Annotated in this window: 54 protein-coding genes (1 of these 54 only partly in view); 23 read left to right on the top strand and 31 right to left on the bottom strand. The window is 67.1% G+C overall.

Annotated features, from left to right (window positions below):
- Window positions 1-45: 45 nt before the first annotated feature.
- Entirely contained in the window at window positions 46-630 is a 585-nt protein-coding gene (locus ASC78_RS04990) for a hemerythrin domain-containing protein (RefSeq protein WP_055797243.1), read from the bottom strand.
- A 191-nt stretch (window positions 631-821) separates the two neighbouring features.
- Between ASC78_RS04990 and ASC78_RS04985 the strand changes: the two genes are divergently transcribed.
- The gene (locus ASC78_RS04985) at window positions 822-1331 is read left to right on the top strand and encodes a universal stress protein (protein ID WP_055797240.1); all 510 of its coding nucleotides are present in this window, start codon (window positions 822-824) and stop codon (window positions 1329-1331) included.
- A gap of 19 nt (window positions 1332-1350) precedes the next feature.
- On the opposite strand, the gene ASC78_RS04980 is transcribed toward ASC78_RS04985, so the two are convergent.
- Together ASC78_RS04980 and ASC78_RS04975 are read right to left on the bottom strand one after the other, a co-directional pair.
- A complete protein-coding gene (locus ASC78_RS04980) occupies window positions 1351-1566 on the bottom strand; it encodes a hypothetical protein (protein ID WP_055797238.1) in 216 nt (71 codons plus the stop codon).
- A gap of 107 nt (window positions 1567-1673) precedes the next feature.
- A complete protein-coding gene (locus ASC78_RS04975) occupies window positions 1674-2858 on the bottom strand; it encodes a DesA family fatty acid desaturase (RefSeq protein WP_055797326.1) in 1185 nt (394 codons plus the stop codon).
- Window positions 2859-3126: 268 nt separating this feature from the next.
- Between ASC78_RS04975 and ASC78_RS04970 the strand changes: the two genes are divergently transcribed.
- From ASC78_RS04970 to ASC78_RS04955, 4 genes are all read left to right on the top strand, one after another.
- Window positions 3127-3390 (top strand): BON domain-containing protein, encoded by a 264-nt coding sequence (locus tag ASC78_RS04970; RefSeq protein WP_055797235.1) that lies wholly within the window; start codon window positions 3127-3129, stop codon window positions 3388-3390.
- Window positions 3387-5747, top strand: coding sequence for a phosphoketolase family protein (locus tag ASC78_RS04965; RefSeq protein ID WP_055797231.1), 2361 nt, complete (start codon window positions 3387-3389; stop codon window positions 5745-5747). Before ASC78_RS04970 ends, ASC78_RS04965 begins: the two co-directional genes overlap by 4 nt.
- Window positions 5748-5850: 103 nt before the next feature.
- On the top strand, window positions 5851-6597 hold the full coding sequence (locus tag ASC78_RS04960; RefSeq protein WP_055797228.1) for a winged helix-turn-helix domain-containing protein: 747 nt from the start codon (window positions 5851-5853) through the stop codon (window positions 6595-6597).
- A 4-nt stretch (window positions 6598-6601) separates the two neighbouring features.
- Window positions 6602-8695: a PAS domain S-box protein gene (locus ASC78_RS04955; protein WP_055797226.1), complete on the top strand. Its 2094-nt coding sequence runs from the start codon at window positions 6602-6604 to the stop codon at window positions 8693-8695.
- A gap of 10 nt (window positions 8696-8705) precedes the next feature.
- Here ASC78_RS04955 and ASC78_RS04950 read toward each other — a convergent pair whose 3' ends face one another.
- The 11 genes from ASC78_RS04950 to ASC78_RS04900 form a co-directional block, all read right to left on the bottom strand.
- Window positions 8706-9419, bottom strand: coding sequence for a sulfite exporter TauE/SafE family protein (locus ASC78_RS04950; RefSeq protein ID WP_055797223.1), 714 nt, complete (start codon window positions 9417-9419; stop codon window positions 8706-8708).
- Window positions 9420-9423: 4 nt separating this feature from the next.
- Window positions 9424-10845, bottom strand: a complete 1422-nt coding sequence (gene hemN, locus ASC78_RS04945) for an oxygen-independent coproporphyrinogen III oxidase (RefSeq protein ID WP_055797220.1) — start codon at window positions 10843-10845, stop codon at window positions 9424-9426.
- Window positions 10842-11093: a hypothetical protein gene (locus tag ASC78_RS04940; RefSeq protein ID WP_055797218.1), complete on the bottom strand. Its 252-nt coding sequence runs from the start codon at window positions 11091-11093 to the stop codon at window positions 10842-10844. Before ASC78_RS04940 ends, hemN begins: the two co-directional genes overlap by 4 nt.
- A complete protein-coding gene (locus ASC78_RS04935; RefSeq protein ID WP_055797215.1) occupies window positions 11090-11386 on the bottom strand; it encodes a FixH family protein in 297 nt (98 codons plus the stop codon). Before ASC78_RS04935 ends, ASC78_RS04940 begins: the two co-directional genes overlap by 4 nt.
- Window positions 11387-11402: 16 nt before the next feature.
- Window positions 11403-12863: a cytochrome c oxidase accessory protein CcoG gene (gene ccoG, locus ASC78_RS04930; protein WP_055797212.1), complete on the bottom strand. Its 1461-nt coding sequence runs from the start codon at window positions 12861-12863 to the stop codon at window positions 11403-11405.
- 19 nt (window positions 12864-12882) lie between these two features.
- On the bottom strand, window positions 12883-13794 hold the full coding sequence (gene ccoP, locus ASC78_RS04925) for a cytochrome-c oxidase, cbb3-type subunit III (RefSeq protein WP_055797209.1): 912 nt from the start codon (window positions 13792-13794) through the stop codon (window positions 12883-12885).
- A 16-nt stretch (window positions 13795-13810) separates the two neighbouring features.
- Complete coding sequence (locus tag ASC78_RS04920) at window positions 13811-13951, bottom strand: CcoQ/FixQ family Cbb3-type cytochrome c oxidase assembly chaperone (RefSeq protein ID WP_055797206.1); 141 nt, start codon at window positions 13949-13951, stop codon at window positions 13811-13813.
- Window positions 13952-13964: 13 nt separating this feature from the next.
- Window positions 13965-14597, bottom strand: a complete 633-nt coding sequence (gene ccoO, locus ASC78_RS04915; protein ID WP_055797203.1) for a cytochrome-c oxidase, cbb3-type subunit II — start codon at window positions 14595-14597, stop codon at window positions 13965-13967.
- Window positions 14598-14606: 9 nt separating this feature from the next.
- A complete protein-coding gene (gene ccoN, locus ASC78_RS04910; protein WP_055797201.1) occupies window positions 14607-16046 on the bottom strand; it encodes a cytochrome-c oxidase, cbb3-type subunit I in 1440 nt (479 codons plus the stop codon).
- 65 nt (window positions 16047-16111) lie between these two features.
- Window positions 16112-16249 carry a cbb3-type cytochrome oxidase assembly protein CcoS gene (gene ccoS / locus ASC78_RS04905; protein WP_055797198.1) on the bottom strand — a complete coding sequence of 46 codons (138 nt, stop codon included), beginning with the start codon at window positions 16247-16249 and terminating at the stop codon, window positions 16112-16114.
- Window positions 16249-18570, bottom strand: a complete 2322-nt coding sequence (locus tag ASC78_RS04900) for a heavy metal translocating P-type ATPase (RefSeq protein ID WP_055797195.1) — start codon at window positions 18568-18570, stop codon at window positions 16249-16251. The genes ccoS and ASC78_RS04900 overlap by 1 nt, the downstream gene beginning before the upstream one ends.
- A 105-nt stretch (window positions 18571-18675) precedes the next feature.
- On the opposite strand from ASC78_RS04900, the gene ASC78_RS04895 reads away from it, so the two are divergent.
- The gene (locus ASC78_RS04895; RefSeq protein ID WP_055797192.1) at window positions 18676-19119 is read left to right on the top strand and encodes a universal stress protein; all 444 of its coding nucleotides are present in this window, start codon (window positions 18676-18678) and stop codon (window positions 19117-19119) included.
- Window positions 19120-19139: 20 nt separating this feature from the next.
- Here ASC78_RS04895 and ASC78_RS04890 read toward each other — a convergent pair whose 3' ends face one another.
- Window positions 19140-20132 carry an AraC family transcriptional regulator gene (locus tag ASC78_RS04890; protein ID WP_055797189.1) on the bottom strand — a complete coding sequence of 331 codons (993 nt, stop codon included), beginning with the start codon at window positions 20130-20132 and terminating at the stop codon, window positions 19140-19142.
- A 222-nt stretch (window positions 20133-20354) separates the two neighbouring features.
- On the opposite strand from ASC78_RS04890, the gene ASC78_RS04885 reads away from it, so the two are divergent.
- Entirely contained in the window at window positions 20355-21404 is a 1050-nt protein-coding gene (locus ASC78_RS04885) for an aldo/keto reductase (protein ID WP_055797187.1), read from the top strand.
- On the opposite strand, the gene bioD is transcribed toward ASC78_RS04885, so the two are convergent.
- The 3 genes from bioD to bioA are packed head-to-tail and all read right to left on the bottom strand — an operon-like array spanning window position 21387 to window position 24746.
- A complete protein-coding gene (bioD, locus tag ASC78_RS04880; RefSeq protein ID WP_055797184.1) occupies window positions 21387-22130 on the bottom strand; it encodes a dethiobiotin synthase in 744 nt (247 codons plus the stop codon). The genes ASC78_RS04885 and bioD overlap by 18 nt on opposite strands.
- Entirely contained in the window at window positions 22127-23359 is a 1233-nt protein-coding gene (gene bioF / locus ASC78_RS04875) for an 8-amino-7-oxononanoate synthase (RefSeq protein ID WP_055797180.1), read from the bottom strand. Before bioF ends, bioD begins: the two co-directional genes overlap by 4 nt.
- Window positions 23343-24746 (bottom strand): adenosylmethionine--8-amino-7-oxononanoate transaminase, encoded by a 1404-nt coding sequence (bioA, locus tag ASC78_RS04870; RefSeq protein ID WP_055797178.1) that lies wholly within the window; start codon window positions 24744-24746, stop codon window positions 23343-23345. The genes bioF and bioA overlap by 17 nt, the downstream gene beginning before the upstream one ends.
- Window positions 24747-25174: 428 nt before the next feature.
- Between bioA and ASC78_RS04865 the strand changes: the two genes are divergently transcribed.
- Both ASC78_RS04865 and ASC78_RS04860 read left to right on the top strand, forming a co-directional pair.
- A complete protein-coding gene (locus ASC78_RS04865) occupies window positions 25175-25375 on the top strand; it encodes a hypothetical protein (RefSeq protein ID WP_055797175.1) in 201 nt (66 codons plus the stop codon).
- A gap of 43 nt (window positions 25376-25418) precedes the next feature.
- Complete coding sequence (locus tag ASC78_RS04860; protein WP_055797172.1) at window positions 25419-26117, top strand: UdgX family uracil-DNA binding protein; 699 nt, start codon at window positions 25419-25421, stop codon at window positions 26115-26117.
- Here the strand turns inward: ASC78_RS04860 and ASC78_RS04855 are convergent.
- Together ASC78_RS04855 and ASC78_RS04850 are read right to left on the bottom strand one after the other, a co-directional pair.
- Window positions 26081-26689, bottom strand: coding sequence for an alpha-ketoglutarate-dependent dioxygenase AlkB (locus tag ASC78_RS04855; RefSeq protein ID WP_055797170.1), 609 nt, complete (start codon window positions 26687-26689; stop codon window positions 26081-26083). The genes ASC78_RS04860 and ASC78_RS04855 overlap by 37 nt on opposite strands.
- Window positions 26676-29021 (bottom strand): ATP-dependent DNA helicase, encoded by a 2346-nt coding sequence (locus ASC78_RS04850; RefSeq protein WP_055797168.1) that lies wholly within the window; start codon window positions 29019-29021, stop codon window positions 26676-26678. The genes ASC78_RS04855 and ASC78_RS04850 overlap by 14 nt, the downstream gene beginning before the upstream one ends.
- A 143-nt stretch (window positions 29022-29164) precedes the next feature.
- Here ASC78_RS04850 and ASC78_RS04845 point away from each other — a divergent pair, with 143 nt between their 5' ends.
- From ASC78_RS04845 to ASC78_RS04825, 5 genes are all read left to right on the top strand, one after another.
- Entirely contained in the window at window positions 29165-32644 is a 3480-nt protein-coding gene (locus ASC78_RS04845) for a response regulator (RefSeq protein WP_055797166.1), read from the top strand.
- Window positions 32641-33495 carry a CheR family methyltransferase gene (locus tag ASC78_RS04840; RefSeq protein WP_082517422.1) on the top strand — a complete coding sequence of 285 codons (855 nt, stop codon included), beginning with the start codon at window positions 32641-32643 and terminating at the stop codon, window positions 33493-33495. Before ASC78_RS04845 ends, ASC78_RS04840 begins: the two co-directional genes overlap by 4 nt.
- Window positions 33492-34097: a chemotaxis protein CheB gene (locus ASC78_RS04835; RefSeq protein ID WP_055797164.1), complete on the top strand. Its 606-nt coding sequence runs from the start codon at window positions 33492-33494 to the stop codon at window positions 34095-34097. Before ASC78_RS04840 ends, ASC78_RS04835 begins: the two co-directional genes overlap by 4 nt.
- Window positions 34087-35307 carry a hybrid sensor histidine kinase/response regulator gene (locus ASC78_RS04830; RefSeq protein ID WP_055797161.1) on the top strand — a complete coding sequence of 407 codons (1221 nt, stop codon included), beginning with the start codon at window positions 34087-34089 and terminating at the stop codon, window positions 35305-35307. The genes ASC78_RS04835 and ASC78_RS04830 overlap by 11 nt, the downstream gene beginning before the upstream one ends.
- A gap of 76 nt (window positions 35308-35383) precedes the next feature.
- Window positions 35384-35743, top strand: coding sequence for a response regulator (locus ASC78_RS04825; protein ID WP_055797158.1), 360 nt, complete (start codon window positions 35384-35386; stop codon window positions 35741-35743).
- A gap of 13 nt (window positions 35744-35756) precedes the next feature.
- Here ASC78_RS04825 and ASC78_RS04820 read toward each other — a convergent pair whose 3' ends face one another.
- Complete coding sequence (locus tag ASC78_RS04820) at window positions 35757-36704, bottom strand: FHA domain-containing protein (protein WP_055797155.1); 948 nt, start codon at window positions 36702-36704, stop codon at window positions 35757-35759.
- A 282-nt stretch (window positions 36705-36986) separates the two neighbouring features.
- On the opposite strand from ASC78_RS04820, the gene ASC78_RS04815 reads away from it, so the two are divergent.
- Window positions 36987-37319 carry a hypothetical protein gene (locus tag ASC78_RS04815; RefSeq protein WP_055797152.1) on the top strand — a complete coding sequence of 111 codons (333 nt, stop codon included), beginning with the start codon at window positions 36987-36989 and terminating at the stop codon, window positions 37317-37319.
- Between the two features lie 84 nt (window positions 37320-37403).
- Here the strand turns inward: ASC78_RS04815 and ASC78_RS04810 are convergent, their stop codons facing one another.
- The 7 genes from ASC78_RS04810 to ASC78_RS04780 all read right to left on the bottom strand — a co-directional run bounded on the left by ASC78_RS04810 (window position 37404) and on the right by ASC78_RS04780 (window position 43272).
- On the bottom strand, window positions 37404-38372 hold the full coding sequence (locus ASC78_RS04810) for an LD-carboxypeptidase (protein ID WP_055797149.1): 969 nt from the start codon (window positions 38370-38372) through the stop codon (window positions 37404-37406).
- Window positions 38369-39487 carry a tRNA adenosine(34) deaminase TadA gene (gene tadA / locus ASC78_RS04805; RefSeq protein ID WP_055797146.1) on the bottom strand — a complete coding sequence of 373 codons (1119 nt, stop codon included), beginning with the start codon at window positions 39485-39487 and terminating at the stop codon, window positions 38369-38371. The genes ASC78_RS04810 and tadA overlap by 4 nt, the downstream gene beginning before the upstream one ends.
- Window positions 39477-39713 (bottom strand): hypothetical protein, encoded by a 237-nt coding sequence (locus ASC78_RS04800; RefSeq protein WP_055797144.1) that lies wholly within the window; start codon window positions 39711-39713, stop codon window positions 39477-39479. Before ASC78_RS04800 ends, tadA begins: the two co-directional genes overlap by 11 nt.
- A gap of 88 nt (window positions 39714-39801) precedes the next feature.
- On the bottom strand, window positions 39802-40497 hold the full coding sequence (locus ASC78_RS04795; protein ID WP_055797141.1) for an ankyrin repeat domain-containing protein: 696 nt from the start codon (window positions 40495-40497) through the stop codon (window positions 39802-39804).
- 5 nt (window positions 40498-40502) lie between these two features.
- Window positions 40503-41006 carry a GlcG/HbpS family heme-binding protein gene (locus ASC78_RS04790; RefSeq protein WP_055797139.1) on the bottom strand — a complete coding sequence of 168 codons (504 nt, stop codon included), beginning with the start codon at window positions 41004-41006 and terminating at the stop codon, window positions 40503-40505.
- A gap of 137 nt (window positions 41007-41143) precedes the next feature.
- Window positions 41144-41782 carry a response regulator transcription factor gene (locus tag ASC78_RS04785; protein WP_055797136.1) on the bottom strand — a complete coding sequence of 213 codons (639 nt, stop codon included), beginning with the start codon at window positions 41780-41782 and terminating at the stop codon, window positions 41144-41146.
- Window positions 41779-43272, bottom strand: a complete 1494-nt coding sequence (locus ASC78_RS04780; protein WP_055797133.1) for a sensor histidine kinase — start codon at window positions 43270-43272, stop codon at window positions 41779-41781. Before ASC78_RS04780 ends, ASC78_RS04785 begins: the two co-directional genes overlap by 4 nt.
- A gap of 62 nt (window positions 43273-43334) precedes the next feature.
- Between ASC78_RS04780 and ASC78_RS04775 the strand changes: the two genes are divergently transcribed.
- Entirely contained in the window at window positions 43335-44423 is a 1089-nt protein-coding gene (locus ASC78_RS04775) for a DUF72 domain-containing protein (RefSeq protein ID WP_055797320.1), read from the top strand.
- Here ASC78_RS04775 and ASC78_RS04770 read toward each other — a convergent pair.
- Together ASC78_RS04770 and ASC78_RS04765 are read right to left on the bottom strand one after the other, a co-directional pair.
- A complete protein-coding gene (locus tag ASC78_RS04770) occupies window positions 44420-44902 on the bottom strand; it encodes a RidA family protein (RefSeq protein ID WP_055797130.1) in 483 nt (160 codons plus the stop codon). The genes ASC78_RS04775 and ASC78_RS04770 overlap by 4 nt on opposite strands.
- A gap of 112 nt (window positions 44903-45014) precedes the next feature.
- Window positions 45015-45620, bottom strand: a complete 606-nt coding sequence (locus tag ASC78_RS04765; RefSeq protein WP_055797127.1) for a 2'-5' RNA ligase family protein — start codon at window positions 45618-45620, stop codon at window positions 45015-45017.
- 75 nt (window positions 45621-45695) lie between these two features.
- Between ASC78_RS04765 and ASC78_RS04760 the strand changes: the two genes are divergently transcribed.
- The 7 genes from ASC78_RS04760 (at window position 45696) to ASC78_RS04730 (ending at window position 53346) form a co-directional block, all read left to right on the top strand.
- Window positions 45696-46316, top strand: coding sequence for a DNA-3-methyladenine glycosylase I (locus ASC78_RS04760; RefSeq protein WP_055797124.1), 621 nt, complete (start codon window positions 45696-45698; stop codon window positions 46314-46316).
- Between the two features lie 47 nt (window positions 46317-46363).
- A complete protein-coding gene (locus ASC78_RS04755; protein ID WP_235504986.1) occupies window positions 46364-46720 on the top strand; it encodes a DUF2946 family protein in 357 nt (118 codons plus the stop codon).
- Between the two features lie 147 nt (window positions 46721-46867).
- Window positions 46868-49045, top strand: coding sequence for a TonB-dependent siderophore receptor (locus ASC78_RS04750; RefSeq protein WP_055797319.1), 2178 nt, complete (start codon window positions 46868-46870; stop codon window positions 49043-49045).
- An 18-nt stretch (window positions 49046-49063) separates the two neighbouring features.
- Entirely contained in the window at window positions 49064-49822 is a 759-nt protein-coding gene (locus ASC78_RS04745) for an ABC transporter ATP-binding protein (RefSeq protein WP_157634379.1), read from the top strand.
- Window positions 49819-51246, top strand: a complete 1428-nt coding sequence (locus ASC78_RS04740) for an ABC transporter permease (RefSeq protein ID WP_055797117.1) — start codon at window positions 49819-49821, stop codon at window positions 51244-51246. Before ASC78_RS04745 ends, ASC78_RS04740 begins: the two co-directional genes overlap by 4 nt.
- A complete protein-coding gene (locus ASC78_RS04735; protein WP_055797114.1) occupies window positions 51243-52607 on the top strand; it encodes a DUF3526 domain-containing protein in 1365 nt (454 codons plus the stop codon). The genes ASC78_RS04740 and ASC78_RS04735 overlap by 4 nt, the downstream gene beginning before the upstream one ends.
- A 157-nt stretch (window positions 52608-52764) precedes the next feature.
- Window positions 52765-53346: a dioxygenase family protein gene (locus tag ASC78_RS04730; RefSeq protein ID WP_055797111.1), complete on the top strand. Its 582-nt coding sequence runs from the start codon at window positions 52765-52767 to the stop codon at window positions 53344-53346.
- A 38-nt stretch (window positions 53347-53384) separates the two neighbouring features.
- On the opposite strand, the gene guaA is transcribed toward ASC78_RS04730, so the two are convergent.
- Window positions 53385-54917, bottom strand: the 3' portion of a protein-coding gene (gene guaA / locus ASC78_RS04725; RefSeq protein ID WP_055797108.1) for a glutamine-hydrolyzing GMP synthase. The gene runs 84 nt beyond the window's last position; 1533 of the gene's 1617 nt are visible here — the last part of the coding sequence; the start codon falls outside the window, past its right edge; it ends in the stop codon at window positions 53385-53387.

Here is a 54917-nt window from a genome sequence, read left to right as displayed (position 1 = left end):
GGCCGGATGTTCGCCCCTGGCAGGAGGGGCGCGCCTTGCGCCAGATCAAGCCTCTGCGCCCAGCCCGATCGGCGCGGGCACGATGTTCACGATGCGGCTGAAAAGCGCTTCATATTCCCGCTCCGGCGGATAGCCGGTCAGCGGATCCCGGTTGCGGCCGAAGGCCTCGTCGAGCTCGCGCCAGTCTTCCGCGGTCAGCACGCGTTCGGCAAGCGGCAGGATTTCGCGCTCTTCCAGCGCCATGTGGTTCAGGTAGAAATCCACGTATTGCTCCACGGCGCTCTCGAAGGCTACGCGCCGCGAGTCGCCCAGCATTTCGAAAGCCAGCAGCGCGTGCTCGACATTGCGGATCTTCCGTTCGCCCCATGCGTGGTCGTTGTCGAGCCGGTCCATCAACTCGCGGGATATCGGCGTCCTGGCCCGCAGCTTCGGAAACAGCAGCTCGCTTTCCTTGCGGTGGTGGCGCTTCTCGGGAAATTCGTCCACGTAGAACAGCATGGCCCGAAGGGACGTGAAATCGGGCCGCGTGCCCTTGCGGCGGTGCTGCTCGAGCAGCATGACGATGGAGCGCAGCATGGCGGCCAGCGCCGCGTGCTCCTGGCGAATGATGCGAATGGTGGCGTGGGTCATGAACGGCTCCTGTGCGTCCCCGAAGGGTCTCAGGTCCAGCGCCGTCCGGGGTTGCGGCAGATCAAATGGGGGGCATTCCGCTGATTGCTTTCGCCCTTGCGGCGACGCATTCTCTTGATCGGCATCAAGCAGCGTCCCGCGCCCGTCCGGATACTGGCTGTATCAACATCTCAAGCAAAGCGAGGACAACCATGTACCAGCGAATTCTTGTTCCTGTCGATGGAAGCTCGACATCCGCCCACGGCCTGGGCGAGGCGATTCGCCTTGCCAAGGTCACCGGAGGCCGCCTGCGCTTGATGCATGTCATCGACGAGCTTTCCTTCGCCCTGGCGATGGATGCCTATTCCGGCCATTCAGGCGACTGGCTCCGCGAACTGCGCGACGCGGGCACCCAGTTGCTCGAAGATGGAAAGGCAAAAGCTGCCGCGGCAGGCGTCGAGGCCGACGCGGTGCTGTGCGACAACTTCAGAGGCGCCGTTCCCGACCGGGTCACGGCCGAAGCGGCTTCGTGGTCCGCGGACTTGATCGTCCTGGGAACGCACGGACGCCGCGGCCTCGGCCGCATGGTGATGGGAAGCAGCGCCGAGCACATCCTGCGAAGCGCCAACATTCCAGTGCTGCTGGTGCGGGCGCCCGAGGTGCACGCCAAGGCCGAGGCGGCGCGCTTCACCCTGCCTAGCGGCGCCGTCGCCAGCGAGTAAGCCGGCGGGCGCGGCCGCCCTACCCGTCCAGCGGCACGCCGCCGCCAAAGCGGCTGGTCCACTGGTCCCACAGCTCCTGCTGAACCGCCTTGGCCGTCTGCTGCCAGGCGGCAAGCATTCCGAGCTGGATCTGCTGCGCCTGCAGCGCGCTCGTACCGCAGGCCGCCTGCCAGTCGAGCAGCGATCGAAGGTAGGCATCGGTCCATGCCGATGCCAGCGGAACATTGCTGTCCATGTGTTCTCTCCTTTGTTCCTGAAGGTAAATCGTGCAAGCAGGACGCTTGCACGTTGCCCTTCAGCCCATCATGTGTCCCCGGGGCCGGCAAGCTTGTCTGCAGCCCGTCAAGCGTACGAACGCAGGCGCCTGGAGAACTCGGCCAATGGCGCGATACCGCTGGCCTCGGCACGCTGGCACCAGTCCTGCAATTGCCTGACGAGCTGTTCGCCCGTGGCGGTGGAACGGCTCCAAAGCGCAGTCAGTTCACGGCGCATCGAATACATCGTATCCAGCGCCTGCGATCCGCGCAAAGCCATGGTGAGCCGCATGCGTCGCGATTCGTCGAGCATGCGCTCGTCCTTGGCCAGCCAGCGCTTGACGGACTGCAGCGAACGGGCTTCGTCCGGCGACAGGCGGCGCAGCCGGCCGAGCTCTTCCACGTAAGCCTGCTTCAAGGAGCGCGCGTAGCTCGAAAGCACGTCGTAGTGGCACCGGATGACCGCCTGCACCGTTTCCAGGTCGACGGCGGGCTTGGGCGCCGCAAGCCGCGGCGTCGGCGCCACGTGCTTCACCATGGCAAGACCGAACGCCTGCAGCACACGGATGTAGAGCCAGCCGATGTCGAACTCATACCACTTGCTCGACAGCTTGGCCGAGGTGGGAAAGGCATGGTGGTTGTTGTGCAGCTCTTCCCCGCCAATCAGGATGCCGATGGGCGAGATGTTCGTGCTGGCGTCTGGCGCGGGCCAGTTGCGATAGCCCCAATAGTGGCCGATGCCGTTGACCACGCCGGCAGCCCAGAACGGAATCCACGCGATCTGCGCAAGAAGAATGAGCCCGCCCGGCACCACGCCGAAGAGCGCCATGTCGAGCAGGCCCATCAGCACGATGCCGAGGATCTTGTGCTGCGAGTAGAGCTTTCGTTCGATCCAGTCGTCGGGCGTGCCGTGGCCGTAGCGCGCAATGGTCTCGGCCTTGTTCGACTCGCGGATGTAGAGGAACACGCCGCCCCACAGCACTCGGTTGATGCCCAGCACCTGCGGGCTGTGCGGGTCTTCGGGCGTGTCGCATTTTGCGTGGTGCTTGCGATGCACCGCGGCCCACTCCTTCGTCACCATGCCCGTCGTCAGCCAGAGCCAGAAGCGGAAGAAATGGCTCGCCACCGGATGCAGATCGAGCGCGCGATGCGCCTGGTGACGGTGCAAAAAGATGGTGACCGAAGCAATGGTGACATGCGTCAGCGCCAGCGCCACGAGCACCACGGCCCACCATGGGAGATCGAAAAAGCCCGAGAAGAACAATGTTTGCATGAGTGCCTTTTGGCCTTTTGAACAGTCGCGGCATTCTGCAAAGCGGCCGGTGCGGGGACTTTGATGCAGGTCAAGGTCGCGGCCGCAGGTCCGCCGCAAGATCGATCCAGGCGCCATCGGGCGGTTTGCAGGCATCGCGCTTGCCGCCAGCACGCACAGGCCATGGGGTTTCATGCGAGGTGCGTTGACAACCGCGATGGCCGGCTCAAACTCGCGAGAAGCCCGTTGCCGCGCGCCCCACACGTGCTAATTTTTTGAAAGGTTTGAAATGAACCCCGATATTCAACTCAGGCACGAGGTATTCGCCCAGCTGAACTGGGACCCGGCGGTGTTCGGGTGCGACGTCGACGTGCACGTGAAAGATGGCGTGGTCACGCTGCAAGGCAAGGTCGCCAGCGAAAGCCTGAAGCTCGCGGTCGAGCGCGCCGTGCGACGGGCGGAAGGCGTCTCCACCATCGTGAACAAGCTCACCGTGGCAGCGGATGCGGCCGACTGCGCGAACGGCGCCGAACTGCCGGGCGTCGAAAGATGAAAGCGGCGGCGGAACAAGCCGACTTCGCACTGCTCGACGCCTGGTGGCGGGCCGCCAACTATCTGTCGGTGGGCCAGATCTACCTGATGGACAACCCCTTGCTGCGGGAGAAGCTGAGCCTTTCGCACATCAAGCCGCGCCTCCTGGGCCACTGGGGCACCACGCCGGGCCTCAACTTCGTCTATGCGCACATGAACCGGGCCATCAAGGCCCGCGAACTCGAGGCCCTGTTCATTGCCGGGCCTGGCCACGGCGGGCCGGGCGTGGTCGCCAACACCTACCTGGAAGGTACCTACAGCGAGGTCTACCCGGACATCGGTCGCAACGCAGAGGGCCTGAAGCGGCTCTTCACACAGTTTTCGTTTCCGGGCGGCATTCCGAGCCACGTGGCACCCGAAACGCCGGGCTCCATCCATGAAGGCGGAGAGCTGGGCTACTCGCTGCTTCATGCCTTTGGCGCTGTGTTCGACAACCCCGGCCTGCTTGCTTGCTGCGTGGTCGGCGACGGCGAGGCGGAGACCGGCGCGCTGGCGGCCAGCTGGCACTCCAACAAGTTCTTGAACCCGGCGACCGATGGCGCTGTGCTGCCGGTGCTACATCTCAACGGCTACAAGATTGCCGGCCCCACGGTGCTCGCGCGCATCGGCGACGAAGAGCTGGCGCAGCTGATGCGGGGCTACGGCTACGAGCCCGCATTCGTCTCCGGGCACGAACCCGCGCAGATGCACCGCCTGATGGCGGCCGCGCTCGACAAGGCGCTGGACGACATCCACGCCATCCAGCAGCGCGCCCGCAACGACGGGTTCCGCGAACGCCCGCGCTGGCCGATGATCGTGCTGCGCTCGCCCAAGGGCTGGACCGGGCCGCGGCAGGTGGACGGGATTCCGGTAGAAGGCACCTTCCGCGCCCACCAGGTGCCGCTGACCGGCTTTGCCGGCAAGCCGGAGCATGTCGGCCTGCTCGAAGACTGGATGCGCAGCTACCGGCCCGAGGAACTGTTCGATGCCCATGGCGCGCTGCGGCCCGAAATTGCCGCACTCGCGCCCGAGGGGCCGAGGCGCATGAGCGCCAATCCGCATGCCAACGGCGGCCTGCTGCTCAAGGACCTGGCCATGCCGCTCTTTCGCGAGCACGCGGTGGCGGTGGCCAAGCCAGGCGCAACTGACGCCGAAGCCACGCGCGTTGCCGGCGAATTTCTGCGCAATGTGATGCGGCTCAATGAGGACGCGCGCAACTTCCGCGTGATGGGCCCCGACGAGACCGCGTCGAACCGGCTCGGCGCCCTGTTCCAGGTGACCGATCGCACGTCGACCGCCGAGATACTCGAAGGCGACGACCACGTGTCGCCCGACGGCCGCGTGATGGAAGTGCTCAGCGAGCATCTTTGCCAGGGCTGGCTCGAAGGCTACCTGCTCACCGGGCGGCACGGCTTCTTCTCGTGCTACGAGGCCTTCATCCACATCATCGATTCGATGTTCAACCAGCATGCCAAGTGGCTCAAGGTGACTCGTGGCATCGGCTGGCGGCGGCCGATTGCATCGCTCAACTACCTGCTCACCAGCCATGTCTGGCGGCAGGACCACAACGGCTTCAGCCACCAGGACCCCGGCTTCCTCGACCACGTGGTCAACAAGAAGGCCGAGGTGGTGCGCGTGTACCTGCCGCCCGATGCCAACACCCTGCTCTCGGTGGTCGACCACTGCCTGCGCAGCCGCAACTACGTGAACGTGATCGTGGCCGGCAAGCAGCCCGCCCCGCAGTGGCTGGACATCGAATCGGCGGTGCGCCATTGCACGGTCGGCCTCGGCATCTGGACCTGGGCCAGCAATGACACAGGCGCGGCGCCCGACGTGGTGATGGCCTGTGCGGGAGACGTGCCCACGCTCGAAACCATGGCCGCGGTCGACCTGCTGCGCGAGATGCTTCCGGACCTGAAGGTGCGCGTGGTGAACGTGGTCGACCTGATGGCGCTTCAGGCGCCGAATGCCCATCCGCACGGCCTTTCGGATGCGGACTTCGACGCCATCTTCACCACCGATCGCCCGGTCATCTTCGCGTTCCACGGTTATCCCTCGCTGATCCACCGGCTGACCTACAAGCGAACCAACCACGACAACTTCCACGTGCACGGCTATCAGGAGGAAGGCACCACCACGACGCCCTTCGACATGACTGTGCTCAATCGGCTCGACCGCTTCCATTTGGCCGCCGATGCCATCGGCCGCGTCGAGCGCTTTCGCAACAGCGCGGGCCATGTGCAGCAGCACCTGCGCGACAAGCTGCTGGAGCACCGCGCCTACATCACCGTTCACGGCAAGGACATGCCGGAGATCTCGGACTGGCGCTGGAAACGTTGACCCTTGGGCATGCACCAAAGGCATGCGCCGCCGGGGCGTGCGTGCTACGCTTCCACGGCTCCAACAATGCCGTGGCGTTCGCGCCCCACTCCATGCTTTCCGAATGACATCCGCCTTTCACATCGCGGTCCTCGACGACGAGGTCGACATCACGCAACTGCTGGCCGGTTACCTTCAAAGCCACGGGTTCCGGGTGACCCAGCTGCACAACGGCGCCTCGCTGATGGCTTTGATGGGCACCGATCCGGCTGACCTCGTGCTGCTCGACCTGGGCCTGCCTGGAGAGGACGGTTTTTCCATTGCACGCCGCATGCGCGAAAACTGGCGCTGCGGGCTCGTCATCGTCACCGGCCGCGGCGATGCTGTCGACAAGGTCGTGGGCCTGGAGGTAGGCGCGGACGACTACGTCACCAAGCCCTTCGACCTGCGTGAACTGGTGGCACGCGTCAAGGCGGTGCTCCGGCGCCTGGCGCCCAGCGATACCGCGGACGCATCCCTGCCCGCATCCGCACCGGCTGCCCCTGCCGCTACCGACAAGCTCCGTTTCGCTGGATGGCAGCTCGATGTCGCCGCACGGAGCCTGGCCAATCCGCAAGGGCAGAACGTGGCGCTCACCGGCGGTGAGTTCGACTTGCTCTGTGTTTTTGCGCGGCACCCCGGCCGCGTGCTGTCGCGCGACTTCCTGCTCGAGCAGACACGCGGGCGCGAAGCCGCCCCTTTCGACCGCACGATCGACGTGCAGGTCGGGCGGCTGCGCAAGAAGATCGAAGCCGACGCGGACGATCCGCAGATCATCAAGTCGGTGCGCGGCGCCGGCTATATCCTGGTTCCGCCCGTGGCTCGCGGGTGACCCGATGAACCCTCCCTCTTCTCCCTCCGTCGGCGCGTTGCCGAGGCTGCCCTCGGGCGTCGAAGAGAGCAGCGTCTTCCGCTCGCTGTTCGTTTCCTACCCGGACTCGCTGCTGCTGGTCGACCAGGCGGGCGGCATCGTGTTGGCCAACCCTTCGGCGGCCAAGCTGCTGGGCTATGACGTCGATGAACTGGTGGGCGTGAACGTGGACGTCTTGGTGCCCGACAGCATCCGGCCGCGCCACGCCGCCTATCGCGAAGCCTATGGCCAGGCGCCACGGCCGAGGCCCATGGGCACGCAGATGGAACTCGTCGCCAAGCGCAAGGACGGCAGCGAGGTGATGGTCGAGATCGCGCTCAGCCCGCTGCAAAGCCAGGGCTTGCCGTTCGTGGTGGCCGCCATCCGCGACATTGGCGCCTACCCGCGCGTGAAGCAGGCGCTGCAGCGCGCGCGCTACAGCGACTACCTCGCGCAGCTGGGCCGCCTGGCCGTCGACACGCGCGACCTGCAGGTGGTACTCGACCACGCGCCCGCCATGGCCGCGGAAGCACTGGAAGTCGAAGTGGCCATGGTGCTGCTGCTGGACGACAGCCGACTTGAATTTCGCGTCGCTAGCGGCGTGGGCCTTTCGCCCAGCGAAGAGATCGGCGCGCGCATTCCGAGCCACGCGAACACACCGCCCGGCTTCGTGTTTGCAGAGGGCGCGCCGGTGGTGGTGGCCGACTTTGCAAAGGAGCGCCGCTTCGCGGTGCCGCAGGCTTACCTCGATGCCGGGCTGGTCAGTGCGCTGGCCGTGCCTTTCTATGACAGGGGCCGGTTCATCGGCGTGCTGACCGTGCGCTCGCGCGAGGCCAAGCGCTTCGGCGACGAGGAGCTCCGATTCCTGGAGTCGCTCTCGAACCTGCTGGCCACCAGCTTGCAGCGCGTGCAGACCGAAGAGGCGCTCAGCCACGCGCAGCGGCTCGAAAGCGTCGGCCAACTCACCGGCGGCATTGCGCATGATTTCAACAACCTGCTCACCGTGATCCAAGGCAATCTGCAGGTGCTCGAAGAACTGCCCGCCATCGCGAACGATGGCTACGCCCAGCAGCTGGTGGGCGCGGCGGCGCGGGCCTCGCGGCGCGGCGCAGAGCTCACCGGCAAGCTGCTGGCCTTCTCGCGCCGGCAGATGCTGCAGCCCCATGCAGTGGACACGCATGCCATGCTGCACTCCCTGGCCGACATGCTGCGGCGCACGCTCGACCAGCGCATCGGCATTTCGATCGACAGCGCACCGAGCTGCCCGCCAGTGCTTGCCGACCCGGGGCAGCTCGAATCGGCGTTGCTGAACATTGCAATCAATGCGCGCGACGCCATGCCCGACGGCGGCACGCTGCACTTTCGTACCGAGGCCTGCAGCGCGCTGCCGCCGGAAGTGCACAACGAGCTGAGCGACCGCGATGCGCACGGCAGCTTCGTGGCCATTTCGATCACCGACAGCGGCACCGGCATGACCGAGGAAGTGAAGGAGCGCGCGTTCGAGCCCTTCTTCACCACCAAGGAAGCCGGCCGCGGCACGGGCTTGGGCCTGAGCACGGTCTACGGGTTCGTGAAGCAGTCCAAGGGCGCCATTGCCATCGCCACCCGGCCGGGCGCCGGCACCACAGTGACGCTCTTCCTGCCGCAGCCGAATGAAGCCGCCGCCCCTGCCATGGAAGAGGAAGACGCCGAACAGGCGATTCCGCCCGGCCTGCGCGTGATGCTGGTCGAGGACGACCCTGAAGTGCGCAAGGTCGTGCAGACCTTTTTGACAACCCTGGGCTGCAGCGTGGTCGCGGCCAGCAATGCCGAGCAGGCCCTGATGAGCCTGGAAGCCGATGCGGGCTCCTTCGATCTGCTGCTGAGCGACATCGCACTCGGGCCCGGCATGCGCGGAACGCGGCTAGCAGCCGAGGCGCAGCAGCGCTTTCCGGAGCTCGCGATTCTCCTCATGTCCGGCTTCTCGTCGGAGCTGCTGGAGGCCGACCGGGAAGTGCCGCAAAGCTGGGAGCTGCTGCGCAAGCCGTACACGCGGGCCGAGCTTGCGCGTGCCATGGCAAGGGTGCTTGCGCACCCGTAGTGCGGCGCGTTCAGCGGCACCAGGCCTCGATCTGGTGGCCGATATCCAGCCAGAGCGCCTGCAGCGCCACGGCCGCAAGCAGTGCGCCAGCCAGGCGCGCGCCCCAGACCTGCGGCCCACCGCCGCCGCTCCACCTGAGCTTCTGCCAGAGCCACGGCGCAAGCACCAGCGAAAGGCCGCTGCCGATGGCGAACAGCATCATCGCAAGTCCGCCCTGCAGCGGTCCGTTGCCGAGGCTGGCCAGCAGCAGCGCCGAGTAGAGCAACCCGCACGGCATCGCAACCCACAGCGCACCGGTCGCGAGCACGCCGAGCAGCGAGCCTCCGGCCAGCGGACGAAGCCGCGCCTCGAGCGTGCGGCCGATGCGCCGCGCCCATTGCGGCTGGCGACCCGAAACGGCGAGGACCACGCCCCACGCGAACACGAATACATGCAGCAGCATCCAGAGCGGCCTGAGCGCAGCCAAGTGCGTGCTGGCCTGGGCAAGGCTGTCGACGCTTGCGGCTGCGATGGCGCCTGCCGTGGCGTAGCTCACGATACGCCCCAGGTGAAAGGCCGCCTGCGAAGTGAACGCGGTGCCGACTCCGGCAACCGCCGATGCAGAGGCCGCCGACAAGGGCACGATGCGGATCACGGCGGCCGACGCCGCACCGCACATGGCCACGCAATGCGGCCCGCCCGCCAGGCCCATCAGCACCGCAGCAGTGGCCAGCCCGGTCTGCATGTTTTCAGACCACGCGCGAAAAGCGGGTGCGGTTCTCGCGGCAGTACCGGTCGAACACCATGGCAATGGCGCGCACCACGAACCATCCCTGCGGCGTTACTTCGATGTCGTGGTCGGTCATCCGTACCAATCCCTGCGCCACCAGGGGCCCGAGCGCCGCGAACTCGGTGGCGAAGTAGTGGCGAAAGTCGATCCGGTGCGTTTCGCTCATGGCGTCGAAATTGACGTGCCCCCTGCACATCAGGGCCATGATCACGGCACGCCGCAACAGGTCGTCGCGCGAGAGCGCAAGCCCGCGAACCACGGGCAGCCGGCCCTGGTCGAGCAGGTCGTAATACGCGTCGATGGTCTTCACGTTCTGGCTGTAGGTGGCACCGATGCGGCCGATGGCCGAGACACCGAGCGCCACCAGGTCGCCGTCGGGCTGGGTGCTGTAGCCCTGGAAGTCGCGATGCAGCCGCCCTTCCCGCTTGGCCACCGCAAGGGGGTCGTCCGGCAGCGCGAAATGGTCCATGCCGATGTAGACGTACCCGGCGTCGGTGAGTGTGGCCACGGCGCGCCCGAGCATCTGCACCCGCGCCGCCGCATCGGGCAGCTCGTCCGCGGCAATGCGCCGCTGCGGTTTGAAGCGCTCGGGCAGGTGCGCGTAGGCATACAGCGCAATGCGGTCGGGCCGGAGCTCGCAGACCTGCGCCATCGTGCGGTCGAACGATGCTTCGTTCTGGCGCGGCAAGCCGTAGATCAGGTCGACGTTGATCGACTGGAAGCCCAGCGCGCGCGCCTCGGCCATCAGGTCGAACACCTGGTGCGCTGGCTGGATGCGATGCACTGCCTTCTGCACGTCGGGATCGAAGTCCTGCACGCCAAAGCTCAGCCGGTTGAAGCCCAGCGACGCCAGGTGCGCGAGCCGCGCCGCATCGACGGTGCGCGGGTCGATCTCGATGGACCGCTCGCCACCGGGAAGAAAGACGAATGCTTCGCGCAGCGTGGCAAGGAGCTGGCCCAACTCGGCATCATTCAGGAACGTGGGCGTGCCGCCGCCCAGGTGCAGCTGGCTCACGGTGGTGCCGCGCCCGAGCTGCGCAACCTGGAGCCGGACTTCGCGTGCCAGGTAGGCCAGGTATTGGGTGGCCTTCTCGTGGTGCTTCGTCACGATCTTGTTGCAGGCGCAGTAGTAGCACAGCGATTCGCAGAACGGGATGTGCACGTACAGTGACAGCGGCGCCGCCGACGCGCCCCCATCGCGCCGGCCCTGCAGCGCCAGCGCGTAATCGTCGGCATCGAAGGCGTCCACGAAACGGTCGGCCGTCGGGTACGAGGTGTAGCGCGGCCCCGCGACGTCGAACTGGCGCAGCAAGGCGGTCGACAGGGGCGCCGCGTCTGGAACGACGAGGCGGTCGAGAAAGGCGATGGAAGTCGAGGTCATTGCGGATGCTCGGGAAGGTCGCGGGACGGCGGCATGGCCAGGAGCGCGGTGAATGCGCTCGACGCCGCCGCCATGGCCCAGAAGATGAAGAAGGCGACGGTGTAGACGCCCTGGCGCGACATGCGCAGCGCCTCCCCGCCCCAGTGCAAGTCGGACGGATCGACCATCGCGAAAATCAGGATCTCGATGGCGCAGGCCAGCAGGAAGGCCGGCCACAAGACGCCGATGAGCTGGCGTGACCAAGTCATGGCCTGGCCTCGCGGCGCGGCAGCGGCACGGCTTCTTCGGGCGTGGCCGCATGGTTCCTGCCGCTGACGGCGGGCATCAGTTTCTTGTCCGCCAAGGTCTTGTTGATCTCGACGCCGCGTCGGTAATAGTCTTGCGACACCAGCGGGTCGGAGCTTCCCCACGCAACCCAGAAGGTCACGAAGCTCGCGACCACCACCAGCGCGGGCCCGGCAATCACCATCCAGAGCAGCGGATAGCGCCACCATGGTTTGTCGCCGGCCGTCTCCGTCCAATTGTTTTTTGTCGCCTTCATTTTTTGATTCCTTGCTTCAGCGCGGCACCAGGAAGACCGCTTTCTCGGACACTGCGGCCCCGCCCTCTTCGTCCCGGATGTCGAAGTGCACCGTGTGCGAGCCGGACGGCACCACGCCGTAAGGCACCTGCAGGCGCACGGCAACCCAGCGCGACTGGGCCGCATCGATCGTGACGCGTTCGTCGGGCGAGACGCTCAGTCCTTCGATGCCGTGCGCCGCGATGCGGTAGTGGCGCGCCTCCTCGGTGGCGTTCATGATCTGGAGCCGGTAGACGTTCTCCAGCCGACCACCCTCGACGATGCGGGCCAGCGACGCGCGGTCGCGCACCACGTCGACCTTCAACGGCGTGCGCGCGACCAGGCTGGCCAGGAGCCCCGCCACCAGCAGCGCCAGGATGGCGGTGTAGACCAGCACGCGCAGACGCAGCACGCGGCGCAGCAGCTGGCGGCGCGTCCATCCGGCTTCCATGCCGTTCTGCGTGTCGTAGCGGATGAGCCGCGGCGCATAGGCCATCTTCTGCATCACGGTGTCGCAGGCGTCCACGCACAGGCCGCAGCCGATGCATTCGTATTGCAACCCCTCGCGGATGTCGATGCCCGTGGGGCACACCTGCACGCAAAGCCCGCAGTCGATGCAGTCGCCCAGCGCCACGCTGCGCGGATCGAGGCCCTTGCGCCTCGGTGCGCGCGGCTCGCCGCGCTTCGGGTCGTAGGTGACGATGAGCGTGTCGCGGTCGAACATGGCGCTCTGAAAGCGCGCATACGGGCACATGTACTTGCAGACCTGCTCGCGCATGAAGCCCGCATTGCCATAGGTCGCAAAGCCGTAGAAGAAAACCCAGAACACTTCCCACGAACCCATGCGGGTCTGCAGGAACGCCAAGCCCAGGTCGCGGATGGGCGTGAAGTAGCCCACGAAAGTAAAGCCGGTCCACAGCGCGATGCCGATCCACACCAAATGCTTGAACCACTTCTTCACCAGCTTCTCGAGCGACATCGGTTCGGCGTCCAGCCGCATGCGCGCCGTGCGGTTGCCTTCGATCTTGTGCTCCACCCACATGAAGATCTCGGTGTAAACCGTCTGCGGGCAGGCGAAGCCGCACCACAGCCGCCCGGCCACGGCGGTGAAGAGAAAGAGCGCCAGAGCACTGACCACCAGCAGGCCCGACAGGTAGATCAGGTCCTGCGGATACAGCACCAGCCCGAATATGTAGAAGCGGCGCGCCGCCAGGTCGAACAACACCAGCTGCCGCTCGCCCCACTCCGCCCACGGCAGGCCATAGAACACCAGCTGGGTCAGGAACACCAGGGCCCAGCGCCAGCGCGCGAACATGCCGCGCACGGTGCGCGGATAGATCTTCTTCGTGGCTTCGTACAGGCCGACCGCGTCGCTCTCCACCGGAACGATGGGAATGATCTTGCGCGCGCCGGAGCTGGCAGCCGGTGCCGATGCAGGAACGGGGACAGGTGAATTCATGATGGAACGGCCGCGGAAGTCAGGGCCCCGCCACGGGGTTCGAAAGGCCCCAAACATAGGAAGCAAGCAGCTTGATCTGCGCCTCGGTCAGGCGGCCTTCCTGGGCCGGCATGTCGCTGTGCTTGCCGACATTGACGATCTGCACGATGGCGCTTTCGCCATAGCCGTGCAGCCAGACCTTGTCGGCGAGGTTGGGCGCGCCCACGGCCTGGTTGCCGACACCGCCGATGCCGTGGCAGGCGGCGCACACCGTGAACTTGGACTTGCCGAGGCCCGCGCGCACCGAGTCGTGCGGCGCACCCGAAAGGCTCAGCACGTAGTTGGCCAGGTTCTTCACCTCTTCCTGGGTGCCGACGGCCGCTGCCAGGGGCGGCATCACGCCGGTGCGGCCCTTGGTGATGGTCTCGGCGATCTTCTCGGGCGCGCCGCCGTGCAGCCAGTCCTTGTCGGTCAGGTTGGGAAAGCCCTTGCTGCCGCGCGCGTCGGAGCCGTGGCACTGGGAGCAGTTGTTCATGAACAGGCGTTCGCCGATGGCCATGGCCTTGGGCTCGCGTGCGACGTCTTCCATCGACATGGCGGCAAAGCTCGCGTAGACCGGCGCCAGCGCCTGGTTGGCCTTGTCGACTTCGGTGTCGTACTCGCTCCTGGTGCTCCAGTTCGCCTGCCCGCTGAAACTGCCCAGGCCCGGAAAGACCACGAGGTAGCCGACCGAGAAAAAGATGGTTATCACGAACAGGCCGACCCACCACAGGGGCAGCGGGTTATTGGATTCGCGCAGGTCCTCGTCCCAGACGTGGCCGGTGGTGTTGTCCGCATCGGAGGCCACGCGCTTGCGGGCCGTGAGCCACAGCAGCAGCATGCACCCGACGATGCTCAGCACCGTGCCGGCCGCAACGTAGTTCGACCAGAAGTTGTTGACGAAATCGCTCATCGTGGGCCCCTCTTCTTCAGTCTTGCTCGAATGGCAGGTGGGCGGCTTCGTCGAAGCGCGCGGCGTTGCGGCGGGCGTAGGCCCAGGCCACGATGCCGAGGAAAAGCGCAAAGCAAAGCAAGGTGGCGGCAACGCGCAGGGTGGTGAGGTCGGTCATGGTCGGGTGCTCCTTACTTGAGCGCGAGGCCCAGAGATTGCAGATACGCCACCGTCGCGTCCAGCTCGGTCTTGCCGCGGACGTCTGCGGCCGCGCGGGCGATTTCCTCGTCCGAGTACGGCACGCCGACCTGGCGTAGTGCGCGCATGCGGCGCGGAATGGCTTCGGCGTCGACGATGTTCTTGTCCAGCCATGGATAGGCCGGCATGTTCGACTCGGGCACCAAGTCGCGCGGGTTGTTCAGGTGGATGCGCTGCCACTCGTCGCTGTACTTGCCACCCACGCGGTGCAGGTCGGGGCCGGTGCGCTTGCTGCCCCACTGAAACGGGTGGTCGTAGACGAACTCGCCCGCCACCGAATAGTGGCCGTAGCGCAGCGTCTCCGAGCGGAAGGGCCGGATCATCTGCGAGTGGCAGTTGTAGCAACCCTCGCGCAGGTAGACATCGCGGCCAGCGAGCTGCAGCGCGGTGTTCGGCTTCAGGCCCTGGATCGGCTCGGTGGTCGACTTCTGGAAGAACAGCGGCACGATCTCGACCATGCCGCCGATGGCGATCACCACGAGGATCAGCACGATCATCAGCAGGTTGTTGGTCTCCACCTTCTCGTGGGTGAAGCCGCTGCTCTTTTGTTCAGGGTTCGGGTTCATGCGTATTCCTCAGGCGTGGGCAATGGCAACGGATGGAATCGACGCCGGAACCGAACGCCCGGAGATCACGGTCATCCACACGTTCCAGGCCATCACCAGCATGCCGCCCAGGTACAGCAGGCCGCCGGCCAGCCGCACCACGTAGAACGGGAAGGTGGCCTTCACGCTCTCCACGAAGGTGTAGGTGAGCGTGCCGTCGGGGTTGATGGCGCGCCACATCAGGCCCTGCATGACGCCCGCGATCCACATGGCGGCGATGTAGAACACGATGCCGATGGTGGCGATCCAGAAGTGCGCATCGATGGCCTTCACGCTGTACATCTCCGTGCGGCCGTACATGCGCGGGATCAGGTAGTAGAGCGATCCCATGGTGATGAAGCCCACCCAGCCGAGCGCGCCGGCATGCACGTGGCCGACGGTCCAGTCGGTGTAGTGGCTCAGGGCGTTGACGGTCTTGATGGACATCAAGGGTCCCTCGAAGGTCGCCATGCCGTAGAACGACAGCGCCACGATCAGGAAGCGCAGGATCGGGTCGGTGCGCAGCTTGTGCCAGGCGCCCGAGAGCGTCATCACGCCGTTGATCATTCCGCCCCAGCTCGGCGCCAGCAGGATCAGCGAGAACACCATACCCAGCGACTGCGTCCAGTCCGGCAGCGCCGTGTAGTGCAGGTGGTGCGGGCCGGCCCACATGTAGGTGAAGATCAGCGCCCAGAAGTGGACGATGGAGAGCCGGTACGAATACACCGGCCGTCCGGCCTGCTTGGGGATGTAGTAGTACATCATTCCGAGGAAGCCCGCGGTGAGGAAGAAGCCCACCGCGTTGTGGCCGTACCACCACTGCACCATGGCGTCCTGCACGCCCGCATAGGCTGAGTAGCTCTTCATCCAGCCGGCAGGAATCTCGGCGCTGTTGACGATGTGCAGCAAGGCCACGGCGATGATGAATGCGCCGAAGAACCAGTTCGCAACGTAGATGTGACGCACCTTGCGAACGCCGATGGTGCCGAAGAACACGACCGCGTAGGACACCCACACCGCCGCGATAAGGATGTCGATCGGCCATTCGAGTTCGGCGTATTCCTTGCCCGTGGTGTAGCCCAGCGGCAGGCTGATGGCGGCGGCCACGATCACGGCCTGCCAGCCCCAGAACACGAACGACGCGAGCGCCGGTGCGAACAACCGGACCTGGCAGGTGCGCTGCACCACGTGGAAGCTGGTGGCCATGAGCGCGCAGCCGCCGAACGCGAAGATCACCGCGTTGGTGTGCAGCGGCCGCAGGCGGCCGTAGCTGAGCCATGGAATGCCAAGGTTGAGCTCGGGCCATGCCAGCTGCGAGGCGATGATCACGCCGACGAGCATGCCGACCACGCCCCAGACGACGGACATGAGGGCGAACTGCCTAACGACGGTATCGTCGTAAGCCGCTGCGGGAGGATTGGGTTCTTGCATCGTGCTGCCTCTTGATGGACCGCAGCCAGTGTCCCCGCGCACCCCTCGGGCGGGTTTGATGCAGATCAATCGCCTTGCAGGATCCGATCGCCTTCGATCTCGATGTCGTCGAATTGACCACGCTCGATGGCCCACCACAGGCCGCCCAGGATGGCGAGCACCAGCACGACCGACAGCGGGATCAGGAGAAACAGGATGTCCATCAGCGAACCGCCTTGTTCCCGGTGTCCCCGGTCGCGAGCCGCGCCGCGTTGAGCACCACCACCAGCGAGCTCGCCGCCATCCCCAGGCCCGCGAGCCATGCGGGCAGCCAGCCGGCAATGGCCAGCGGCACGCACAGCGCGTTGTAGCCTGCCGCCCATGCAAGGTTCTGCCGCACCACGTGCAGCGTTCGCCGTGCCTGCGCGATGGTGCGCGGAATGGAAGAAAGCGCATCGCCGAGCACGACGAAGTCGGCCCGCGCACGCGAGAGCGGCACCGCGCGGCCGAAGGCGAAAGAAGCATTCGCGCGTGCCAGCGAAGGACCGTCGTTGAGGCCGTCGCCCACCATCGCCACCTGCCGGCCTTCGGCCTGCAGCCGCCACAGCACCTCCAGCTTGTCCTCGGGCGTGCAGCCGCCCTGTGCAAAGGCAATGCCGGCGCTCGCGGCGATCTCGCGGGCCGCGCTGTCGCGGTCGCCGGAGAGCAGGCGCACCGTGATGCCTTCGGCCTGCAGCGCCGCCACCGCGGCGGCAGCATCCGGGCGCAGTTCCTCGGCGAGCACGAAGCTCGCGAGCCAGCCCTCTTCGTCGCTCAAGTGGACCTGCGGCGACTCGACCTGCAGCGCCGGTACCTTGCAGTGGCTTGCCGAGCCCAGCCGCACGCGTCGGGCCAGCGCATCGGCACTCGTGCCTCGGCGCAGCAGGCCTTCGAGGCCGAGGCCTGCCAGCTCGGCGGGCTGCGTCACCTCCCATGCGGGCGGCAAGCGGAACTGGGCATTCCATGCGTGCACCAGCGCGCGGGCACCGGGATGCAGCGAGTGCGCGCCCAGTGCGGCGCCGATCTCCAGCGCATCGCCGGGGCGAAGGCCCTGCCGGCAATACACGCGCTCAAGGCGCGGCGTGTCGCCAGTCAGCGTGCCGGTCTTGTCGAAGACCACCGTATCGACCGAGGCCAGCGCCTCCAGCGCCTGCAGGTTCGAGGTCAGCACGCCGCCCCGCGCCAGCGCCCCTGCGCTCGCGAGCATGGCGGCCGGCGTGGCAAGGGACAGCGCGCATGGGCAGGTCACGATCAGTACCGCCACCGCCACCATCAGGGCCTTGCCCGAATCGACGTGCCACCAGAAGGCCGCGGCCCCGGCGGCCGACGCCAGCACGAGGATGAGAAACGGCCGCGCGATCCGGTCCGCCAGCTGGGCCAGGCGCGGCTTGCTCAGCGCGGCGCTTTCCATCAGCCGCACGATCTGCGCGAAGCGCGTGCCCTCGCCCACCGATTCGATGCGCACCTGCACCGTGGCCGAGAGGTTGTGGCTGCCCGCCAGCACGCGCTCGCCGCGCGAACGCGGCACAGGACGCGATTCGCCGGTGAGCAGCGCCTCGTCAGTGCTGGTGCCGCCGTCGATCAGCACGCCGTCGGCTGGAAACGCCTCGCCGGGGCGCACCCGCACCACGTCGCCCGCGGTCAGGCGGCGCACTGCCACGCGCTGCCAGCCGCCATCGGCTTCCAGGCGTTCGATGCTGTCGGGCAAGCGGTTCATCACGGCCTCGAGCGAGCCTGCCGTGCGGTCGCGCAGCCGCGCCTCGAGCCAGCGGCCGGTGAGGAGGAAGAACACGAACATGGTCAGCGAGTCGAAATACACCTCGCGGCCGAGCACTCCCGCGCCGTCGAAGGTGGCTGCGCTGCTGACCGCGAAGGCAATGGCGATGCCGAAGGCCACCGGCAGATCCATGCCGATCCTCCCGTTGCGCAGGTCACGCCATGCGCTGCGGAAGAACGGGCCGCACGAAAAGAAGAGCACCGGCAGCGTGAGCACCCACGAGGCCCAGCGAAGCAATTGCGCCGCGTCCGCCGTCATCTCGCCGGGCTGCGCGATGTAGGCCGGGTAGGCATACATCATCACCTGCATCATGCAGAAGCCCGACACCAGCCAGCGCCACAAGGCAAGCCGTAGTTCGCGCGAACGGCGCTCGCGCGCGGAGCTGTCCGCGGCCGGCACCAGCCGATAGCCCGCAGCCTCGGAGGCCTCGAACCAGCGGGAGGGCCGCGTCTGTGCGGCGGACCACACCACGCGCGCACGCTGGCTCGCGGCGTTGACCTGCACTTCGAGCACGCCGGGCACGTGCAGCAGCGCCGTTTCCACGGTGAGGCCGCAGGCCGCGCAATGCATGCCTTCCACGGCCACCTGCGACTCCCATCGCCCGGCGGCTTCGTCGAGCGCGCGGCCAAACGCAGTCCATTCGGAGGGATCATCGAGCACCTGCCACTCCTCACGGGGTGCCCGTGGGAACGCGGCGGCCGGGGAGAAAGGGGCGAGCGCAGCTTGCATCGGGCAAGGCTAAGGGCCGGGGCCGGGCTCTCGTTTGATCTGCATCAAGGGGCGCGCGGGGCAACGTGCCTAAGCTGGCTGCACATTTCCTCCGAAGAGAACACCATGTTCAAGCGCATCCTCGTGGCCACCGACGGCTCCACGCTTTCCAAGAAAGCCGTCACCAGCGCCATCGCCATCGCGGCCCGGAACGAGGCGGATCTGGTGGCGCTCACCGTGGTGCCGCGCTACCCGAAGAGCTACTTCGACGGCGCCATGTCCTTTTCGCCCGAGGACATCGCGCGGGTGGAAAAGCGATGGGCCGACAAGGCGCAAGACATGCTCGACGCGGTAGAGACGCGCGCGGCCGCGAGTGGCGTGCCGCTGAAGACGGCCATTGCCAACTCGGACCTGGTGGCCGAATCGATCGTCGCCACGGCAAAGAAGCACAAGTGCGACCTGATCGTGATGGCCTCGCACGGCCGCAAGGGCATCAAGCGGCTGCTGCTGGGCAGCGAGACGCAGCACGTGCTGACGCACTCCACGCTGCCGGTGCTCGTGCTGCGGTAGGCCGCAGCAAAGGCTTTTCCTCAGGCGGCCTGTACCGAGGCGTCGCCGAGCGCGTCGTTCTGCGCTTCGCTCAGCCAGCGCCGCTTGTCGCGCAGCGGCGGTGCGCCGAACATGCGGCTGTATTCGCGGGCGAACTGCGACGGGCTTTCGTAGCCCACGCTGTGTGCGGCGCTCGCCACGTCCACACCCGCCATCAGCATCTGGCGGCGCGCCTCCTGCAGCCGAAGCTGCTTCTGGTATTGCAGCGGGCTCATGGCGGTCACGGCCTTGAAGTGATGGTGGAACGACGACACGCTCATGTGCACCGCGCGCGCCATGTCCTCGATACGAAGCGACTGCGCATAGTTGACGCGCAGCGCGCTGATGGCCTTGGCCACGCGCTGGGTGTGGCTGTCCTGCAGCGCGATCTGCCGCAGCCGCGCGCCCTCCCCGTTCACCAGCAGGCGGTACATGATCTCGCGCTTGATGAGCGGCGCCATGATCGGTACGTCTTCCGGCGTTTCGGCCAGCCGCAGCAGCCGCAGCACCGGCTCCAGCACCGGCATGGCGATGCGGTTGACGTACATGCCGCGCGACGCGGGCGCGTTGGCCTTCGCGGGCAGCTTCTCGTCGCCGATGAGTTCACCGATGTCGTCGATCGCAAGCTCCAGCCGCACACCCAGATAGGGTTCGTTGTCGCTCGTCAGGCGCACCTGGCCGCACACGGGCAGGTCGACCGAGGTCACCAGGTAGTGCATCGGGTCGTACACATAGATGTCGTCGCCCACGATGATCCGCTTGGAACCCTGCGCGATCAGCCCGAGCGCCGGGGTTGCGAAGGCATGCTTGGGACCGTCTGGCTTGCTGATGCAGAACACCTGCAGCCCGGCCACCGGCGTTTCCACTGTGCCGTCCTGGCCGCGCGTGATGCGGTTGATCAGCGCGACCAGTTCCTTCCTGGCTTCGTCGAGTTGCGGGTCCAGCGGCATCGGCTGGGCAATGGCGGCAGCGATTTCGGGTGTTTCGTCGGACATGTTCAGGGCTTTGTCTGGGTTGATTCACGGCGCCGCGGCGGCGCGGAGGATCGGGTGGTTCAAAGCTTAGCGCCGCATCCGCGAATCTGCACGGGCCAGGACGGAGGTCTGGAGAAATAGGCAAAGACTTTGCAGGAACGCGCTGGCCGCCCGGCCGCCGCCGGCCGGATACTTTTGCCAGGCCCTCCGGGGAACCTTCACCATCCAGCAAAGGAATGTGCGATGCAATACCGCAAATTCGGCCGCACCGGCCTGTTCGTTTCCGAGCTCTGCCTCGGCACCATGACCTTCGGCGGCGCGAGCGGCATATGGGGCCACATCGGCAACCTCCAGCAGTCCGAGGCGGAAGGCCTGGTGGGCCGTGCGCTGGACGCCGGCATCAACTTCATCGACACCGCCGACGTGTATTCCGAAGGCCTTTCGGAAACCATCACCGGCCAGGCGCTGAAGAACCTCAAGGTGCCGCGCGAAAACGTGGTGGTCGCCACCAAGGTGCTGGGCGAAACCGGCAAGAGCCCCAATTCGGCCGGCGCCTCGCGCTATCACATCATGGAAGGAGTGAAGGCCAGCCTGAAGCGCCTGCAGCTCGACCACATCGACCTGTACCAGATCCACGGCTTCGACCCGGTCACACCCATCGAGGAAACCGTGCGCGCGCTGGACAACCTGGTGCGGCAGGGCCACGTGCGCTATGTGGGTGTTTCGAACTGGGCCGCCTGGCAGATCATGAAGGCGCTGGGCATTGCCGAGCGGCAAGGGCTCGCGCGCTTCGAATCGCTGCAGGCCTACTACACCATCGCGGGCCGCGACCTGGAGCGCGAACTGGCGCCGATGCTGCAGAGCGAGAACGTCGGGCTGATGGTCTGGAGTCCGCTGGCGGGCGGTCTCCTGAGCGGCAAATACGGACGAGACACTGAAGCCGAGAAAGGCAGCCGCCGCACCACCTTCGACTTTCCGCCCGTCAATGTCGAGCGCGCCTACGACTGCATCGACGTGATGCGCCAGCTGGCCGAGGCGCGCAAGGTGTCGGTGGCCCAGATCGCGCTGGCGTGGTTGCTGCACCAGCATGTGGTGACCAGCGTGATCGTCGGCGCCAAGCGCGTCGAGCAGCTGGACGACAACATCGCGGCCACGGCCATCCGGCTCGATGCGGGCGAGCTGGCCGCGCTCGACAAGGTGAGCGCGCTGCCCTCCGAGTACCCCGGCTGGATGCTCGAGCGCCAGGGCGGCGCACGGGCCAAGCGCCTCGTCGAATCAGGCCAACGCGGCTGACCGTCGTGCGGCGTGCGCCGCGGTGGCGCGCAATGCACGCAGATCGAGATGCGCCGCCGCGCTTGCCGCAGAGGGCTCGGCAAGGTGCGGCACGATGCCCAGCAAGGGCGCACCGAGCCGGCCGCGCAGGGTTTGCAGGTTGGCCTCGGGTGCCAGCATTCCCGGCTCGATGACGCTCGCGATCCACCCCGCCAGCACGAGGCCGCGCGCCCGGATGGCTTCCGCCGTGAGCAGCGCGTGATTCAGGCAGCCGAGCCGCAGCCCGACCACGAGGATCACCGGCAGGCCCAGCGCCACGGCCAGGTCGGCGCTGTCGAGGTCGTCGCCGAACGGCACGCAGAACCCGCCCACGCCTTCGACCACCACCGCGTCGGCGCGCTGCGACAAAGATGCAAAGGCCGACAGCAGCGGCGGCAACTCGATGCGCACGCCCTCCTCCCGCGCCGCCAGGTGCGGGGACATCGGCGCGCGCAGCAGATACGGGCAGCGCAAGGCCAACGGAACGTCGACATTGCCGGCCTCGCGCAAATGCTCCACGTCTTCATTGCGCCAGTCACCGTCGATGAAGTTCAGGCCAGCGGCCACCGGCTTCATGCCGACCGCCCGCAGGCCCGAAGCGGCCAGCAGGCTCAGCATCGCACTGCTGGCCAGCGTCTTGCCGACACCCGTGTCGGTGCCCGTGACGAACCAGCGGCGGTGCGTCATTGGTGCATCGTTGGCGCTCATGCGGCCTTCTTCCAGGGCGCTTCCAGCGCATCGCCCAAGGCGTCGAGCAGCCGTGCCACGTCGGCCTCGCTGTGGCTGGCCGACAGCGTGATCCGCAGCCGCGCGGTGCCGACGGGCACGGTCGGTGGGCGGATCGCACCCACTCGCAGCCCGCGGGCATCGAGCTGCGCCATTGTCTCCATCGCGCGCGCGTTGTCGCCGACGATCAGCGGCTGGATCGCGGTGGGCGAATCCGGCAGCCAGGCGCTGCCGTCCGGCGGCAGGAGCGCCTCGAGGCCCCTGCGCAGCTGCCCGATGCGGGCCCGCAAATCGGCGCGGCGTTGCTTGCCTTCTTCGCCTTCGATCAGCGTGAGGCTCGCGAGCAGCGCATGCGCGAGGGCCGGCGGCGCGGCGGTCGTGAAGATGTAGGGCCGCGCCCGCTGCACGAGGTAGTCGATGACGGTGCGGTGCGCCGCCACGAAGGCGCCCGACACCCCGGCCGCCTTGCCGAGTGTGCCGATGAGCACCAGCCGCTCCGATCGCAGGCCCATGGCCTGCAGCACGCCCCGGCCCGTGGCGCCCAGCACGCCGAAGCCGTGCGCATCGTCCAGCACCAGCCAGGCGTCATGCCGCTCGGCGAGTGCGAGCAGCTCGGCCACGGGCGCGATGTTGCCGTCCATGCTGAAGACCGCATCGCTCACGATCAGCTTGACCGGCGCATCGCAGGCGCCGATCTGCGCATCGAGCGCGGCCACGTCGCAATGCGGATAGCGCTCGACGCGCGCCTTGGCCAGCCGCGCACCGTCGATCAGCGACGCATGGTTGAGCGACTCGGAAAAGATCACCGCTTCGGCGCCGCCCAGCGCCGACAGCACCGCGAGGTTGGCCATGTAGCCGGTGCAGAAGAACAAGCTTTGCGCCTCCGGGATGTGCGGCGCCATCCAGTCGGCCAACCGCTCCTCGAGTTCGGCGTGTGCGCGCGAGTGGCCGAGGATCAGGTGCGAGCCGCCGCTGCCCGTGCCATAGCGTGCCGCGCCTTCGGCCAGCGCGGCCGCCAGCGCCGGATGCGCGGCAAGGCCGAGGTAGTCGTTGCTGCTGAAGCCCAGCATGGTGCGCTGCGCGCTCGCGCCGGCCAGCGTCAGGGACTGCTCAGGCGCGCAGGCCGTTTCGGCGATCTGCCGGCGGCGGCGCAGCGACTTGGCGTCGAGAGCCATGATCTCGTCCTGCAAGAGTTCAAGCAAGCGCGGCATCGCGGCCTCCTTCTGCGTGGTCTGCGTGGCTGGGCGCGGCCACCGCTTGCAGCGTGGCCAGCGTGGCGTCGACCAGCAGGTCGATCTCATCGTCGCCAATCACATAGGGCGGCATGAGGTAGACCGTCGCACCGATCGGACGCATCAGCAGCCCGTTCGCGCGTGCGGCCAGGTGAAAGCGCTCAGCAAACCGCGCACCGGGCTCGCGCACGTCGAAGGCCGCGATCATTCCGCACTGGCGAAGGTGAGCGACCGGCATGCCGCGCAGTCCCTCGCGCAGCTTGCCGATCAACCGTTCGCCACGAGCGCAATTGCGCCGCAGCGCGTCCTCTTGCTCGAACAGGTCGAGCGTCGCAATCGCCGCGCGGCAGGCCAGCGCGTTGCCGGTGTAGGAATGGGAATGCAGGAAGCTGCGCGCCACGTCGTCGTCGACGAAGCCTTCGTAGATCGCATCGCGCGTCATCACCAGCGCAAGCGGCAGGTAGCCGCCGCTGATGCCCTTGGAGAGGCAAAGAAAGTCGGGCCAGATGCCGGCCTGCTCGCACGCGAAGAAAGTGCCGGTGCGCCCGCAGCCCACCGCGATCTCATCGGCGATGAGGTGCACCTCGTAGCGATCGCACAGCGCGCGCACGAGGCGCAGGTACTCGGGGTCGTGCATCGCCATACCGGTGGCGCATTGCACCAGCGGTTCGACGATGACGGCGGCGATCGATGCATGCCGTTCGGCCAGCAGCGCTTCGAGTTCTGCGGCGGCGCGCCGCGCAACGTCGGCTGCGTGCTCGCCCGGCCGCGCGGTCCGTGCATCGGGCGAGGCAACAAGGTGGGCATTCGCGAGCAACGGCGCATAGGCGTCGCGGAACACCGGCACGTCGGTCACATGCAGCGCGCCGAGTGTTTCGCCGTGGTAGCCGCGCCGCACCGCGACGAAGTTCTGCTTGCCGCTGCGCCCCGCATTGCGCCACGCATGAAAGCTCATCTTCAGCGCGATCTCCACGGCCGAGGCGCCATCGGAGGCATAGAAGCAATGACCCAGCGCGTGGCCGGTCAGCGCGGCAAGCCGCTCAGCCAGCTCGACGGCTGGTGCATGCGTGCAGCCGGCGAGCATCACGTGCGAGAGTTTGTCGAGCTGGTCCTTCAACGCCGCGTTGATGGCCGGATGCGCATGGCCGAAGAGATTGACCCACCACGAACTCGTCGCGTCGAGATAGCGGCGTCCGTCGTGGTCGAACAGCCAGACGCCCTCGCCCCGCGCGATCGGCAATGGCGGCACCGCTTCCAGACGGATGCTCTGCGTGCACGGATGCCAGACATGGCGCCGGCTGCGCTGCTGCCAGGCGGCGTTTTTCGACGGTGCGGGCGTCGAGGGAAAAGCAATCGTTGGCGGCATCCGCGCATTCCTTTGGGGCAAGGCGCGGGATCGTATCGACGCAAATCCGCCCCGGCAAACGGCGCGCCCGTGCGTGGAAACTCTCGCATTTGGACGACGTTGGCCGGCGAACACTGCGCGTTCGAATCCACATCGCGCAACAGGGCCGCCTAGCATACCGGGGCCGCGCTCGAGGGACATCGCAAGTTGTCCTATGGACGACAAAGATAGTGAAGGAATGTCGGGTTCATGCCCGATACGCCCCGGTTTTTTTGCAATCGGACGCCCTGGTGTCCGATCTGAACTATCGCCACCACTGCCTCCTTTTCACTCTCCGTCCCAGCCCAAGGATGAGGCTTGGACGACGCCCCCCGTGGGCCAATTCCGACACCGGCGGCTGTTCACGGCGGGGACAACTGAATGTCCATCCATTCTTGAAGGAGCAGCCCATGTCCAAGACGAACCCCAACACGCCCGACGAGCGCGGTTCGTTGCCTCCCCAGCACAACAAGGCCGGCCACCAGAGCCCGACACCCCGCAACGAGCCCCGCCGGACCATCGAGAGCCGCAACGACCGGGAGGACCATCTCGGCAGCAGCAACCAAAACCAGGCCCGGCGCGGTGGCGCCAAAGGCAATCCCAATCACTGAGCCCGGAGGCGCCTGAACCCCAACGGCACACCGTTGCGGCACCGTGTCCCATCGCAACGAAGCCACAGCCGCGCTGAAAGCCTTGAGCGTGGCCACCGACGCGTGCCGGGAGTGCCCCTTGGGCGCGTATGCCACGCAGTCGGTCTTTGGGGAGGGGCCGGTGGGCGCGGTGCTGATGGTGGTGGGAGAGCAGCCGGGTGACAAAGAAGACTTGGCGGGCCGCCCTTTCGTCGGCCCTGCGGGCAAGCTGTTCGACCGCGCCGTGGCCAAGCTCGGCTGGTCACGCGAAAAGCTCTACGTGACCAATGCGGTGAAGCATTTCAAGTATGAACTGCGCGGCAAGCGCCGCGTTCACAAAACCCCCGCCCAGCGCGAGGCCGAAGCCTGCCACCACTGGCTCGAAAGCGAAATGGAGCTCGTGCAGCCGCGCGGCTACGTCGCATTGGGCGCCACGGCCGCGCGCTCGCTGCTCGGCCGACCGGTCGCAGTGATGAAGGAGCGCGGCCGGTGGATCGAAGACGAGGCGACCGGCCGCCGCGTGCTGGTCACGCTGCACCCCTCCGCCCTGCTGCGTGGCGATCCAGCGCAGCGGGAGGTGGCGTGGAAAGCCTGGCTCAAGGATCTCTCGGTCGCGTCGAGCCTGATGAAGAAAGCCTCGGTAAAGCAGCCGGCCGCAAAGCGGCCTCCCGCCACACCCGCAGCAGGTCACGCACGCCGACGCGTGCGCATGGTGATGGAGTAGCGCAGCGCCTCGGTCGGCGCGATGCTGTGCTGCCACGCCCACCGAGCTTCGCCGCGCAGCATGTAGATGGAGCGCGGCTCGATCAACAGTTGGAGGCTGGCAGGCGCGGAAGCGCTGGCCGGCGGATAGGGGCGCAGCTGCATCACGGCGTTGCTGCGCAGCGAGACGCCGACGATGTCTTCGAAATCGGGCACGTCTCGGTGCCAGCCAAGAGGCGTGCCCGGCCTGTATTCGGACAACAGCATGTGCGTGAAGTCCTCGGGCGCCATGCCCATCCATGCGGCCACCCTTGCGCGCAGCGGATGCAGCGGCTCGGGCAGCGGAGGGCCCGGGCGCAGGCGGTGGTTCTCGAAGTCGTAGCTGCCGCCAAAGCTGATGCCGCGGCGCCGTGCGGTGTATTCCTTGTAGCGCATCTCGCGAAGTTCAAAGCCCTGCACGATGCGCAGCAGTTCGTCTTCTTCTGCGCGCGTAAGAAAGTCACGCTCGTACCGAAGCCCTTCGATGGCGGCCACCGGAGCCTCGCCGAACAGGTCGGGTTCGTCGGCCAACTGGATGTGGCTAGCGGACCGCATCGACGTCTTCTCCCTTCCTGCCCGCGTGCGCCGGGCCGCCCAGGCGCAGCTCCCACCACGGCGGCAGCAACTCGCGGATTTCGGCGCGCGCAAAGCGGTCGTCCAGCAGGTGCAGCACGCCCTCGTCCTGCTCGGTGCGGATGACGCGGCCGGCCGCCTGCACCACCTTTTGCAGCCCTGGGTAGAGGTAGGTGTATTCGTAGCCCTTGCCAAAGCGCGCCTGCATGCGCTCGCGCGTGATCTCGTTCAGGGCGTTGTGCTGCGGCAGGCCCAGGCTGGCAACGAAGGCGCCGATCAGCCGGCTGCCGGGCAGGTCAATGCCTTCGCCGAATGCGCCGCCCAGCACTGCAAAGCCGATGCCGCGGCCGCCCTCCTCGAAGCGCGCGAGAAAGCCGTGGCGATCGGCTTCGGCCATACCGCGCGTCTGCGTCCACACCGGCACGCCGGGGTGCCTGGCGTGGAAGGCCGCGCAGGCCTTTTCCAGGTAGTCGAAGCTGCTGAAGAACGCGAGGTAGTTGCCGGGCAGGCGCGCGAACTGGGCACCGATGATCTCGGCCACGCTGCGAAGCGAGCCCGCGCGATCGCGGAAGCGGGTCGATACGTTCATCGCCACCTCGACCCGTAGCTGCCGGCTCTGGAATGGCGAGGCCACGTCGAGCAGCAGCGTTTCCGGTGGCAGCCCCAGCGCATCGCGGTAAAAGACGAACGGCGACAAGGTGCCCGAAAAACAGGTGACCGACGCGGCCTCTGCAAAGCGCGGCTCGAGGAATGGCGCGGGCACGAGGTTGCGGATCGAGAGGCTGCGCTGCTGATGGTCGATTGCGGGCCCCAGCGTGCGCTCGAACACCGAATGGTCATCGAAGGAATCGGCCAGCCGGGCGAACTGCAACGCATCGAAGAAGAAGCGCTGCAGCGGCCCCTGCAACGCGTCGGGCGTGGCAGCAAAGTACTCGCCCATGGCCGTGTTGGCCGCCTGCAGCGTGCGAGTGAAGCGTTCGGGTATTTCGTCCGCCGTGTCGTAGGGCTCGGTCTGCGATTGCTGCACCGTGTCCCATTCCCGGTACAGCCGCCCGAGCGCGCCGCGCACAGATGCGGGCGCCACGCGGTGGGCTTCTTCGAGTGACGGGCCGTCGAGCTCGGCGGTGTACATGCCGCGCGCGCGCTCCAACAGGTTGTGCGCCTCGTCGACCAGCACCGCCGCGTGCCAGTCGGAGTCCTTCATGGTGGCGTAGAGAAAGGCGCTGCCGTCGAAGTAGTAGTTGTAGTCACCGACGATTACATCGGACCAGTGCGCCATTTCCTGCGTCAGGAAATAGGGGCATACGGTGTGCGCCAATGCAATCTGCCGCAGCGCCTGCCGGTCGAGCCGGGCTGCGCGCGCGGCGTCTTCACGCGCTGCGGGCAGGCGGTCGTAGAAGCCCTTGGCCAGCGGACACGAATCGCCATTACAGGCGCGGTCGGGGTACTCGCAGACCTTCTCGCGCGCGGTGAGTTCGAGAACGCGCACCGGCGCGCACCCTTCTCCCATCACGCGAAAGGCTTCCAGTGCCACGGCGCGGCCCGAGGTCTTGGCAGTGAGAAAGAAGATCTTGTCGATCTTCCGTGCGGCGCGCGCCTTCAGCAGCGGAAAGATGGTGGCCAGCGTCTTGCCAATGCCGGTGGGCGCCTGCGCCATCAGGCAGCGCTCATTCGCAGCGGCGCGGTACACGGCCTCGGCCAGTTCGCGCTGGCCGGCGCGGAACGTGCCATGCGGAAATTCCAGACGGGCCAGCGCGCTGTCGAGCACAGCATGGTGCGCGGCTTCGCTCTGTGCCCAGTCGCTGTAGCGTTCGCACAAGAGCTCGAAGTGCGCCTGCAGCGCTGCCCGGGTGTGCTGCTCTTCCAGCACGGTCTCTTCGCCGGTGCCGAGATCAAGGTACACGAGCGCCACGGTGATGTGGTCATGGCCGTGCAGCTCGCACAGCATCCAGCCGTAGGTGCGGGCCTGGGCCCAGTGCAGTGCGCGGTGGTTGCCCCGGATGGCGTCGAAGTCGCCGCGAAAGGTTTTGATCTCTTCGACCCGGGGGGCGCGCGGGTCGTACCCGTCGGCGCGGCCGCGCACCTTGAGCGCGCCGCAATGCGAGACCAGCGCCACTTCGCTTTGGTAGCTCTCGCCGCGGCGGCCCTGCACGAGTGCGTGGCCGGCCATGCCCTCGAGCGCGCTGGGCGCGGGCACGAAACGCAGGTCGAGGTCGCCCGCCTTGGCACCGAAGGCGCACAGGGCCTTGACGGACACCGTGCGGGCCTCATCGGACGGCACTGCCTGCGGCTTGGTGGAAAGATCCGTGGTCACTGTAGCTGTATAAAACAACAGTATAGCGGCGCTCCGTTGGCCATGCGCCGCAGAGGTATCAAAAGCTTGTCGGGGCCTTCTCCGACACGGGGGGCCCCGGATATCGGCAAAACTTCAAAAGTTTTGCTTACAAATCGCCGTGAATGAAATCCCCCTCCGCGATCGACCCTGATGACTTCGAGCGTCTGCTGAGCCGCAACCTGAAGTGGCCTTTGCTTGGCGGCCTGATCGGCGCGCTGGTGTTCGTGGGGTTGATCGTGTTTCTGCTGTCGGCCATCAGCCGGGTCGAATCCACCGACCGCGTCGTGCGCAACGCGAGCGAACTGCAGCGCCGCACCATCGACATGGAAACCGGCCTGCGCGGCTTCCTCATCACCGGCGAAGAAAGTTTTTTGGAGCCCTACCAGAGCGCCCTGCCGAGGATCAAGGGCGACATCGAGGCACTGCAAGGTCAAGTCTCCGACAACCGGCAGCAAGGTGAGCGGATCGCACGCATCGCCGCATTGCAAGCGGAGTGGAATGAATTCGCGACCGAGATGATCGCCGCACGGCGCAACGGCGGCGACTACCAGGGGCTGGTGCGGCAGGGCCGGGGCAAGCGGCTGAGCGACGACATGCGCGCCGAGTTCACGGCCTTCATGGACACCGAGCAAGGCCTGCGCTTCCAGCGCAACGAGGAGGCCAACCGCACCAGCTGGCTCGTAGTGGGTGTGTTCATGCTCTTCACGCTGGTGTTCACCGGCATGGTGGCCTACTTCGGCCGGCGGCAGCTCATGCGGCTTTCGGACAGCTACGACGCAGTGCTGCGGGAGCAGGCCACGCACGCCGAGCGGCTGGCGCAGCAAGCCTGGCTGCGCAGCGCGCAAACCGAACTGGTCGGCGAACTGGTGGGCGAGCTGAGCGCAAACGACCTGGGCCGCAAGGTGCTCGCGTTCTTCTCGCGCCGCCTGGGCAGCGCCGTGGGCGCGCTGTACGTGCGGGAGCGCCATGGCACGCTGCGGCGCGCCGCGAGTTACGGCTTCTCGATGGAGGCCGAGGCGACGCCGCAGGTGTTCTCGCCCACCCAGAGCCTGGTCGGCCAGGCCGCGGCCGAGCGGCGCCGCATGCTGATCGAGCCCATTCAGGCCGACTACCTGAAGGTCAATTCGGGCCTAGGCGAAATGGCGCCCTCTGCTGTGCTGCTGGTGCCGGTGTCCAGCGACCGCATCGTGAACGGCGTGGTCGAACTCGGCCTTCCGGGCGTACCCGATGCGCGGACCAACGAACTGCTCGACCTCGTGGCCGAGGACATCGGCGCGTCGCTCGCGGCGGCACGCTACCGCGAACAGCTGCAGGACGCGCTGGCCGAAACGCAGCAGCTCAACGAGGAACTTCAGGTGCAGCAGGAAGAGCTGCGCACCGCCAACGAGGAACTCGAGGAGCAGTCGCGCGCGCTGCGCGCCTCGCAAGCCATGCTGGAGAACCAGCAGGCCGAACTGGAGCAGACCAACAGCCAGCTCTCCGAACGCACCGAGGCATTGGACCAGCGCAATGCCGCCCTGCGCCGCGTGCAGCGCGATCTCGAAGACCGCGCCGACGAACTGCAGCGCGCCAGCCGCTACAAATCCGAATTTCTGGCCAACATGTCGCATGAGCTGCGCACCCCGCTCAACAGCGCGCTCATCCTGGCCAAGCTGCTCGGCGACAACCCGCAAGGCAACCTGAGCCCCGAGCAGGTGAAGTTCGCGAATGCCATCTACTCGTCGGGCAACGACCTGCTGGTGCTGATCAACGACATCCTGGACATCTCGAAGGTCGAGGCAGGCAAGCTCGAAGTGGTGATCGAAGACGTGGCGCTCGACAAGCTCGCGCGAAGCCTGGAGAGCACCTTCGGCCCGATGGCCGCGGAGAAGCGCCTGGGTTTCAAGCTCACCATGCATCCGGACGTGCCTGCATCGCTGGTGACCGACCGGCATCGCGTCGAGCAGATCCTGAAGAACCTGCTCTCCAACGCACTCAAGTTCACCGACAGCGGCGACGTGGCGCTGGTGGTTTCGGCCGCACCCGACGGCGGCGCGGTGTTCGCGGTTTCCGATTCGGGCATCGGCATTGCGCCGGAACAGCAGCAGCTCATCTTCGAAGCCTTCCACCAGGCCGACGGCACCACCAGCCGGCGCTATGGCGGCACCGGCCTGGGGCTCTCGATCTCGCGCGACCTCACCCGCCTTCTGGGCGGCGCGCTGTCGGTGCAGAGCCAGCCCGGCCAGGGCAGCACCTTCACCCTGCAGCTGCCGGCGGTGGCGCCGCAGGCGTTGCAGCGCACGCCGGCCGCTGCTTCCGCAAAGCCTGCGCCCGCCTTGCCGCCCTCCCCGCAGGCTGTTCCGGCCGCGCCCGCGCCGCCGGCCGTGGTGCCGCCGCCGCAGTTTTCCGACGACCGTGCGCTGCCGCGCGACCAGGTGCGCCGGGTGCTGGTGATCGAGGACGAGCCGCAGTTCGCGCACATCCTGTACGACCTGGCGCACGAGCTTGGCTACCGCTGCCTGGTGGCGCATGGCGCGGCCGACGGCTTCGATCTGGCGCAGCAGTTCGTGCCCGACGCCATCCTGCTGGACATGCGCCTGCCCGACAGCACCGGCCTCGACGTGCTGCAGCGCCTGAAGGACTCGCCGCAAACGCGCCACATTCCGATCCACGTGGTGTCTGCGGCCGACAACGCGCAGGCCGCCGCGCTGCACATGGGCGCGATCGGCTATGCGCAGAAACCGGCCACGCGTGCCGAGCTGATGCAGGTGTTCGCCCGGCTCGAGGAAAAACTCGCGCAGAAGGTCAAGACCGTGCTGCTGGTAGAGGACGATGCGCTGCAGCGAGAAAGCGTGATCCGTTTGATTGGCGACGAAGACATCGAGATCATTGCCGTGGGCTCGGGCGAAGATGCGCTCGACCTGCTGCGAAGGCGCGTCTTCGACTGCATGATCACTGACCTGCACCTGCCCGACATGCAGGGCGGGGAGTTGCTCAAGCGCATGGCGGCCGAAGAGATCGTTTCGTTTCCGCCCGTGATCGTCTACACCGGCCGCAACCTCACGCGCGACGAGGAAGCCGAGCTGCAGCGCTATTCGCGTTCCATCATCATCAAGGGCGCGCGCTCGCCGGAGCGCCTGCTCGACGAGGTGACCTTGTTCCTGCACAAGGTGGAGGCCGAGCTTTCCAGCGAGCGCCAAGGCATGCTCAAGGCCGCGCGCGGGCGCGACCGCATCTTCGAGGGCCGCACCATCCTGCTGGTGGATGACGACGTGCGCAACATCTTCGCGCTGACCAGTGCGCTGGAGCAGCGCGGCGCGGCGGTCGAGATCGGCCGCAACGGCCGCGAGGCGCTAGAGAAGCTCGAGCAGGCGCCCGAGATCGACCTGGTGCTGATGGACGTGATGATGCCGGAGATGGACGGCCTGGAGGCCACGCGCCGGTTGCGTGCCGACCGGCGCTTCGAGAAGCTGCCCGTGATCGCCATCACCGCGAAGGCCATGAAGGACGACCGCGACCAATGCCTGGCCGCGGGCGCCAGCGACTACCTGGCAAAGCCTGTGGATTTGGAGCGCCTGTTCTCGCTTCTGCGCGTGTGGATGCCGAAAATGGAGCGGCTGTGAACCAGATCGCCACGCCCTCCCCCGTGCCGTCTCCGTTGAACAACACGGAGATCGAGCTGCGGCTGCTGATGGAGGCGATCTACCTCAAGTACAGCTACGACTTTCGCAACTACACCGTGGCCTCGCAGAAGCGGCGCGTGCTGCACGCGCTGGCGCAGCTCGGGCTTCCGAGCATCTCGGCGCTACAGGAAAAAGTGCTGCGCGACCCGGGGCTCTTCGGCCGGCTGCTGCAGTACCTGACGATTCCGGTGAGCGAGATGTTCCGCGACCCGGCCTATTTTTTGGCGCTGCGCCAGCACGTGGTACCGATCCTGCACACCTACCCCTCGGTGAAGGTGTGGGTGGCGGGCTGCAGCACCGGCGAGGAGGTGTTTTCGCTCGCCATTCTGCTGCGGGAAGAGGGTCTGCTCTCGCGCACGCAGATCTACGCGACCGACATCAATCCGGACTCGCTCGAGAAGGCACGGCAGGGCATCTTTCCCATCGAGTCGATTCGCGGCTACACGGCCAACTACCAACGCGCAGGCGGACGAAGCTCGTTCTCCGACTACTACACCGCCGCCTACGAAGCCGCGCGCTTCGACCCCTCGCTGTGCGCCGACGTGATCTTTGCCGACCACAGCCTGGCGACCGACAGCGTGTTTGCCGAGACGCAGCTCGTCTCATGCCGCAACGTGCTCATCTACTTCAACCGCGAGCTGCAGGACCGCGCGCTGGGCCTGTTCCACGAGTCGCTGTGCCACCGCGGTTTTCTGGGCCTTGGTGCCAAGGAAAGCATCGATTTCTCGAGCTATTCGGAACGTTTCGACGCGCACGCGAAGCCGGAGCGCATCTACCGCAAGGCCACATGAAAACGGACGTCACGCCATTTCCTGGGAGGCGCATCGAGGCCGCGGTGCTCGGCGCCTCTGCGGGCGGCATCGATGCGCTGCTTCGGATGCTGCACGACCTTCCCCTGCCGTGGCATCTTCCGCTGGTGGTGGTTCTTCACCTGCCCGAAGGGCATGAAAGCCACCTGGCCGAGATCTTCGCCGAGCGCCTTCAAGTGCCGGTGCACGAGGCCGCTGACAAGATGCCGCTCGCGGCCGGCCATGTGTACTTCGCGCCGCCCGGCTACCATCTGTCGATCGAGCGCAACCGCCGCTTCTCGCTCAGCTGCGAGCCGCCGGTGCGCTTTTCGCGGCCGTCGATCGATGTATTGATGGCCTCCGCGGCCGACGCCTACGGGCCGGCACTGGCCGGCATTCTGCTCACCGGCGCCAACAACGATGGTGCCGAAGGCATGCAGCGCATTCATCTGGCCGGTGGCATCACCGCCGTCCAGGACCCCAACGAAGCCCAGATTTCCATCATGCCCGAAGCGGCCATTGCCTTGCACTCTCCCGACCACGTGCTTCCCTTGCGCGAGCTTCGCGCCCTGCTCTTGCAACTGGAGTCTGCCCATGTCCATTGACGTCGAAAGCAAGCTGCTGATCGTCGATGACCTGCCTGAAAACCTTTTGGCGCTGGAGGCCCTGATCCGTGGACCCGGGCGCGCGGTGTACCGCGCGACTTCGGCCGAAGAGGCCCTGGCGCTGCTGCTCGACCATGAATTTGCGCTGGCCATTCTCGATGTGCAGATGCCCGGCATGAACGGCTTCGAGCTGGCCGAGCTGATGCGCGGCACCGAACGCACGCGGCCCATTCCAATCATCTTCGTGAGCGCAGCGGGCCGTGAACTCAACTACGCGTTCCGGGGCTACGAGAGCGGCGCGGTCGACTTTTTGCACAAGCCGCTCGACCCGCATGCGGTGACGAGCAAGGTCAACGTATTCGTCGACCTGCACCGCCACCGCAAGGCACTCGGCCAGGAAATGGAAAAACTCGCGGCCGCCCACCAAAAGCAGGAAGAACTGGTCGAGCAGCTGCGGCACACGCAGCGCAAGCTCGAACACGCGGTGCGCATGCGCGACGATTTCATGTCGATGGTTTCGCACGAGCTGCGCACGCCGCTCAACACGCTGTATCTCGAAACGCAGCTGCGGCAGCTGCATGTGTCCAAAGGCAGGCTGGAGTCCTTCGCAGCGGACCGCTTGCCAGCCATGATCGAGCGCGACCAGCGGCAGATCCGCAACATGGTGCGGCTGATCGACGACATGCTCGACGTGACGCGCATGCGGCGGGACGCACTTTCGATCCAGCCCCAGCCGGTCGACCTTGCCGCGCTCGCGCGCACCGTGGTGGAGGGCCTGCGGCACCAAGCAGAGGCCGCGGGCTCCGAGATTGCGCTCGAGGCGCCGGGCGAACTGCGGGGTGTGTGGGACGAATTCCGCATCGAACAGGTGCTGACCAACCTGCTGACCAATGCGCTGCGCTACGGCCGCGGCAAGCCGGTGGAGATGATGCTGAGCCAAGCCAACGGCATCGCGCGCATCACAGTGCGCGACCAGGGCATCGGCATTGCGCCCGAAGACCAGGAACGCATCTTCGAGCAGTTCGAACGCACCGACGACAGCCGCAAACATGCCTCGGGGCTGGGCCTCGGGCTCTACATCACGCGCAAGATCGTGGGCCTGCACCACGGGCGCATCGAGGTGGAGAGCACGCCCGGCCACGGTGCCCTGTTCAAGGTGGAGCTGCCGGTGCAGGCGGAGGCAAAGACTGCGACGCAAGCGCGGGCGTAGGCGCCTTCCTACTGCGCGGGGGGCGATGGACCAGGATACTCGAAGCTTCGATTTCTCCTGACCAAGGCTTGCCCCAGTGAATGTGCTGATCGTCGACGACAACGTAGCCGCGGCAGACTTGCTGCAGGAGCTCTTGACACTGCAGGACCATACCGCCCGCTGCACCTACACGGCACAGCAGGCCCTGGATGCGGCCGCGGCGGAGCACTTCGATGCGGCGCTCATCGACCTCTCGCTGCCCGACTTTCCGGGCACCGAGGTGGCGCGGCGCTTGCGCTCTGCCCCGGCGGAACGCAGCCCTAAGCTGCTCATCGCCATTTCCGGCTTCTCGGTGGAAGATGCCGCCGGCGCGGCGGCGCGCGAGCTGTTCGACCATCACCTGCAAAAGCCGATCGACATCGGCGAACTGGCCGCGATTCTGGAAGCGCCGCGCTGAGCGCTGGCGGCTCCTAGCGCGCGACTTCGCGGCGAGAGAGCTGCACTTCGGCACCCGCCGTATTGAAGGCGATGGTTGGTGCGGTGAAGTCGCTCAGCGGCGCGCCAAGGCCGATTTCGCCGCTGCCATGCAGCACGCATTCCTCGCGCCGCAGCGCGATCTCGTTGCTGGGCCCGCCGTTGCCGTGAAACCGGACCCAGGTGCCATAGGTGCTGAGATCGGTCAGCACGCAGCTGCCGCTGCGCAGTTCGATGCGCGCATGCAGCCGCGACACACGCGGATCGTTGACCACGAACTGGGCGTCATTCACCCGACCGAGGTGGATAGGAAGCTCTTCGGTGCGGAACATGGAACGCACGTCGAGCCACGCCAGCTCGATTTGCCCGAAGTTCGAATCGGTCAGCCGAACCGGCGTCAGCGCGGCCGGTACGGTCAGGAAGGAGGTCAGCTCCTCCTGCCAGTCGATGCGGTGAACGGCCGACATCTCACTGCGCCCTCGAATGGTGATGAGACCCAGGTCGCGATGCCGGACGCCCACTTCGCCCATTTGCGCGATGACGGCGTCGGCCGCCCAGATCTGGCCGGGCCCCGCCAGGTCGCTCAGGCGCGACGCCAGGTTGACCGCATCGCCGAAGCAGTCGCCCTCGACCTCGAGCACTTCGCCGCTGGCCACGCCGATCTGCAGTGCCATGCGCAACGGCACCGGCCATGCCATGAGCCGCTTGTGGTGGTAGCGCTGCAGTTCGATCACCGCGTGCGTGGCCGCGGCGGCGTTCGAAAAAGTTGCGAATACGCCGTCGCCCAGAGACTTCACCACCCTGCCGCCGTGGGCCTGACAAATGCTGCCGATCCACTGGGTGAGCCGCGTCACCGTTTCCGTGGCCCGCGCGTTTCCCATGGCTTCGAATACCCGAGAACTACCGGTCAGGTCTGCGAAAACAATTGTGGAATTAACACCCATGCTTGAAGGAACTCGTGGTGGCAGCGGCTCTTGGCTACGTATTAGAAGCGAGGGACGCAAAGGTGCAATGGATTCGCCCGCAAACCTTCGCTCCATGCAGGCTGCGTCTCCATTGATCGTTATTTCTTATCACTTTTGCACTCACAATTTCGCGCTTAAATCAAGTGAACCGTAAAGTATGTTGTTTACAAACAAGAAACAGTGTTCCAGATCTTGTGAATTGGCGCGTCGAGGCTTAAGGTAACAACCGTTCCGACTTACAGCAATACGCTTTTGGTGCTCATGTCTTCCTTTCGTCGCTTTTTCCGCCTGTTGGGAATTCCCGGCCTCGGGTCTGGCCGTGTGGGAGAAAACCAACTGGGGCGCATCCGAACGGCCATGCTGTCGGTGCTGCAGGCGCACGGCGGGCATTCGGTCCAGCGCGTCGCTCAACGCGTGCGGTTTGCAACCGACGTCGAAGCACTCTGGTATTTGCGGCAGGACGTGATGGTGGCGCTGAGCGCCATTGACGGCGAGGCGGCCGCCCGCCGCCAGATGAAAGCCATCAACAGCATGTTCAAGGGCGGCCTGCCAGGGTCCATGGGACCGCGAGCGCACCAGCGCATCACACACTGAGCGCCCCGAGGCTGCTGCGGCAGCTTTCTGCGGCTGCCGCTTTTTCATTACTTGTGCTGTCCTTGAAGCGAGACGCCGTCTTGCTCAATGGGCATGGCCGTGGTGGGCATGATCGTGCGAGTCGCCGTGGGCATGCCGATGGCCCCACACCATGAAGACTTCGCGGCCTTCGGCGGCCAATTCAACCTTGGCGCCTACGGGGAGCAGCACCTTGGTCTGCACGTGGCCGAACGGCAGGCCGGTGAGCACCGGCACCTTGAGCGCGGCGCGCAGCCGGTCGACCACCGAGTCGAAGCCGAAGCCGCGGTCGTAGCCCGGCACCTTGCGCATGCCGGTGAACTGGCCGAACACGATGGCGCGCTGGCGTGCCAGTACGCCCGCCATGCGCAACTGGTCGAGCATGCGTTCGATGCGGTACGGATGCTCGTTGGTGTCTTCGATGAAAAGCACGCCCTTGTCGACCGCCGGGAAATAAGGCGTTCCCAGCAAGCTCGTTAGCACGCACAGGTTGCCGCCCCACAGGGTGGCATCGTGCACGGGCTTGAGCTTCAAGCCGGCATCGCGCACCGGCATGCGCCAGCCGGTGCCTTCGCCCTGCCCGCTCACGAGGTCGTCGAAGCAGGCTTCCATGATGTCGTCCGAGCCGCCTTCGGCGCCGAAGTCTTCGCCGACGGCCGGGCCGGCCCAGGTCACTGCACCGGTCTTGACGAGCAGCGCGCTCTGCAATGCGGTGAAATCGCTGACCCCGACGAATTCGGTTCCGCGCTGGATGGCCTTGGCAACCGCCTTGTAGGGAATGGCGTCGAGGATGCGCGTGAGCCCATAGCCGCCGCGCCCGATCAGGGCGATGTCGGCACCGCTGGCGGCCGCGCGGCCAATGGCGGCGAGCCGGGTCGCGTCGTCGCCCGCAAAGCGCTGGTAGGCGGCAAGTGCCGCTTCGTCGAGTTCGACTTCGTAGCCCAGGGTCTTGAGTCTTGCGACGCCGCGGCGGAAGGCGGCCTTGTCGCGAATCGCGCTGGAGGGGGAATAGATGTAGATGTGTTTCTTGGTCACGGCGCCGAGTATCCCATTGCGTTGCGCACCTGCCGTGCGAGCAACGCAGCCTGCGAGCCGCTCGGACCGGAGGACGACGCCAAGGGGCCGAGCGCGCGCAGCGCGGCCTGGTAGCCGCGGTCCGGGAATGGGGCGCGCCATGCGTCGGCGACTTTCTCGCTGCCTTCGGGAGCCAGGAGCACGGCTGTGAAAAAACCGGGCCTCGCGGCCTGCAGCAGCGCGGCCAGCTCGGCGCCCGCGGCACTGTGCACCAACGCCACGGGCGCCGGCGCCGTGCGATCGAGCCATTCGCTCACCACCTGGCAGTGCCATTCGAGCTGGTGCGCTGCTTCTCGCTTGGGCTTGTCGCTCTTGCCGAATCCGATGAGGTCGGGCACCAGCGTGCGGAGGCCGGGCATTCCGACGAGGTGGCGAAAAAAGTAGCCCCATTCGCCCGGGCCGTGCAGGCAGATGCAGCAGGCCGCCTCCGCAGCACCCCGGGGACCTTCGTCGATGTAGTGCATGCGCCAGCCATTGAGGCTGGGCAGATCCTGCACGTAGCGCGGCTCGAAGGCGTAGGCGCGAAGCGCGTCGAACCGCTCGGCCGGCGTGCGCAGCGCGTCATCGCGCAAGGGCTCGGCCTGCTCGCGCGCCGCCTCGCGACGCTGCTGGAAAAACTGTTGCAGCACTGCGCTGCACTCCGCGGCCAGCACGCCGCCCTGCACTTGCGTGCGGTGGTTCAGCCGGGGTTCGGCAAAAAGATCGAGCACCGAGCCGGCCGCGCCAGTCTTGGGGTCGGCCGCGCCGAACACCACGCGCGCCAGCCGCGAATGCAGCATGGCGCCCGCGCACATGGCGCAGGGCTCGAGCGTGACGAACAGCTCACAGCCGTCGAGGCGATAGTTGCCCAGCGCCGCGGCACCGGCGCGCAGGGCATTGATCTCGGCGTGGGCGCTCGGGTCATGCTGCGCGACCGGTGCGTTGCGCCCCGTGGCGACGAGCTGCCCGCCCCTGACCAGCACCGCGCCCACCGGCACCTCGCCGGCTTCGGCCGCCGAGCGCGCCTCGGCCAGCGCCAGCGCCATCCAGTGCGCGTCGTCGTTCGGCTGCGAAGGCTGCGTGGGCTCAGTTGTCATCCGGCATCTTGCGCGCCTCGGCCGCGGCGTCTAGCGCTTCCTTGACCTGCTTTTGCACCTGCTCGGCCTGCGTGCGCGCATTGACAGGCGCGTCGCCCGGCGCGGGAGCGGCGACACCGGGCACCGACGGCAATACGGGCGCCGCGGCGGTAGCCAACTGCTTCTTTGCGAGCAGGCCGACGATCACGAGCGCCAGCACCAGGCTGAGCAATGCGAACACGCGCATCTCAGCTTCCTTCCTTGGCGTTGAACTGCGTGGGCATGTACATGGGGCGGTTTCCTCGTGGCGAGCCGCCATTGTCCCCGAGCCGACGCTATCTCGGGCGCGGCGCTTCCAGCAGCTTGACCATGGCCGTATAGCCGCGCGCGCTCGCCAGCTGGAGCGGTGTGTTGCCCTGGCGGTCGGTCAGCTTCAGATTGGCGCCGGCGTCGATCAGCGCGGCGAGCGTGCGCTGGTGGCGCGGCCCGCCGTCGCCGAGCACGATGGCTTCGATCACCGCCGTCCAGTGCAGGTTGTTGACGTGGTCGAGCGGCGCACCGGCTGCGATCAGCTTGCGGACCACCTCGTCGTGGCCCAGGTGAGCCGCGGCGATCAGCGCGGTGCCGTCGTAGCGGCTCGTCACCTGCCCGGCATTGGCGCCGAGCGACAGCAAGAGCGCGAGTGTCGCGGAGTCGTCGGCCACCGATGCGATGGTCACCGCGTCGTAGCGGTCGTCTTCGAGCGCATCGAGGTTTGCACCGGCCTTGGCGAGCAGCTTCACCGCCTCGCGCTGCCGGGCATGGGTGGCGACGTGCAAGGGCGTGCGGCCCCGCGCGTCGCGCGCATCGAGCTTGGCGCCAGATGCGATCAGTGCCTTTACCTTCGGCAAATCGCCCTGCCAGGCGGCCCGGTGCAGCCCTTCGTAGGCCAGCACTTCGGCCGCTTGCGGCGGCACCTGGGCCGATACGCCGGCCGATGCGCCGATGCCGAGCGCGATCACCAATACGCCGGACCAGATACCGCGCTTCATCGTCTTCAGCCCAGGAGCCCCTTGACCTTTTCGAGCGCGGCATTGGCGCACTGTTCGTCAAGGTTACCGCCCGGTGCACCGCCCACGCCCACGGCGCCGATCACGTCGTTGCCCGACTTCACCGGCACGCCGCCGCCCAGCAGAAGGACGCCCGGCAGGTAGACGAGATTCGCGCCGCCGGGGTTCTTCTGCGACCCCTCCATCATGGCCTGGGTCGCATTCTTGGCGGAGGCCGAGGTCCAGGCCTTGCGCTCGCTCGAAGCCAGCGTGTGCGGGCCTGCGTTGTCGGCCCGCTGCACGGCGCGCACGGTGCCCGCGCGGTCGACCACGGTGGCGGCCACGTTGTAGCCGTTGGCGGCGCAGGCCGCCACGGCTTCGGCCGCGATCTGGTTGGCCAGCGCGAGGGAAATATTCTTTTCGGTGCGCACCGCGGGTGCGGGCGTCTGGGCCTGTACGGCAGATGCGGCAAGCAGGACGACAAGGGAGCCAAGGCGAAGGGTGGAATGCATTTTTTAGTTTCTCCAGTGGATGCGAGGTGATTGCGCCAGCGAGTTGCCGGCGGCTGCACGACTGTAGAAAACACCGGCCGCCCAGGCCATTCGTACGGCTACGCCCGGCGCTCCGTAGAACTACGGAGCGCCGGGTTTCACGAGTCCCCGGCCACCAGCACGGCGTAGCCCCGGATCAGCTGCGCGAGCGAGTCGCAGTCGAGCTTGGCGAACAGGTTGGCGCGGTGCGTTTCCACCGTGCGCGGCGAGAGCGCGAGCGTGCGCGCAATCTCCTTGTTTGTGAGGCCCTGCACGATGAAGGCCAGCACTTCTCTCTCGCGCTCCGACAGTTGCGCGAACCGCTCGCGTGCGGCGTTGTCGGCCTGCGAGCGCTCGCGCGAACGCACGTGCTGGCGCACGGCCTGCTGCAGCGCCTCGAGCAGCTGCTCGTCGTCCACCGGCTTCTCGAGAAACTCGGCCGCGCCGGCCTTGAAGGCGCGGCGGCACATCTCGACCGTGCCGTGGCCGGTCAGCATGATCACCGGCTGGTCGACGCCTTGCGCCACCAGTCGGTCGAGCACCGTGAGCCCGCTGATGCCGGGCATGCGCACGTCGAGCACGATGGCGCCGACACTCACGCGGTCGAAGCCGTCGATGAAGGCTTGCGGATCGGCCCAGCCCTGCACCCGCAGGCCGACCGTGCCGATCAGCAGCGAGAGACTCTCGCGCACCGCCTGGTCGTCGTCGATCAGGTGAATCAGCGGCGACTGCGGTTCATGAGGGGCCGGAGCGTTCATGCCGCATGCTCCGCCGGTCGGGCCACCAGGGGCAGCGCGAGCGTGAAGCGCGCGCCATGCGGCGGTACGTTGGCAGCGCTCAGGCTGCCGCCCATGCCGCTCGCCAGCGTTTCGCTCAGGCTGAGGCCAAGGCCCAGGCCGCCCTCGCGCGTACTGAAGAAGGGTTCGAAAAGGCGTGGAAAAGCTTCCGGCGAGATGCCGCGGCCGTTGTCCGTGACGGTCAGCACGCCCTCCTGACCGTTGCGGCCGACCGAGACCGCCAGCCGCCGATCCGGGGCTGGCACGAGTTCCAGCGCCTGCAAGGCATTCATCAGCAGGTTGTGCACGATCTGCTCGAGCGCCACCGCATCGGCTTGCACCCGCACAGGCGCCTGAGCGGCGGCATCGAACTGCGCCGAGACCGAGCGCTTGGCGAACTCGGGTGCCAGCAAGTGCATGGCGCTGCGAACCAGTTCCTGGAGCACGAGGGGGCGCACCTCGCCCTCGGCCTCGGGCCGCTCGATGACGCGGCGCAGCCGGCCGACCACGCCAGCCGCCCGGCGCGCCTGCTCGACAGCCTGCCCCATGGCATCGCGTGCCGTGGCCAGGTCTGGCGGATCGTCGTCCAGCAAGCGGCGCGCGGCCTGTGCGTTGGCAAGCACCGCGGTGAGCGGCTGGTTCAGTTCATGCGCGAGGCCGGCCGAGAGTTCGCCCAGCGCGTTGAGCCGAGCCACCTGGCCGAGCCGCAGCAGCTCTTCGGCCCGGCGGCGCGCAATGCGCTGCCGCTGCGCGGCCCAGAGTCCCGCCAGCAGCAAGCCCACCGCCGCAGCCCAGCCGGCCATGCTGCGCCAAGGCAGTTCGCCCCAGCCCACGTGGCGCACGGCGACCAGTTCAAAGGGCTGGCTCGGCGAGGCCAGTGCCTTGGTGAGATCGAAGCGCCAGCCACTGCCGTCTCCTGGCTGGCCAGGCTGCAGCACCAGTTGTTGGCCGTCACGCTGCAAGCTCAGCCGTACCGGGCTGCGCCGAGGGTCCATGGGCCAGTCGCGCCACGGCACCGAGCCAGCCAGGTCGATCTCCAGCGCGTAGCTGAAAGGCGTGGCGCCCATCACGAGCTGATAACGGCCGCGCGCAAGATCGGGCGCCGCCAGTTCGGCCCGGCGCTCGCTGCGCGAACGCGCTTCCGCCGCGGCCAATGCGTTGGCCTGCTTTTCGTCCGGCCAGGGTTCGTCTCCTTCGCGCCGCTGCACGCGCAGGATCGAGGGATAGACCGACGGCAGGCGCTGCTCCGGACGGTCGGCGCGGGTGCCAGGCTCCAGCAGCGCGACCGTGGCCAGCACCGCGTCGTACTGCACCACCTGCTGGCTCAGGATGCGGTGAGCGATGCGCACGTCGGAGCCGAAGTCCTGCTGCATCTGCGCAAGTTCTGCGCGCGCGAGCCAGACGGCACCCACGCCCGTCAAGGCGAGCCATGCCAGCCACCAGCCACCCTGCGCACGCAACCACTGTTTCATGGCGCGGATTGTGCCTCTCGCTGCGAGCCCGGCCCATGTGGGCCGAGAATGCGGCCCCAGACATGGCTGAACTGCAGGACTCCCTCTTTCCCGATCTCCCGCGCCCACCCGAGGCGCCCGCGCCCTCGCCGCCGCCTCTTGAGGTGGCGCCTTCCGCCGAGGTGCCGGCCCGCAAGAAAACACGCGGAAGCACCGTGGCCGCTGCACCGGTCGATCCGGCACTGGTCGAACTGGCCGAAACGCTCCCTCCCCTGCTTCGGCTCGGCACCTCTTCATGGAGCTATCCCGGCTGGGCCAATCTCGTCTGGGACGGCGACTACGCCGAAACCGCACTCTCGAAGAACGGGCTCGCCGCATTGGCGCGGCACCCGCTTTTTCGCACCGTGAGCCTGGACCGCAACTTCTATCGCGCCCTCACGGCGAGCCAGTACGCACGCTATGCGGCGATGGTGCCGGACGACTTCCGCTTCATGGTGAAGGCGCCGAGCCTGGTGACCGACGCCACCGTGCGCGACGAAAGCGGCCGCGGCACACAGGTGAACCCGGTGTTCCTGAACAGCGACATCGCCATCCAGGAGTTCGTGCAGCCCGCGCTCGAAGGCCTTGCCCACCGCATCGGCGCGCTAGTGTTCCAGCTGAGCCCGATTCCGTCGCAACTGCTGGCCGACCAGCCCGCCCTCTTGGCGCGCATCGGCGAGATGCTCGAAGCGCTGCCCGGTCTGAAGCCGGTCGCACCCGACGCCGTGATTGCGGTCGAAGTGCGCGACCCGCAATTGCTCTGCCCCGCCTTCGCCGACATGCTGCGCAGCGTGGGCGCCACCTTCTGCATGGGCCTGCACGCCAAGATGCCGCCCATCGAAGACCAGCTGCCGATGCTGCGCGCGCTCTGGCCCGGGCCGCTGGTGTGCCGCTGGAACCTGCATCGCCGCCATGGCCGCTTCGGCTATGAGGATGCGGAAAAGCTGTATGGCCCGTTCGACAAGATCGTCGATCCCGACCCCGAGACACGCGCGGCGCTGGCCAAGGTGATTTCCGGAACCACCCGTGCGGGCCAGCACGCCTACGTCACCGTGAGCAACAACGCCGAAGGCTGCGCGCCGCTGACGATCGCCTCGCTGGCTCGGGACATCGTCGAGCTGCCGAAACGCTAGGACCTGGCAGTCGCCGTCATCTCGAGTTCGACGCTCGCATTCTTGGGCAATGCATAGACGCCGACCGCGGTGCGCACATGCACGCCCGCATCGCCGAATACGCGGTGCAGCAGGTCGGATGCCGCATCGGCCACTTCGCTTTGCTGCGTGAAATCGGCTGTGCATTGCACGAAGACGCCCACGCGCAGCAGCTTTTCAACGCCGTCGAGCGAACCGAGCTCGCGCCGGAGCAGGGTCAGGCAGCGCAAGGCGCAGATCTGGGCGCCTTCGCGGGCCTTCTCGAGCGACACCTGCTCGCCCACGCGGCCGGTCACGACCACCGTGGTGCCCACGCGTGGCACCTGGCCGCTGGTGTAAAGCGTGTTCCCGTCGCGCACGACGGGCGCGTAGTGGCCGCCGGCGACAAGCTCGCCCTCGAAGCTATGGCCCAGCTCGGCGGCGATCCGGTCTGCAATCTGGTCTCTGGTTTGCGCTGTCATTTGGCTTCCATTGATGAAACCTCATTGTCGCGAGCCGAGTTCCGAAGAACAGATACAGATCGCGTACGCCCGATACGCAACAGTTCGCCCGCCCTCAGTTTGCGGAAGGCGATCAGACGAGCGTCGTGGAAGGTTCCGGTGCAGCCGGCCACCGTCCCAATACCTCATAGACACGCTTGCCCACGTGGCTGTCGACCAGTGCGACTGAATCGGCGGTCCACCGGATCGGCTCGATGGGATGCGCCTCGATCTTGCTGCTGGTGTAAGCAAGGGTCATGTGAGGCGTGAAGGACGGCTCGCACGCGAACCCTGCCTTCGCCAGTGCCTCGCTCAATCGCTGCCTGAACGCCGCCAGCGCGGCCGTGCCCTCACTGCCGCACAGCACGAAAGCCTTGCTCTTCTCGAAACGCAACGCCTCGTCGAACACGACGTCGAATGACGGGGGCGCCACAGTGGCAGCCGCGCCGAGGGCTGCTTGCAACAGCTCGGCAGGCACAGCGGCAAACCTGCCGAAATGATGCAGGGTGACGTGCAGGCGATGCAGCTCGGTCATCTTTCCCTTCAGCGCATGCCGCTCGCCGAGGCGCGCACTCTGCGCGGCGATGCGCTCGGCATCGCCCGGCCGCGGAAAGATCGCGAAAAAGACCGAGTGGGCCAAGTGCTCCCTGGGCAGCGCAATGCCAGGGGTCTGGCGCGGCGGCGGCGGCGGGCCGGTCATTTGCAAATCTGCACCTCCTGCAAATAGGATAGCTGCCTTCGAAACGGCGCGGAGAGCACCCGGCCACAACAACACATGAATGCATTGATCGACGGTCCCGACGGCCACCCCCGCTGCCGCTGGTGCGCAACCGCTCCTGAATTCCTGGCTTATCACGACACGGAATGGGGCTTCCCGGTGAAAGACGATCACCGCTTGTTCGAGAAGATCTGCCTGGAAGGTTTCCAGTCCGGCCTGAGCTGGCGCACCATATTGGCCAAGCGGGAGAACTTTCGCGCGGCGTTCCACAGTTTCGACTTCGACCAGATCGCCCGCTTCACCGCGCGAGACGTCGAACGCCTGCTGCAGGACCCAGGCATCGTGCGCCACCGCGGCAAGATCGAGGCGGTGATCCACAACGCCGCAAGGGCCCAGGAGCTGGTCGCCCTCCACGGCTCGCTGGCTTCATTCTTCTGGCGCCACGAGCCAGATGCCGGACAGCTCGGTGAGCCTCAGACCGCTTCGACCTCCGAGGCGTCCATTTCCCTGTCCAAGACACTGAAGAAGCTCGGCTGGAAGTTCGTCGGGCCGACCACTGTTTACGCCTTCATGCAGGCCATGGGCCTCATCAACGACCATGCGCAAGGCTGCGTGATCCGGTCGAAGGCGCAACAAGCGCGAAGCGCATTCAAAAGGCCGCACGCCGCACGAGGCTGAACCGGCGGTCGGTGCCCGACAGTATGATTCCGGCCTTCGCTGTCATGATGCGCCGCATTCTTCTTCGACTCCTGCTGCTTGCCGTGTTCTTCAACACGGCCGTCGGCATGCCCTTGCACGAAGCAGAACATCTGCTGCAGACAGGGCCGGAAGTTGCGCAGGAGTGGCGCTCGCTGGATGCTGGCGTCAGCGACAGCGATGACGGCCACGAATCGGAAGCACAGGCGCCGTGCTCGTGGTGCGTGGCGTTCGCGCAGCAGGCCGGCGCCCTCTGGGCACCGCCGATCTACCTGGCCAGCTGGACCGAACCGGCTGCACCTCAGGCCACGCGGCCCGCGGCCGCATTCGTTCCCGATCCTGAACGCTGGCCTTTCGCCTCGCGCGATCCCCCTGTACTCGCCTGACGTCCGCCGCTGAGGCGGACCGTTCCTGCTCGTCCTGCTGACCGGTGCTTCACAAGCAACCGGCGGCGTACGTACCAGTTTCTTTTCGCTTTCTGCCTTGCCGCGCCTTTGTCGTGCGGCCGGGCCGTCTCTCGTCGAGTGCCGTTCATGATTTCCAACTTCACCTCCATCCCTTTCGCGGGAAGCCGGATTCCCGGTTTTCGCCTGCTTCCCCCTGCCCTTGCAGTGGCGAGCCTTTTCGCCGGAACTGCCTTCGCCCAATCGGTGACCGAGCCCCCGGCGACAGCCGAGCTGTCGACCATCGAGGTCATCGGCCGCACCGAGTCCGGCGCTTACCACTCCGAAGAAGCCGCCGGGGCCAAGACGGAGCTGCCGCTGCGCGAGCTGCCGCAGTCGGTACGCATCGTCACGCGCCAGGCCATCGACGACTTGGGCGCCACCAAGCTGGACGACGTGCTCGACTACGTGGGCGGCGTTTCGCGCCAGAACAACTTCGGCGGCTTGTGGGACAACATTGCGATCCGCGGCCTTCCCGGCAACGAGAGCACGGGCATGGCCACGCTGCTGAACGGCTTCTCGTCGAATCGCGGCTTCAATGCCCCGCGAGATCTGGCAGGCGTCGAGCGCATCGAATTTCTCAAGGGCACGGCCGCAGCGCTCTACGGCAGCAGCGAGCCGGGCGGCACGCTCAACATCGTGTCCAAGCGGCCGCTCTGGAAGGCGGCGCATTCGGTCGAGGGGTATGCCGGCAGCTACGGCTTGAAGCGCGGCGCGTTCGACAGTACCGGCCCCATCGGGGAGACCCTCGCCTATCGTCTCAACGTCGCGGTGGAAGACCGAGACAGCTTCCGCGACCATGTGAGCGCCAAGCGCCAGGTGATTGCGCCGGCCTTCACATGGAAGCTGGGCCGCGACACGGTGCTGGAGTACGCGGGCGAGGTGCTGCGCCACAAGACGCCGCTGGACCGCGGCGTGGTGGCCGTCAACAACCAGCTGGGCGCAATTCCGCGCAGCCGTTTCCTGGGGGAACCCGCAGATGGCGACGTGACCGTCGACAACCAGACGCACCAGTTCGTTCTCTCGCACGAATGGAACGCCAACTGGCGCAGCCGTGTGGGCCTGTCTTATCGTGAAACCTCGATCAACGGCTTTGCAACCGAAGCGAACGCGCTGCTGGCCAACGGCAACCTGACGCGTCAGCGGCGCTTCCGCGACTTCGACTCCCACGACACAGCCTTGCAGGCCGAACTCCAGGGCAAGGTGCAGACAGGCGGCATCGAGCACGAGTTGCTGTTCGGCGTGGAGAGCTTCCGCTTCACGATGGACTCGGTGATGCTGCGCGCCAATCCGAGCGCCGTGCGGCCGTACGCCATCAACATCTACAACCCGGTCTATGGCCAGGCCCAGCCCACGCCGGCGGCGAACACCGATACGCTGGAGCAGCAGCGCGGCACCGCGTTCTATGTTCAGGACGCGATCAAGCTCGCACCCGAATGGCGGCTGGTTGCCGGTGTGCGGGTGGACAACTACCGCCAGTCGCTGCTGAACCGCCGGACGAACACCGCGGCCGACCAGGACCCTTCCTCCACCTCGCCGCGCATCGGCCTGAGCTGGCTGCCGACGCCGCAGTGGACTTTCTATGCAAACGCCGGCCGCTCGTTCCGCCCGAACGTCGGCTCGGACTTTGCGGCCAACAGCTTCGCGCCGGAGACCGGCCGCGCGCTGGAGTTGGGCACCAAATGGGAGAGTGCGGACCAGCGCATTGGCGCTACCGCCGCGCTGTTCGACATCCGCAAGCGCAACGTGCTGACCTCCGATCCGGTGAACACCGGCTACTCAGTCTCCGCGGGAGAAATTCGCAGCCGCGGCCTCGAACTCGACTTCGCCGGCCAGGTCACGAAGAACTGGCGCGTCAACGCGAGCCTCGTGTTCAACGACGTGGAGATTGCGAAGGACAACAGCCTGGAGGTCGGCGGACGCCTGCTCAACGTGCCGAAGGTCAACGGCAGCGTGCTTGCCGTGTACGAGGACGCGCTGGCCAATGGGCAGCGCTACGGCATTGGCGGCGGCGTCACTTACGTGGGCAAGCGTCTGGGCCAGGCCCGCACGCAAGCCGAGGCCAACGCCGGCACGCCCGCGTTCGACCTGCCCAGCTACACCACGGCCAAGCTGGTCGCCTACTGGCGCCTCAATCCCACGTTGCGGCTGACGCTGGACGTCGACAACCTTTTCGACAAGACCTATTACGCGAGCTCCTACAGCCGCGTGTGGGTGACGCCGGGAACAGCACGCACCATCACCGTCGGCCTGCAGGCGCGGTTCTAACGCGAGGAAATACAGATCATGGCCATGAACGACTTTTCACCGCCGCGCACCGCGGTCCGCCCTGCGCTGGCGGCCCATGGCGTGGTCGCCGGCTACGGTGCGCACACCATCCTGCACGGGCTGGATCTCACAGTACAAGCCGGTGAAATCTATGCACTGCTGGGTGCCAACGGCGCCGGCAAGACCACCACGCTGAGCCTTTTCCTGGGCTTTGTGCAGCCCGCGAGCGGCCGCGTGCGCGTGAACGGCACCGACCCCGTGGCGGACCCGACAGCCGCACGGCGCCAGCTGGCGTACATACCCGAGAACGTGGCGCTCTACGAGCACCTGAGCGCGCGCGAGAACGTGGCCTACCTGCTCCATCTCGCGGGCCAGCCCGCCGACTCCCAGGCCATCGACGAAGCACTGGCCGCCGCCGGGCTGGACGCCACCGCGCACGGGCGGCGCGTGTCGGGTTTCTCGAAAGGCATGCGCCAGAAGGTGGCGATTGCGCTGGCACTCGCGCGCAAGGTGCCGGCGCTGCTGCTCGACGAGCCCACCTCCGGGCTGGACCCGCAGGCCACCACCGAGTTCAGCCGCATCCTCGGACTGCTGCGCGCTCAGGGCGTGGCCGTGCTCATGGTGACGCACGATCTGCTCAGCGCCGCCGACGTGGCCGATCGCATCGGCTTCATCGAACGCGGGCGGCTGATCGAGGAAGTCGCCGCCTCCGGCGCTGAACGCTTCGACGTGCGTGCATTGCACCGGCGCTACGCGGGCCAGGAGGCGCAGCGATGAGCGCCGCGCTGCATATCGCGCGCGAAGAATGGCGCCTGCTGCGGCGCGACCGCGTGGCAGTGCTCGGCCTTGCGTTGCTGCTGCTGCTGACGGCCGTGGCCACCTTCACCGCCTGGGAACAGCGCCGCACGGTGGATGCCGAACGCGCGCGCCACCAGGGGCAGGCGGACCACGAGTTCGAGGCCCAGCCCGACCGGCACCCGCACCGCATGGTGCATTACGGGCACTTCGTTTTCCGCCCGCTGAACCCGCTTGCGGCTTTCGATCCCGGGGTGGACGCCTATACGGGCCATACGCTCTTCCTGGAAGGGCATCGGCAGAACAGCGCCAATTTCGGCGACGTGCGGCAGTCTTCGCTGCTGCTGCGATTCGGCCAGCTCACCCCAGCATTCGTGCTGCAGGTGCTGGCGCCGTTGCTGCTCATCTTCGTCGGCCATGCGGCACTGGCGCGGGAGCGCGAATCGGGCACGCTGCGGGTGCTGCTGGCGCAAGGGGTCCGGCCGCGGCAGATCGTGGCGGGCAAGCTGCTGGCCTTGTGCGGCGTGGCGGCCGTGGCATTGCTCCCCGCATTGCTGGCGCTGCTGTGGATCGGCGCCGCGACACCGGCTCCCGCCAGCCTGGCCGTCGCGATGGCGGCAGGCTACGGGCTGTGGCTGCTGATCTGGGTTGCGGGCATCGTCAGCGTTTCCGCGTGGTTCGGGCGCGGACGCGACGCCCTGGTGGCATTGCTTGCGCTCTGGGCCGTGAGCGTGGTGCTCGTGCCGCGGCTGGCTCCCGAGCTGGCGGCATCGGCCATGGCATTGCCCACGCGCTTCGAGACCGACATCGCAGTGGCCCGCGACCTGGCTGCGTTGGGCGACAGCCACGACCCCGACGATCCCTACTTCGCCGGTTTCAAGAAGAAAGTGCTCGAGCAATACGGCGTTTCACGCGTGGAAGACCTTCCCGTCAACTACAAAGGCCTGCTTGGCATGGAAGGCGAAAAGCTGACCAGCGCCCTGTTCGAGCGCTACGCCAATGCGAGCTTCGAGCGCCAGGCCGCACAACTGCGGCGTGTCGACGTCTTTGCGTTGATCAGCCCGGTGATTGCGCTGCGCCGCCTCTCGATGGCCGCTGCGGGCACCGACCTGCAGAACTACCGCCGCTTCGTCGAGCAGGCCGAGCTCCATCGCTATCGCCTGGTGCAGGAGCTCAACCGCCTGCAAGCCGAAAAGCTCAGCTTCGCGGGGGACCGCTCCAGCCGCGACAGCCGCATCAGCCACTCACACTGGCACGGCTTTGCGGACTTTCGCTACGAAGCCGCACCGCCCATCGAGGCGCTGCGCCGCGCGGCGCCCGCTGTGGGTGTGCTGCTGCTCTGGCTGGGGGTGCTTGCCGGGTTGCTGGTGTTGGCCACCCGCCGTCTAGGAAGGGTTACGCGATGAGCTGGCTCACCCACGAACTGCGCCTGCTGGTGCGCTCGAAACTGGCGCTCGCTGCGTTGACGTTGCTGTTGGTTCTGTCGGCTCTTGCGGTGCTTGCGGGCATGCGCGAAGTCGCGCGCCAGCAGCAGACCATTGCGCGCCTGGACGGGCTGCAGCAGCAGGAGCTGGATGCGCAGGCTCGCCAATACATCCATGGCGGCGATGCCGGCTCGGCCGCCTACTACACCTTCCACGGAACATGGGATGCACCGTCGGCCACCGCCTTCCTTGCGCTCGGCCTGCGCGATGCCGCGCCTTACGTGCTGCGCGTGCGCGCCTTGGCGCTGCAGGCCCAGTTGCACGAAGGCGAAAGCTTCAACCCCGAACTGGCGCTGGCCGGTCGCTTCGACTTCGCTTTCGTGCTGGTGTACCTGGCGCCGTTGTTCCTCATCGCGCTCTTGTACGACCTGGTTTCGGGCGAACGCCGCTCAGGCCGCCTGGGCACGCTGCTGGCCATGCCCGGCGCCGGCCGCAGCCTGTGGCTGCGCCGCGCCGGCTTGCGCGCCGCGCTGGTCTTCGGCTGCCTGGTGCTGCCGGTGCTGGCCGGAGCGATGGGGAGGGGCCCCTCTGCCGCGGCCGTGGGCACCGTCCTGTTGGTCGCAGCGGCCTACCTCGCGCTCTGGAGCGGGCTGGCGCTGATCGTCGTGACGCGAAGCGGAAGCTCCGCGGCCAACGCAATGGCACTCATGGGCTGCTGGGCCGTGCTGACGCTCATCTTGCCGACCATTGCCAACGCCGTGCTCGCGCGCGCCGTGCCGGTGCACCAAGGCGTGGAGTTGATGCTGGCGCAGCGCCAAGCCGTGCATGGCGCGTGGGACCTGCCGCCAGAGGAGACGATGGAAAGGTTCTTCCGCACGCACCCCGAGTGGGAGCACACCGCTGCGCTGCCATCGGGCTTTCACTGGAAGTGGTACTACGCCTTCCAGCAGCTTGGCGACGAGAGCGCGGCACCGCAGGTGGCCGCTTACCGCGACGGCCTGCTCGCGCGCCAGCGCTGGACCTCGCGGCTGGGCTGGCTGCTGCCGGGCGTCGGCGTGCAGGCCGCACTGCACCGCCAGGCCGATACTGACCTGCAGGCGCAGCTGGCCTATCAGGACAGCATCGCTGGATTTCATACCCGGCTGCGCGCCTTCTATTACCCCTACCTGTTCAACGACCTGCGCTTCGACGCGCAGGACTTTGCCGCCCAGCCGCGCTTCAGCCCGCCGTCGCATTCGGCGGAGACGCCGCTCGGGCAAATGCTGGGATTGCTGCTGATGGGCGCGGCGATTCTGGGGCTGGGCGTGGCCGCGGCCGGCCGGGTGCGACCGATGGCCGGTTGACCAAAGCACGGAACTCGCGCGTGCGCCGATGCTCTGACAAGCCATGCACGCCACGCCAGAACCAGGATCTGTCCGGGTTGAATTCGGAGCGGATCCAGAGAGACCCGAGCGGCCCCGCCCGGCAACGGACCTTGCGCGGCGCACCGTCGCCGCGGCGATGGTCGCTTTCCCCGCGCTCTGGCTGGGTGCCCGTGCGCAGCCCGCGGCAGGCCGGATCGCCACGCCTTCGCAGACCGAAGGGCCGTTCTATCCCGTGCGCCTGCCGACCGATTCCGACAACGACCTGCTGCGCAACGGAACACTGGACTACCGCCGCGGCCAGCCAGCCAGGGTCGACGGCACCGTGACCGACCTGGACGGCAAGCCGCTGCGCGGCGCGCAGGTCGAGATCTGGCAATGCGACGAAAACGGCCACTACCACCACCCGGGCGACGGCGACCGCGCCGACGCGGCCTTCCAGGGTTTCGGCCGCGCCACGGTCGGCGAGGACGGCAGCTACCGCTTCCGCACGATCCGGCCGGTGCCCTACGGCGGCCGCACGCCGCACATCCACGTGAAGGTGAAGCTGGGCACGCGCGAGCTGCTGACCACGCAGCTCTATGTGGCCGGCGATCCGGGCAATGCGCGCGACTTTCTCTGGCGCAATCTTTCCCAAACAGCGAGGGACGCCGTTACCGTGCCTTTCGAGCGTGGGGCGGATGGGCTTCGGGCGCGTTTCCCGATCGTGATTACGGCCTGAGCGCGCTCGGCGCTAGGGGTTGCTTGCGCTTCTAGCGCTTATTCCCACTCGATCGTCGCCGGCGGCTTGCTCGACACGTCGTAGGTCACGCGGTTGATGCCGCGCACTTCGTTGATGATGCGGCCCGACACCTTCTTGAGCAGCGCATACGGCAGCTCGGCCCAGTCGGCGGTCATGAAGTCGCTGGTCTGCACGGCGCGCAGCGCGACGACGTAGTCGTAGGTGCGACCGTCGCCCATCACGCCCACGCTCTTCACGGGGAGGAACACGGTAAAGGCCTGGCTCGTGAGGTCGTACCAGGTCTTGCCCGACTCATCCTTGAAGTTGCGCAGCTCCTCGATGAAGATCGCGTCCGCGCGGCGCAGCAGATCGGCGTATTCCTTCTTCACCTCGCCAAGAATGCGCACGCCCAGGCCCGGTCCGGGGAACGGGTGGCGGTACACCATCTCGGGCGGCAGGCCGAGCGCCACGCCGAGTTCGCGCACTTCGTCCTTGAACAGGTCACGCAGCGGCTCGAGCAGCTTGAGGCCGAGCTGTTCGGGCAGGCCGCCCACGTTGTGGTGGCTCTTGATGGTGACGGCCTTCTTGCTCTTGGCGCCACCGGACTCGATGACGTCGGGGTAGATGGTGCCTTGCGCCAGGAAGGTCGCGCCCTTGTGGCCGCCATCGCCCGCCTTGAGCTTGGCGGCCTCCTGCTTGAACACGGTGACAAACTCGCCGCCGATGATCTTGCGCTTGGCTTCGGGGTCGCTCACGCCCGCGAGCTTGCCGAGGAAAAGGTCGCTGGCGTCGACGCGAATCACCTTCGCGTGCAGCTTGCCTTCGAACATCTCCATGACCATGTCGCCTTCGTTCAGGCGCAAGAGGCCGTGGTCGACGAACACGCAGGTGAGCTGGTCGCCGATGGCGCGGTGGATGAGCGCGGCAGCCACGCTCGAATCGACACCGCCCGAAAGGCCGAGGATGACTTCCTCGTCGCCGACCTGCTCGCGGATCTTCTCGACGGCTTCGGCGATGTGGTCGCGCATGACCCAGTCGGGCTTTGCCTCGCAAATGCCGAGCACGAAGCGATCGATGATCGCTTTGCCCTGCACCGTGTGCGTCACTTCGGGATGGAACTGCAGCGCGTAGTAGCGGCGCGCCTCGTCGGCCATGCCGGCGATCGGGCAGCTGTCGGTGGAGGCCATGAGCTTGAAGCCCGGGGGCAGTTCGGTGACCTTGTCTCCATGGCTCATCCACACGTTGAGCATGCCGTGGCCTTCGGGCGTGGTGAAGTCGGCAATGTCCTTCAGCAGCGCGGTGTGGCCGTGGGCGCGCACGGACGCAAAGCCGAACTCGCGCTTGTGGCCGCCTTCGACCTTGCCGCCGAGCTGGTGTGCCATGGTCTGCATGCCGTAGCAGATGCCGAGCACGGGCACGCCCAGGTCGAACACGGCTTGCGGGGCCTTGTCCGTGGTCTCTTCGTAAACGCTCGCGTGGCTGCCCGAAAGGATCACGCCCTTGAGGTGACCGTCGGCGGCGTATTCGCGCACCCAGTCGTCGGTGACGTCGCAGGGATGCACTTCGCTGAG

Origin of the sequence: Variovorax sp. Root318D1 (assembly GCF_001424835.1) — a bacterium.
GTDB lineage: Bacteria > Pseudomonadota > Gammaproteobacteria > Burkholderiales > Burkholderiaceae_C > Variovorax.
Note: the sequence above shows the minus strand (reverse complement) of the source record. Positions and strands in the feature narration are given on the sequence as shown.

Bases quoted from the DNA above. Each gene is read 5' to 3' on its own strand.
- ASC78_RS04990 (WP_055797243.1), bottom strand. From the start codon at position 630: ATGACCCACGCCACCATTCGCATCATTCGCCAGGAGCACGCGGCGCTG.
- ASC78_RS04985 (WP_055797240.1), top strand. From the start codon at position 822: ATGTACCAGCGAATTCTTGTTCCTGTCGATGGAAGCTCGACATCCGCC.
- ASC78_RS04980 (WP_055797238.1), bottom strand. From the start codon at position 1,566: ATGGACAGCAATGTTCCGCTGGCATCGGCATGGACCGATGCCTACCTT.
- ASC78_RS04975 (WP_055797326.1), bottom strand. From the start codon at position 2,858: ATGCAAACATTGTTCTTCTCGGGCTTTTTCGATCTCCCATGGTGGGCC.
- ASC78_RS04970 (WP_055797235.1), top strand. From the start codon at position 3,127: ATGAACCCCGATATTCAACTCAGGCACGAGGTATTCGCCCAGCTGAAC.
- ASC78_RS04965 (WP_055797231.1), top strand. From the start codon at position 3,387: ATGAAAGCGGCGGCGGAACAAGCCGACTTCGCACTGCTCGACGCCTGG.
- ASC78_RS04960 (WP_055797228.1), top strand. From the start codon at position 5,851: ATGACATCCGCCTTTCACATCGCGGTCCTCGACGACGAGGTCGACATC.
- ASC78_RS04955 (WP_055797226.1), top strand. From the start codon at position 6,602: ATGAACCCTCCCTCTTCTCCCTCCGTCGGCGCGTTGCCGAGGCTGCCC.
- ASC78_RS04950 (WP_055797223.1), bottom strand. From the start codon at position 9,419: ATGCAGACCGGGCTGGCCACTGCTGCGGTGCTGATGGGCCTGGCGGGC.
- hemN (WP_055797220.1), bottom strand. From the start codon at position 10,845: ATGACCTCGACTTCCATCGCCTTTCTCGACCGCCTCGTCGTTCCAGAC.
- ASC78_RS04940 (WP_055797218.1), bottom strand. From the start codon at position 11,093: ATGACTTGGTCACGCCAGCTCATCGGCGTCTTGTGGCCGGCCTTCCTG.
- ASC78_RS04935 (WP_055797215.1), bottom strand. From the start codon at position 11,386: ATGAAGGCGACAAAAAACAATTGGACGGAGACGGCCGGCGACAAACCA.
- ccoG (WP_055797212.1), bottom strand. From the start codon at position 12,863: ATGAATTCACCTGTCCCCGTTCCTGCATCGGCACCGGCTGCCAGCTCC.
- ccoP (WP_055797209.1), bottom strand. From the start codon at position 13,794: ATGAGCGATTTCGTCAACAACTTCTGGTCGAACTACGTTGCGGCCGGC.
- ASC78_RS04920 (WP_055797206.1), bottom strand. From the start codon at position 13,951: ATGACCGACCTCACCACCCTGCGCGTTGCCGCCACCTTGCTTTGCTTT.
- ccoO (WP_055797203.1), bottom strand. From the start codon at position 14,597: ATGAACCCGAACCCTGAACAAAAGAGCAGCGGCTTCACCCACGAGAAG.
- ccoN (WP_055797201.1), bottom strand. From the start codon at position 16,046: ATGCAAGAACCCAATCCTCCCGCAGCGGCTTACGACGATACCGTCGTT.
- ccoS (WP_055797198.1), bottom strand. From the start codon at position 16,249: ATGGACATCCTGTTTCTCCTGATCCCGCTGTCGGTCGTGCTGGTGCTC.
- ASC78_RS04900 (WP_055797195.1), bottom strand. From the start codon at position 18,570: ATGCAAGCTGCGCTCGCCCCTTTCTCCCCGGCCGCCGCGTTCCCACGG.
- ASC78_RS04895 (WP_055797192.1), top strand. From the start codon at position 18,676: ATGTTCAAGCGCATCCTCGTGGCCACCGACGGCTCCACGCTTTCCAAG.
- ASC78_RS04890 (WP_055797189.1), bottom strand. From the start codon at position 20,132: ATGTCCGACGAAACACCCGAAATCGCTGCCGCCATTGCCCAGCCGATG.
- ASC78_RS04885 (WP_055797187.1), top strand. From the start codon at position 20,355: ATGCAATACCGCAAATTCGGCCGCACCGGCCTGTTCGTTTCCGAGCTC.
- bioD (WP_055797184.1), bottom strand. From the start codon at position 22,130: ATGAGCGCCAACGATGCACCAATGACGCACCGCCGCTGGTTCGTCACG.
- bioF (WP_055797180.1), bottom strand. From the start codon at position 23,359: ATGCCGCGCTTGCTTGAACTCTTGCAGGACGAGATCATGGCTCTCGAC.
- bioA (WP_055797178.1), bottom strand. From the start codon at position 24,746: ATGCCGCCAACGATTGCTTTTCCCTCGACGCCCGCACCGTCGAAAAAC.
- ASC78_RS04865 (WP_055797175.1), top strand. From the start codon at position 25,175: ATGTCCAAGACGAACCCCAACACGCCCGACGAGCGCGGTTCGTTGCCT.
- ASC78_RS04855 (WP_055797170.1), bottom strand. From the start codon at position 26,689: ATGCGGTCCGCTAGCCACATCCAGTTGGCCGACGAACCCGACCTGTTC.
- ASC78_RS04845 (WP_055797166.1), top strand. From the start codon at position 29,165: ATGAAATCCCCCTCCGCGATCGACCCTGATGACTTCGAGCGTCTGCTG.
- ASC78_RS04835 (WP_055797164.1), top strand. From the start codon at position 33,492: ATGAAAACGGACGTCACGCCATTTCCTGGGAGGCGCATCGAGGCCGCG.
- ASC78_RS04830 (WP_055797161.1), top strand. From the start codon at position 34,087: ATGTCCATTGACGTCGAAAGCAAGCTGCTGATCGTCGATGACCTGCCT.
- ASC78_RS04820 (WP_055797155.1), bottom strand. From the start codon at position 36,704: ATGGGTGTTAATTCCACAATTGTTTTCGCAGACCTGACCGGTAGTTCT.
- ASC78_RS04815 (WP_055797152.1), top strand. From the start codon at position 36,987: ATGTCTTCCTTTCGTCGCTTTTTCCGCCTGTTGGGAATTCCCGGCCTC.
- tadA (WP_055797146.1), bottom strand. From the start codon at position 39,487: ATGACAACTGAGCCCACGCAGCCTTCGCAGCCGAACGACGACGCGCAC.
- ASC78_RS04800 (WP_055797144.1), bottom strand. From the start codon at position 39,713: ATGCGCGTGTTCGCATTGCTCAGCCTGGTGCTGGCGCTCGTGATCGTC.
- ASC78_RS04795 (WP_055797141.1), bottom strand. From the start codon at position 40,497: ATGAAGCGCGGTATCTGGTCCGGCGTATTGGTGATCGCGCTCGGCATC.
- ASC78_RS04790 (WP_055797139.1), bottom strand. From the start codon at position 41,006: ATGCATTCCACCCTTCGCCTTGGCTCCCTTGTCGTCCTGCTTGCCGCA.
- ASC78_RS04785 (WP_055797136.1), bottom strand. From the start codon at position 41,782: ATGAACGCTCCGGCCCCTCATGAACCGCAGTCGCCGCTGATTCACCTG.
- ASC78_RS04780 (WP_055797133.1), bottom strand. From the start codon at position 43,272: ATGAAACAGTGGTTGCGTGCGCAGGGTGGCTGGTGGCTGGCATGGCTC.
- ASC78_RS04775 (WP_055797320.1), top strand. From the start codon at position 43,335: ATGGCTGAACTGCAGGACTCCCTCTTTCCCGATCTCCCGCGCCCACCC.
- ASC78_RS04770 (WP_055797130.1), bottom strand. From the start codon at position 44,902: ATGACAGCGCAAACCAGAGACCAGATTGCAGACCGGATCGCCGCCGAG.
- ASC78_RS04765 (WP_055797127.1), bottom strand. From the start codon at position 45,620: ATGACCGGCCCGCCGCCGCCGCCGCGCCAGACCCCTGGCATTGCGCTG.
- ASC78_RS04760 (WP_055797124.1), top strand. From the start codon at position 45,696: ATGAATGCATTGATCGACGGTCCCGACGGCCACCCCCGCTGCCGCTGG.
- ASC78_RS04755 (WP_235504986.1), top strand. From the start codon at position 46,364: ATGCGCCGCATTCTTCTTCGACTCCTGCTGCTTGCCGTGTTCTTCAAC.
- ASC78_RS04750 (WP_055797319.1), top strand. From the start codon at position 46,868: ATGATTTCCAACTTCACCTCCATCCCTTTCGCGGGAAGCCGGATTCCC.
- ASC78_RS04745 (WP_157634379.1), top strand. From the start codon at position 49,064: ATGGCCATGAACGACTTTTCACCGCCGCGCACCGCGGTCCGCCCTGCG.
- ASC78_RS04740 (WP_055797117.1), top strand. From the start codon at position 49,819: ATGAGCGCCGCGCTGCATATCGCGCGCGAAGAATGGCGCCTGCTGCGG.
- ASC78_RS04735 (WP_055797114.1), top strand. From the start codon at position 51,243: ATGAGCTGGCTCACCCACGAACTGCGCCTGCTGGTGCGCTCGAAACTG.
- ASC78_RS04730 (WP_055797111.1), top strand. From the start codon at position 52,765: ATGGTCGCTTTCCCCGCGCTCTGGCTGGGTGCCCGTGCGCAGCCCGCG.